Below are 57,671 nucleotides of genomic sequence, written 5' to 3'. Positions count from 1 at the left end.
ATACGGCTGGACCAATTACACGCACCGTTGCAGATACGGCTTTAATGCTAGATGCAATGGTAGGTTACGATCCCGCCGATCCAGCAACCGCTACCAGCATTGGTAACGTGCCAGAAAGTTACATTGATTTTCTGGATGCAGATGCTCTCAAAGGAGCCAAATTAGGTGTTGTTTTAGATCTATTTGGGCAGGAGCCAATCCATGCTGAGGTGAATTCTGTTATTAATGCAGAGTTAGAAAAAATGGAAAAGTTAGGAGCAACCGTTGTTCCTGTTTCTATCCCTAACTTGACAGAATTAACCACTAATCTCTCGGTCACGAGCTATGAGTTTAAAGAAACACTCAATGCTTATTTTGCCAGCCTCGGACCAGATGCTCCTGTCAAAACGATGGAAGAACTGATTGCTTCTGGGCTTTATGATCCATCGATCAAAGCTTCACTAGAAGCCGCTCAAGCGATCGAGTCTCCACTGCAAGATCCTGAATATCTACGACGGTTGCAGCAGCGCGAAGCGTTTAAGGAAACTCTGCTTGACCTGATGGACGAATACCAGTTTGATGCATTGGTATATCCTCATCAACAACGTCTCGTAGTTCCTGTTGGTGAACCCCAAGCCGACCGGAATGGAATTCTTGCCTGGGGAACAGGCTTCCCTGGACTAGTCGTTCCGGCTGGTTTCTCAGCACCTTCTGATGCAGCGCCAACTGGCGTTCCAATTGGGATTGAATTTTTTGGTAGACCCTTCAGTGAATCTACTCTTATTAGTCTTGCCTATTCCTATGAACAAGGAACTCAAAATCGGCGATCACCAACCCTCTTTCCCGCTCTTGCTGGTGAGGAAATTGAATCTGTACCTGAACCAGGAATGGTGATCGCACTAGGTATCACCGGATTATCAGCTTTCGGTCTAAAGCGTAAGAAAGCACAAAGCCCGACCTAATTTTGCAGGTTTGGTTTACATATTACCTGTCTAAATCATTCATTCACCTGACTATTAGGAGCAAATACTGTGTTAAAAAGCATGAAACGAACGGCTACATTGGTAGCAGCTCAAACGGTAGCACTAGGACTTCTTCCGCTAGGAGCGTTGGCAGCAACGTTTCAGCTAGAAGAGGCAACAGTTTCTGAAATCAATAGAGCGTTTGATGCGGGCGCGCTGACATCTGAACAATTGATTGAGTTATATCTCAATCGAATTGATACATATGATGACAGCCTTAACTCAATTATCACGGTTAATTCAGATGCACTAGAAATTGCTAAAGCGTTAGATATAGAGCGTCAAACAACGGGTCCGAGAAGCCCACTACATGGAATTCCAGTCATTCTCAAAGACAACTACGATACCTTTGATATGCCCACAACGGGGGGTTCAGCGGTTCTTAAAGGGTCGGTGCCTCCAGATGATGGATTTTTGGTGAAGCAACTGCGGGATGCAGGAGCTGTTATCTTTGCCAAGGCAAATATGTCAGAGTTTGCGGCTGGCGTTCCGGGTGGGTCTCTCGCTGGTTTAACAAGCAATCCCTATAACTTAGAGCGCAGCCCGGCTGGCTCTAGCGGTGGTACTGGAGCCGCGATCGCTGCCAACTTCGGCGTGATTGGTACGGGTAGTGATACAGGTGGGTCGATTCGAGGTCCAGCGGCGGCTAATGGACTGGTGGGAATTAAACCCACGCTAGGGTTAACAAGCCGTGACGGCATTATTCCGCTGGCTCTGTCATTTGATGTGGGAGGACCGTTAACTCGAACCGTTGAAGATGCTGCTATTACTCTTGGCATCATGGCAGGTATTGACCCCGCTGATCCAGCAACGCTAGGAAGCGAAGGTAAGTTTTTCAAAGACTACACGCAGTTTCTAGATAAGGGCGCATTGCAAGGTGCACGAATTGGCGTGGCGCGTGATTTCTTTGGTCGTAACCCTGAGGTCGATCAGATTGTTGAGAATGCGATCGCCAAAATGAAAACGTTGGGAGCAACTATTGTTGATTCTGTCTTTTATCCGCCCGAGATTCTTACAGCCAAAGAAACGATTTACACACGAGTTCGATGGCCAGAGTTTAAGGAGCAAATTCCTGATTACTTAGCAACCGTAGGCGATCAATATCCCAAAGATCTTGATGATATCATTGCTCTTGCAGAAAAAAATGACTTTTTTAAGCAGTATCCAACGCGCTTAAATTTGTTTAAGAATGAGCAGGCAAGTGCATCCATTACTGATCCTGATTATATAGATGCGTTTACCAATGGCAGAGCGTTAGTTCGCAATGCGACTCTAGACTTGTTGAATGCCAATAGTCTCGATGCCTTGATTTATCCCACATCAGGCTGTCCAGCGAGCCCACTTCCTGGAATAACTGATCCCACGTTTGTGTGTAACCCAGGGATATCGCCTACAAATATTGCAAACATTTCAGGCTTCCCAGATGTTCAGGTTCCGGCAGGGTTTACCTCCGATGACTTGCCAGTAACAATTTCCTTCTTTGGACAGGCCTACAGCGAGCCAACACTATTGGGCTATGCCTACGCCTTTGAGCAAGCGACTAAAGCTCGTCGCGCTCCAGAATTGTTTCCTGCACTTTCTGGGGAGGAGATTGAGTATGAAACGGTACCTGAACCTGGCATGATTCCGGCACTAGCGGTTTTAGGGATCAGTGCTTTTGGAATTAAGGTCATCAGGCGGGGCAAGAAACAAAACAAATATCGGCCTGAAACCGTTGTTGCCGAATAACAGATTATTTGCCGTCTTAATAAATTGTTGTCGTTGAGCGTTTCTATCGCTACCAAAGCTTAGATATATTTGGATGAAGAAAAGCTGAAGTTAAGACAATTATGGCTTTAAAGAGGAATTCCTACAAAGTGTTACTTAGACCAAAACCCTATTGGAAAAGATTTGAAAGGTTTTTAGATTAACGACACTAATGTGTTAATAGCGACAAATAATTTGTTCTCTGACAACTATCACCGTCATCAAGCCAAATCGACTACCTTTGATTGCTAACTGATAGCAGAGCCGCCCCCTCAACAGAATTACCCATACTCGGAGCATGGTGCCTAGTAGAGTGGCAAGAGAAAATCCAAGTTATAAGCGATCGCTCAACTAATTAGTAAATGTGCAGCGACTGCACTTAAAGGAATGTAACAGGCGTGGTTATTAAAGTGAAGTCCGTTACGAAGAAAGTGACGGGCTAATTATCGAGCAATATCAGATTGACAGAGAAATAGGACTTACGCACTAGGAACCAGGAAATCAATTTCCTGGCTGAAAACCCAAGTCAGTTTCAACTGACTAAAAAGCCTCAAACCAGCCCATTTCAATGGGTTTGGGCTTTGAGCCGGAACTTTAGTTCACGGCAAGTGCGTAAGTCCTGAGAAATTCTAGAGACAACTCTTGTGTTGGCAAGTCGTAAGACGACTCAAGGATTGTCTAAGGAGCAACAAACTACAGAGAGCTTGATGAGCGCGGTATACCGCGCTGATGGAGTATTTACAGTTGAAAAATTCCCGGTAGTGCTGACTCTAGGTTATTAAGCTCTTAGCGATCGCGTTGCCAAAGCAAGTCGTAAGATGGCTCTTAGATTGTCTAAGAAGCAACAAACCACACGGAGATCAATGAGCGCGGTATACCGCGCTCATCAAGTATTTATAGTTGAAAATTCCTTCTCGTGCGCTATAGATGACCGTTTGCAACACCAAAGTTAATGCCTATCGTACAGTTTTTGAAGTCATCAAATACCTTGATAGCCCTGATTATTAAACTTTTATCGCTCTAGATACGTAACCCCGAAATGATTAACATTGAGCAAGCTGTACTGAAAAACCCCCTAATTTCTATTTAGCCAATACCAAATAAACCAGGTTGCACCAGCTTCAGAAACTCCCACTGTGCTTTCTTATATAATGGCATCGACGCTTTTTTCTTGTTTAAATCTACTTAATCCATTGATTAATTTGTTCCAATAAATGTTGTAAACCTGGTAGGTTTTGAAGCTCTTGACTATCGATAAAAGCTAAATAGTCGTTTAATGGGTATTCCTCTCGCTTTAAGGCCTTATTAAGACTGTAATTCTGTGCTATTACTGCTCGATTTCCCATTTGCTGAGCTATGGATTGTAACTTCGGAAGCTCAGCCGGTTCAGTTATTTCTACCATCAGCTCGTTGTTATAACTTAGCCCACCATTGGTGAAATTAGCACTTCCAATTAATGCTCCGATGGGAGTCCAGAGCAACTTAGCGTGGAGTTTATCTAAGTAGTATAATTCAGCTCCCTTTGCTTGTAGCATTCGACCAATACGAATAGTTTCCGCATGTACGGTAGCTTCACTAGCTAGCTGCTCAATCTCTGTATTGAACTCCTCTATGACCTCTTCGATAATGTCGTAACCTTGTAAATCTTCTTCTACCTCTCTTTCCTTCAGCAAGCGTTTTCGTAAGTCAATCTTGTTTGCTAGACGCTTAAGTACCCTAAAAGGGATTAGTTCCTCTGGAGGCTTAGTAATTACGTGGAGCCTGTGTTGCTCAGCTATACGGGTGAGCAATTGGCTCAATTCAATTTCCTCTCTTTGCCCACCCAGCAAACTGGCAAAGTCTCCCAGTTGAGCGATCGCCAAACGAACATCCTTAAGCCAAGGGCTGATTAACCAGACCTCGTCCCCTGGAAAGTCCAGTAACTGCACGAGTAACTCAGCTAGACCTCTGGAAAAGGTTGGCTCTGGGTAATTACCATAGACCTTCATGTATTTCCTTGGTAATAGAACATCTGGCGCACGACAAAAGTTTCGTGGTCAAAGTCCCGCTTAATCATCTTGAAGCCCTGATTCTTGAGCTGAAGCATGTAAGCGGGATTGGGTTGACCCAAATGTTCGAGGATTACATAACCCCCGTTGTGCTGAGCGATCGCCACCAAGTTTTCAACAGGCTCCTGACCGTATTCACGAGTCAGTTCTTGGGTCAAAAGATGGCGAGCCATTTTCAAGTAACGTCGAGAAATGGTATGGCGCATCACATCAATATGCCCGTGATCGCAGCTAGCTGCCAAACAAGCTGGACAGGCATCCACACAAGTACTCAGACTCATATTCTCAACTTGAGCCAGGAATCGGTCTAATGCATTTGCCGTGTCCTCCGAATCTTCATCCTCTAAACCTAAGTTTTGGGTATGCTCTTCATACCTCTGCATCAACTGAGCTAGATAAGGATAGTTTGTTGGCTCCTGTTGAACTTGTGTGGCTGCGTAACCTGCCAGTTCCCTTGGGGTTGGAGGTCGCTTAAATCTCTCAGCCAAGGCATCTTCCAGATGCAGCAACTCACTTTGTAAGCCAATGCGGGGCAAGGTCTGCCCTGCAATGCTCAGTTCACTCGTCAGCAATCCAGCTAAACGCTGGAGTAAAGGATCGTGATCTTTATCTTTAACCTGTTCCTCAACAAGAGGGAAAAGAAAATCTCTGGGGTTTGATCTGTTCTGTGGTTCGGATTGGAAAAATGTTTCTTGGAAGTCCAGAAGTAGCTGCTTATTGTCTCGTAAGACTCTCTTCAAAAAGTCTTCTTCATCACCTAGGGGACACGATAAAGTTACTTCCCACCAACGCTTAAGTAAATGGGTTGGATTCTCTTTTAGTACCTCTGATGCCAGCCTTGTCGCCCCATTACCGTCTTGGTTGCGTTCGTAAACGTAAAACGAAGTATCCCAAGGCTTTTTCCCGTAGGTTAATTTTAGTACGCTGTGGCTGCCTATCTCCTCATCACGAGTGCTACCTTCTGTCAGAAACAGATTCCTTGTTGCCTGTTTCAGTGAATGAACTATGTTGTCCATCAAGTAGTCCAAGATTTCAGATTTCTTGCCGAGTTTAGCGAAAACCTGCTCCTCCAAAAGTTGTCGAGTATTTGAGGGTGTTGCTGGTTCTTTAGATGTAGTTGTTTCAGCTTGAAATGCGGTTGTATCAAACAACGTGCCTTGAATGGCACTATCACTCTGAGATTCAGTAACGCTATTGGAATAGGCCAGAGTTGAAACCAATCGGTCTCTGAAGTCTTCAGGAAAGACTCGGTGGTCACGCCAGTACTTGGCACGCACCATATCTACTAGATTATTCAACCCATCGGGATTAGTCAGATGCTCTAAAAAAGTTCGCCAATCCTCCGTTCCCATTGCTCGTGACTCCGCACGCATGGTTGCAATGATGTCTGCTACTTTACGCAGGTCAAAAGCGGTTAAGGGATGTTCTACTCCCTTTGGTTGCCAAGAACTCGACTTGAGCAAGAATCGAAGGTACTGGTCTTGTAAGTGAGTCTTGCGTTTAGGATCATTCCATATCTCCTCGAACAAAAACTCAGCTACTTTGCGTAGCTGTTCGTATGAATAGGGAACCCGTACTCCCTCAGTATTCAAGTCATAGCCGTACAGGGTGGGCTTCCCATCGTGTTCGCTGATGTATCTAACTGTGTTTTGACCCATGCCCGCGTGCGGGTCTTTCCTACCTTGACGTAGCAACTGCTCATCAGATAGCAACCGAATACGAGCCTCAGCTCCGTATTGAACTTCCCACACATTGAGCATTGAGCGATTTTCCCCGACTTCGCCATAGTAGAAATCCAGATTATTGACCAAGCCTTTGAATAGGGGAGGCAACTCTAGTCTGTGCCGAGGCTCTACTTCCTCCTGATCTGCCGTATTTACCTTGACCACGCTGAAAGACAACGGGTAGCTATTAGAATCTGGGGAGACTGAGCGAACCCTACCTGGATAAAGCTTGTCAAGCTGTTTCCTTTTGCTTCCAAACCTCAAGTCCACGCTACCGTCAGGCTTAAACGCACCCAACCATTCAGTATTCGGGTGCTTTGGATCATCAACTAAGTCCTTACCAAAGTCCCACAGTTCCAAATAGCGAACTCGGTAGAAACGCTGCGGTACAGCTTGAGTGTAAACCTGCTCTACATTCAAGGGGAAGTAATCTTGCCAATTACTTCCCCATACTTGATCAAGCTGCTTGAGAAGCAGAGAATTAAATGGTCCAGGATTTTCCGAGCGTTTTTCATACTTATATCGCTCCATAGCTACTGCATTGGAGACAGGTCTTCCTTTAAAGTTTTCTCTTGGTTCTACAAAAGCAACTAACGGTCGCCAGTAAAGATGGTAGCGAGGGTTGTAGCGGCGCGTGATCTTGCCGGGAGCCAATTCTAAGAAAGCAAGAGAGATATCCTCGTCTGCCCCTGACCAGTTTTCTGGCTCCCCGCCTCCCGAAAACATGACCCGAACTGTAGGCAGATTGATAGAGCTAAACAGGTTGTCTGGTAAGTCCGGACAAATTTGGAGCAGATTGTTGTTTTTCCCAAAGTTATAGCGGATATCATCTTCAAGCATTCGCTTTTTAAACCAATTCCATATCTCTCTCCAAATAGGGTGAACTTTTTGAAACGATTCGCCTGTTACATACTTGTAAGCGTGCTGAAGTTCCTGCCCAATCTCGAATCTATCCAACTCCTGCTGTATTTCGTCCAAATGCTCTTCGACACTACTGAAGTTTCCCTGGAGTAAGTTTCGCCCTTGTTTAAGACGCGCCAACTCATCAAAGATTAGGGCGATGGTTTGAAACTGCTGCACAAAGTAGTTATCGACATTGAGAGGTGGGCGGTAGTCGGAAGGATCGTAGAGGAGTTGCGGGTTCTGATAATAGAAGGCATCCTTGTAAGAGTTTTGTGAGAGGGTGACCGCAGTGATAGGACGGTCTTGGAGGGAACGACCAGCCCTGCCCTTCTTTTGCACGAAGCTAGCTGGGTTACGAGGGGCGTGGTGCTGCATTACAAATTGGATGCTAGCGTCGTCGTAGCCAACTTCTAAAGAAGTAGTAGCAAAGATGATGTCTTGCAGCAGAATTTCGATATCTCCTTTACCACTACCGCTGTACACTGGAAAAGGCTTTGAAGTGAGCGATCGCGCTTCTGTTCCGGGTTGGCGTTTCGTGGAGTATTGGTCAAGGTCTTCAGCATCAAAGTACCAATATTCACCATCCAGAAACGCTGGTGAGGTTAGTACGTCGTGGCTAGAATTGGGTCGCTGAAGTCTGTAGCATGCTAGATTATTGTTGGTTTCGGCATCGTGGAATTCAAGTGCTAACTTTTTGACTTTACTAATGGAGTCTTGAAACACGAGGCTTCTGAACTTAGGAGGTTCTTTCCCATCACTGTCTCGCCGACGCATATTGTGGGCGATCGCCATAATCGTCTGGATTGCTGTCGAAGCATCTCCTACAGGCTTGCCACGCGAGTAAGTTTCTGGGCGAATGAACAGGAAATACTCTCGTCCCTGAGCATCTTCCATGTCCTTCTCTTCTGGTGAAATCTCATCTACATCCGCAACCCCACTAAGTTCCTTCCAAAACTTTTGAGGATTACCAATAGTTGCACTCATCCCCAGCATCAGTGGGTATCGCCAAGATTCTCCATCACACGAACGCATTGCCTGTTGTAGCCGATGGCGTAAACGGCGAATCAGCAAGCCAATCTGAGCGCCGTGTATAGTGTCATAGAGGTGAATCTCGTCGAATACGACAGCTCGTGGGGCACAGAAATTTGGTGGATAACCTGGGCGAGTCGATAAGCCGAAAAAATCATTGAATGCAGCGTCCATCAACCACCGATGCAGCATTTCAGTGGTGATAATTAGCACGTCTGGCGGGTTGCTTTGAATAGCGCTGCGCGTAGCCTTAAAGCCCTTCAACTCCCAACTGCTGTCAGCAGGTTTTAGGGTACATTCACCATTGGCTAGGTTGACTGCGTAGACCGGCTCTCCGTTTTTGTCTGTGAAGTACGGGAGTTTGTATTTCTCATCTTGCTTTTCCCAACGTCCACGCTGGAGTTTTCCGTCTTTTGAGTATCCATTACGCAGTTCCTCGTCATTGGATGGAGTGTCACCAAAGACAATTCCTACAGTCAAATCTTGGTTCGACACTCCACTCATTGCCATTCCATACACTTGTTGGTTAATGGCGGCTACATACTGGCTGAGTCGCTCTAACTGATTTTTGGCTAAAGTCTGCCGGGGATAAACTAGGATAATTTTACATCCCGCAATATTGTTCATCTTCTCCTGCAACGCTCCAAGCAGCAGAGGAAGTAACGCAGCTTCAGTTTTACCACTACCAGTGTTGCCAGTAATTACATATCCCTGTCCTTGACGTTGGAAATATTTCTGAGTGATTTCCTGCAACGCCCGTTCTTGCACACGGGTTAGTCTTACTTCGTCTAGTTCTTTGTCTAGTGCTTTACAAAAACCATTTTGAACAGCTTTGCGAGCGTTATCTAGATGCTTTAGTCTCAGACTTCTACTGCTTTTAAATAACTGATTGATAGTTTCTTTAAACTTAGTCTCACGCGCTAATCTGCGGCGATCTGCAAACTCAACACGGATGGATTGGATTAGATAAGGGGCGCTTTGGGCATCATTGCTGCGAAACCTTTGCTTAACATTCTTGAGGAGCCGGACAATCTCGCTAATTCGTGAGCGATAGTGGTTCTCATCCAGCTTGAGCGCCCACCTTTGCTCTTCTAAACTGGCTAACCCTTCTTCTAATGCAGCCTCGTCCAAGTTCTCACCCTTTTCTTGGGCACGTTGTATTATGTCAGCCTTTGTGACATAGGTTTCGTAGAGACCAAAGTTAATCCGCTCCTGCTCAATATCCTCTAGATGACGCAAAATGAGTTGGTCAGTGTTTTTAGTGTTGGGACTCATCATTTTCTAGACGTAAGGTAGATTGCTGAGGCGATTCAAAGTTAGCGAATGTCATCCGTCACCACCGTCTAGCTGTCGTCAATTCTTCTTTTACCCATGTTTGAGCGGGCGACTCTGCGATGCTCTAGTAACTCACCCAAAAGCTGATTTTGCTTGTCAGGATTCTCCCAATCATTGATGAATCGTTTCAGGGCGACGCTAATCATATCCTGCACAGTCGGTGCAGCACTTTGGTGTTCGCTCTCAAGTGAAAGCCTGATTTGGCGCAGCGTTTCGTAGAGTTCACCCGGTACGCGGACTGTTGAAGACAAGGTTGGATTGCCTGAAGGGGGTCTCACGCATTCTAGTCAGCTTGACAGAACCCCTGCTACCATGTAGGCATGACTACAGGATTAAAAGACAGGATTTGCTCCTCTAACCAAGGAATCAACAATGGAACTTGTGCTTCGAGCTGTACCTGTTTGTCGGGGATCACAGGGTGAACATCAAAGTTATGTTGCCAGTCTGTACTTTGGAGATGTCGCCCGACTGCTAAATGACGATCGCCTTTATGTTCCGAATGAGCCAGACTTACCAGACTTCGCCCAACGCAAACCTAACGCTACACGAGTTAAAGCGATCGCGCGGTATATTCTGGAGACCTACCAAGACGGCACGACCTTTTTCCCGCCAATTTGTATCAATGTTCAGCCACCGCCGATCTATAGAGATGGCAGTATCTTTCTTCCTTACCACTCGGTTACTCTGCGCTTGACAGACGGTCAGCATAGATGTTTTGGTATCCGTCAGGCGCTAAAGGACATCCAAGTTGAGCAGGCGGAGTATCTGCCTATCCTTTCTCAACTTGAGATTGGGGTATTGTTATATGCTGGGCTGTCATTAGAGGAGGAACGTCAAGCCTTCCGCGATCAAAACCTTTTAGTGCAAAGACCCAGTGTATCGCTCTCTCACGCATTCGATCAGCGCTCTCCTGCGGTCTTAATTGCCAAAAACCTGATCCAGCGAGTCCCTCAGTTCCGCAACAATGTGGAGATGGTTGAGAATGGTTTGGGCAAACACAATTCCAAGTTAATGACACTATCTACCCTGGTGACAGCTACCCGACATATGTTTCCTAATCTGAAGTCTAAGAAGGATTTGGAGCTTAGAACTGATTGGGCAGCAACATTCTGGGCAGCAGCAGCAAGCGTTCTACCTAACGACCCTTGGAGAGTCAGAAGTAAAGAGGAATGTTCTGTGCAAAGACAGGAGTCACTGGCAGTAAGTGCGGTTGTGTTCCAGGCTTTGGGAATGCTGGCTCGTGAATTTTACTTAGAGAGCATACCGGAGGAGGAGCTTGTCAAGTGGTTGGCTAGATTGCAAGAGATAGATTGGCGGCGCTCTAACGAATTGTGGCGAGAGCGAGGAGTAACGCAAGTTGGTGCGACGGTCGAACCTATTATTTCAAATACGAAGACAACAGTGGATGCGTGTCATAAGGTACTGCGTGAGTTTGTCGGTATTGCTCCAGTGAGTGGTGTTGTTTGAGTGGAAGGTTGATTTTGAGTAAGAGTGAGCAAGATGCCCACCCCATAAAACTGAGATTATTGGTAGAGAAGTTGAGACTTAGTTCAGTTCTTGTATCCAAGGCTGAATTACTTCACGCACTTTTTCGCTCACACTCATACTTTCACGGGAAGCGTTCTCCTCAAGTTGCGCCTTCTCCGTTGGAGTCAGATAGACTGTGAGTGATGCAGTTACTTTGTTGATCAGATGAATAGGGTCTAATTCAGGGTTAACTGAGTAGGGTTCCAGGTCAAAAAGAGTTGGCTGGATATAGGAATTTTTCATTGTTTGCTTGATGCCTCGATAACTTGGTCATGTCACCAGTGTTATCTGTTGTCTAAACTTCGCAAAGTTGCAGTTGTGCAACTGGTTGAACATTCAATGGTTGAACAAGAGTTGAACAAGGTTGAAATTGGGGGATAACTGAGTGCCAAGACCTAAGAAAAATAAGCAAGCTGGAGAGGCATTTAAGAAATTACTGAAAGAAAAAGGCTTCACGCAGTACAAGCTTGAGCAAGTAACTGGTTTAGATAAAGGTCTTATCAGTAAGATTGCAACTGGACAGACGGCTGAACCTAAACCAACAACTCTTGAAAAGATAGCGACGGCATTGGGAGTTGAACTGGGGGAACTAACAAAGATATTTGTTCAACCACCAATGCGATTGCAGACATCACAATCAGCAGAAGAGCCACTACCTCAACAGACAGATACCGCAGAAGAAACAACAGGAGTGAACTCTGATTCTGTCGGGGTTGAGAGTATGATCGCAGAGTCCGCTTCAGAGGATATAGAGGTACTGGTGCAGAAAGTGCGATCGCATTTCGATAAGAAAATCCGAGACGAGTGCGAAACCTTATGTACGTTCAATCTGCTCTATACTCCCATGCGGGGGAATCTCAGCAGAATTTATGTTCAGACTAAGCTCAATGAATCTCAAGGCTTCGGTTCAACGGAGTTTAGTCAGGAACGGCAATTATGGAATGAGGTAGTGCTGAGAAACCCTAAGCTGATGGTGTTGGGTAAACCAGGTGCGGGAAAAACTACCTTACTGCAATATATTGCTATTCATTGTGATGAGATTGAGTTTCAACCCAAGCTTGTACCTGTTTTTGTTAGCCTGAAAACCTTGGCTGAAAATGCCAGAGGTGCGGATGAAATTGATTTACTAAGTTATATCCGCAAAAAATATTGCCGTGTTGGGGTTTCAGAGCTGGAACTGGAAATATTACTTAGTAACGGAATGTTCCTATTTTTGCTAGATGGTTTAGATGAGGTTACGGAAGAAAAAATCCACGTTGTCGGTCAAGAGATTTATAAGTTAATTGACGAGTATAGAGACAATCGATTTATCGTTAGTTGTCGAAAAGAGTTTCAATCTTACAAGTCTAAGTACTTTAGTAACTTTACCTTCTGTAAAGTAGCAGATCTTGAACAACAGCAAATTGAAGAATTTATACAAAGCTGGTTTAACGAGGTTACGGTAGATACGCAAAGGAAGAGGTCAATCAAAGCAACTCAGTTAATTGATAAGCTGAGACTCCGAAAAAATCAGCGAATTCGAGAGCTGGCTGATACACCCCTATTACTACATCTGATTTGCTTGATTTTCCAAAATAAATGTGATTTGCCTTCTAAACGAGTTGACCTTTACAAAGAAGGGATAGACCTGCTGCTAGAGAAATGGAATCAATTTAATGAGCGTACTCAGATAGAAGTACCTAATATAGATTTAGTTGAGTTGAGAAAGGTTTTAAGGCAGATAGCTGCTATTACTTTTGAGGAGGGCAAGTTTTCTTTTGAAGAAGCGGAAATTTTGCCGTTTCTCGAAAACTGTTCTAGTGCTTTGTATAACATTGAATTATTATCTGGATTATTGGTAAAGAAAACATGGAAAATATACGCATTTTCTCATCAGACTTTTCAAGAGTATTTGACTGTTGAAAAATTAGTTGTATCTCAAAAAGGCTGGCATAAAATACTCACGCATATAGCGGAAACACGGTGGCGTGAAATCTTTTTTATGATAGTCGAAATACTGCCAAATCTTCAGGATTTTTTGCGTTTTTTTGCTGAAAATTTACCAAGTTATCAGCAAGGTTGGCGGTTGATACTCACCCATTTAGCAGAACCACGATGGCGTGAAGTCTTTTTTAGGATGCTAGGAGCCTTGCCAAATACTGAAGAATTTATGCTATTAATCAAACAGAATTTTTATAAGCTAGAAGTTAAAAATATTGAAACAAACCCAAGTGATGAGAAGTTTTTGCGCTTAGTAGAAAAAGCTTTCTGTTTTTTAGAAAAAGGTAACAATAATTGCAATCAAGATGCATTAAGAAATGATTTATATTTATCTTCGCATAACAATCCATACTGGGCAATTCCATTAATCAGTGACATGGACTGCCAAGAGTTTCTTATACAAGCAAATCGGAACTATAAGGCGGCTACCACTCCCTATAAACCAGCAGCAGTTCGAGCATTTTATTTGAGCTGTAGTATTATCCTTACTGATTTTCTTGATTTCCACGACATTGAACCCGGTTATAGATGGAGTTGGATTGATAATGAGAATGGCTTTGAATTGGCTTTTTCTATTGACTCCAACCTTCGTCGTATTTTAAAACTTGGTAATAGTTTTGAATGTGACATTGAGGTTGACTATCGTCTTGTTCGTGCATTTACAATTTCTAGTGAATTAGCTGATTGGTGTGTTTTCGGGCAAATCAAAATATCTGATCTATCGGAAGTCTATAAACTAAATTGTGAATTAGAACAAAAGCTTTACTTTAATATTCCCCAAACTATATCTCATAACTTTGAAGTAATTATGTTAATTCAAAAACTTAAAAACGAACTACCATCCTTGAATGAAAAATTAGAAGAAGTTGTGGATTGGTGGAAATATAATGGTGGAGAGTGGGCTGAAGAATTAAGAGATATTATAATGGAATATCGCCATATTGGCTACGACTGGACATTTGAGCGGCGATTTCTCTATGATAAAAGTTTTGAAGTGCTAGAGCAGTATTATCAAGCTAATAAGTTGCTAATGGATTGCCTGAATAATAGTAGAGTGAATCCAGAAGTTCGTTCGCGCATCGAAGACAACCTATTCATCCCCCTCGATTCCTCACTGACTTAGATACTGCCGGATTTCACGTAGCATACTTGCACTGCCTTTGCTATTAACCATCAGAATTTTGGAAATATCTGAGGGGCAATTAGCCTCAATAAAACCTGTTGCGGCGTGTTTGGCACTCGCTGTTACCATCACAACAAGGTCAGAATTTCTCACCCACTGACGAAGCTGCTCGTTACCTCCTTTGTCATGGCTAAGGTGGACTTTAACCCCTTGGCAAGCGGCTTCCAAAATGCTTTTTACCCTTAATGCTGCCGATTCGGTCAGGGTGTAGATGAGAACGGATTTATCCTTCAGTTTTTGGTAGATATTCGTCTCACCCTCAAGGCTTTGCTCCACCAAGCTTGCTTGTTCGCCAAGCAAATCTGGGAGCGATTCTTGCAAGTTCAAGTCTTTAACGAGAGAGCGAAAGACTCCCCATTGGTCTTCATCAATGCGTCCTGCGAAGCGTCGCAGAGTTTCAGCAGTGGCAAAGAGGAGTTGCGATCGCGTCTCCTTGACCGGACAGGGATACACTACTAGCACGTCGAGAAAGTCCAGCACCCAATCCACTGTTTTAGGAGCGGCAAACTGATTCCACAGGTCGATCGCGTGACCGACGATGTCGATATACTTTGCCCTATCTATGCCTAGAGTTAAGAGAGCGATCGCTAATTCATTGAACAAGACTAAATCGGCATCTCCACCCTCTGTACTGAGAACGAGCAAGTCCAGTAGCGAGTTATAAAGGGTGAGAAACTCTCGGCGGGGCAATTGCTCGTCTTTTTGGAAGAATGCCAGTAGGTAGGGAAGGGCATTGTGGAGAACAGTCTCGGCTTTTGAGCCAACTTTATCCAGTAATTCGGCAAACTGTTCCACTGCCCCTGGTTCTGCAAGTAAGCTGGTGGCATCCCACTCGGTAGACCCCTGCCGAGCAACATAAAGCGCCCGTTTCCAATTCGGGTCTTTATCGAGCTGGGACAGCCACTCTAGCCAATTGGTCGGGACTGATTCAGCGCTGGGGGTATCCTCAGTTACCGCTTCCTGACCCCCCCGCAGTTGGGCAAGATAATTTTGATTCCAGCGTACCTTCTGTAAGGCGTTTTGGTCGTCAGGGGTCAGCTCGTCGAACGCCTGCAACGCGGCTTTGTCCGCTGCCAAGGTTTGCAACTCGTAGGCGCACTGGAGAAGCAGGCGAACTTTTTCCTTGGACGGCGGCGCATCGCCCAGTAGTGAAAAGGCTTGATCGTAGTCTCCGTCTTTTGATAGCTGTTCCGCTCGTTGTAAGGGTTCTCCCTCGCGGGGTGGCGTGGCATCGGGGAGCAGTGCAGCTAGCCTTTGCAAGTAGCGGCGGTGGGACTCATCAATTCCGGGAGTTGCTATCAGTTCGTCGCGGAGAGCGGGTCGCGGTGATTCTCCTCCCACTGCCAGCAGCATGAACAATTTTAGGACTTCTGGGAGTTTACTGCCAGCACGGACGGCGAAAAGGTTACTGTAGCGGGGGAAAGCGACTTCTCGGAAATAGGTGACGGCACTGGTGAGGGCGTTATTGTCTTCAAATTGTTGGAGTTGAGTGCGGTATACTGCCTGGAGCAAGGCTTGGGTGACGGCAAAGGGTCGGCGAACTTGCAAGAGATTGGGCAGTTCGGGGAGGTCGAGTAATTCGTTCCATTGCTCCAGTTCGGCTAACAGTTGCACTCGCAGAAATAGGAGATTCAGGGCATCGAGGCGATGCTGGTCGAGCAGGTATTGCAGTTCTTTTTCGGCAGAGGGGCGATCGCCTGCTTGCAGTGCCATGTAGAAGTCGCGCAGTACCCGACCTGTAGGACGGGGGATTTCTGCGCTCCGCTTCACTCTGCGATCGCTCACCCGGCGCATCCGTTCTAGCGCGTCCCAAACAGCAGTGGCACGACCATCAGGGTCATTTCCACAAAATTTGACGGCTGCACCTCCGGTGAATTCGTAAACTGCTGCTTCTACGGAGTCTTGAAGGTTGAGTTGCGCTCGTTGTCCCCGAAATGTGGAGTAGGTGGGACCGATAAATGCCATCAATTCTTCACTCAAGCGGCGTAATTGGCGATCGCTTTGGGCGATACCGTACCAATCCACACCTCCTGTGCGCCAGCGGGGGAGAACGGTTGGTTGGGGTTCGGCTTGCGTCAGTCGTTCCAGCCAAGGACGGATTTTGGCGTGGTTTCCTTCACCGCGTTCGATTTTTCCCAAGTCTAATTGATTGCCTGTACCGAAGAACTGCTCTAGGAAGCAGCGGACATCGGTATTGATAGAATTGGTCATTGCTTCACCCCTCCCTGGCGGTTCGCGAACATCACCTGTTGACAGGCGATCGCTTCTGGGGATGTCTCGTAAGTTAAAGCTTCCTCATTGAGGATGATGCCGTTGTCGGTGAAGTTCATGCAACCCGCGAGATAATAGCTGTCTCCCAGGATAGCTTTGGTATGGAGTTCTTCAGTAATGTGGAACAACAAGTCTTATGATGAAACAGTTGTCGAGTTGCCCAATGTTCGTTGAATCGCCCTATTCAGCTTCTTAGAGTTCGAGATAGACAAGTCGTTGATGCCATCCTGACGGAGGTAACTCAGAAGCACTTGAATGATGCCGAAACGCTTTGGGAACCTTTACTTCAGGGGACTGGAGCAGAGGATGAGTACTGGGATTGGGTTGCCAAGAGCCGTCGAGCCAAGCTGTTACCGGGAGATGAACTTTATGCGATTGAGTGTGATGGGGTCACTCAGGGCTTGATGACCATCGACCTTTTGAAAAAGCGCTGCCAGATTGAATCTCAATTGAGACAGAGGTTAGTGTACATTAGAGGGCTGGCAACGGCTCCTTGGAATAGACCTGCCATGACGAATCCTCCTACCTACAAAGGGGTTGGTGGAAACTTAATCGATTTTGCGATCGCCCGAAGTTATGAATTAGGTTATCAAGGCAGGATAGGCTTACATGCCTTGCCAGGTGCGTTAGGATTCTACAGAAAGCTAAGGGTGAGACTGCTCGATTGCGGTTCCGACCCTGAAGAACCGGACAATCTCATCTATTTTGAAACCCTACGGCAACAGCCATGACTCAGTCGCTCCCCACTCCTGATTCCTCTGCGAAAGCTTCGCTATCAAAGCAGCAAGCTACACAATCCCACACGATGACGGATAGTGAGACCCGTTACCAACGGTTGATGGAATTGGTCGAGGCAGAAGATGCCTCTAATGGGGAAGTTGGCTGCGGTCGGGATTGGGGAGAGCGGCTTCCCGTCTATCTGAGAACCTGCGGCATCAATATCTCGGATGAGAAGCTGAGAAATCTACTGAGAGAACATCTAGGTCATGTGCTGATGGAGCGGGATTTTGACTCGATCATGACTCAAGTGAGTCGCTTTATCGAGTCAAAGGTTGTGCAGGCTCACACTCAATCAGAGCGTCCCAAACCATCACCAACACCATCGGAGCAAGTTGCCCAACACATTCCTACGGGAGAACTCAGAAAGATTTTTCAGTCTGAGTTGGGGGAGTTTTGTAATGATGCCGATATCGAGCAAATCGTCCAGTTCACGCATCAAGTCATCCACAAAGCAGTGCTTCACCCTCGATACACTTGGCCCCAACCCATCTGGGTGCTGAGGAGTGGAGAGAAAATCTATATTGCTCAAGCCTCTGGACTCGAAGTTGCGATCGCTAAAGTCAGGGAGCAAAACCCTCAGGAAACTGGGGAACTGCAAGTCGTGAAAGTTGGAGGACTGCTGGCACCAGACCAAGTGATTTCCCTGGAGCGGACGGTTTTAGATTAGCGCAATGACTGCGGTTGGTTATGGCTTCGCCCCTCCCCAACGGTTGGTGAAAATTAGCTGTTGCTCGGCAATAACTTCTGGGGATGTCTCGTAAGTTAAGGCTTCTTCGTTGACGGTAATGCCGTTGTAGGTGAAGTTCATGGAACCCGCGAGATAATAGCCGTCTCCCAGGATACCTTTGGTATGGAGTTCTTCTGCAATGTAGAAGCGCACGGCTACGTCGAGGCGGTCAATCCTGGCTTTGAGTCCTTCAATAAAGCTGTGGTTGTGGGTGTCGGGACGGGTGGCAATGTGGATGGTGGTTCCTTGTTCGGCTAGGGTGGCGAGGACTTGCGAGAGGTGAACGCGGGTACGACTCCAAGATGGCTCCAAGCACAGGAAGGTGTTGGCGCTGTTATCGATAATGGGGATGTCTGATATCCAGGGGGAGACGAGCCACAGGCATCCGCTGGGGGTCATTAGTTCGGAAAGGAAGATGGCTTGGAGCAAGTCGGGGACTTGGCGGGAGCTTAGGCGGGAGTGAATATATCGGGAGGGCATTTCATCTCATTCTTTGCAGAGATGTACTTATTTAACTTAACCAGATTCTTGTTGTGAGCTTTCACCCCCATCTCCTGTCAACACAAATGCGGCCCAGAAGTCAGGATGAGGATAATCTGTTCGCATTTCCATCTGTGCCTGTCGCAATGCTTCAGCTTTACCCATCCCTGCTTTAAGGCGGGTGTAAAACCGTCTCATCAGCAATGCTGTTGCTCTTTCATCTACCTGCCAGAGACTGGCTATTAGGGTTGGAGTGCCAGCATAGATAAAGGCTCGGTTAAGCCCAACGACTTCATCCCCTTGACTCAACTTACCAAGGGTTGTCTCGCAAGCACTAAGAACAACCAAATTCGTAGCTATTAACTTGAGGTTGTAAACTTCGTGAACTTCAAGCTGACCGTCTTTCTGAAAATCCTCAGCTTGCTCGTCTGGGGCTAAGTGAATAGTGCTGAACAGAGGATTGTTGCTATAGAACTTGCCATGAGCAGCAATATGTAGAATCTTAGCGTTCGTAGCTTTAGACCAAACAGCGCTTTCAGTCGCCTCTTTACCTACTAGGGCTTTAGTGTTGAATAGATCTGCAATCTCGTTTGCGCTTTCTCTAGAAAAGGGCAAAGAAGGTTGATTTTCAACCGATGGGTCACCTAGTATCAAGATAGTTTCAGTTCCGGAAATAATTTTATCAGGTAAAAATCGCAGGGTGCTGGCACTAGGTAGATTCAATAAAGTATAGTCCTCAATGAGGTAGCGATCTCCATCGGTTAGAGCAGCAAAGGGAAGATAGTGGAGAATGCTGTGAGGAACGATACTCAGTTTAGGCGTTTTGAAATCGGACTTAAGAGGAGCAATTAACCAGTCGTATAGATTCTGGAGTGTATCCGGATAAAGGTTATCTCTCTCAGAATGGTCTTGAAAAAGATGTATCTCTTTCGAGAGTTTTTCTCGACGAACATCTAAAGCAACGGTTTTGAAGCTATCTTTAGTGAGCAGGAAGACAAGAGTCCGTTCATCCGCGACAAAGTATTCAGCTAGGGTGGTGTCTGTGTCAAGACGCTCTTGAATTTCAGCTATAGAGGCAACATCTACGCTTTTAAGAGCCACCGTCTCCGGGCTGTGAATTTTTAACTCGGTTAACCAGTCTTGGTATTCTTGTTCAAGCGCTTGTAACTGCTCGTTAAAGGGATCTTCCCGTCGGAGCCTTATAATTTCACGTTCTAGAGCTTCTCCCCGTTTGATGAGCTCGGCGTCTGCTCCAGCGCGAAAGTCTATCCGAGCATTAGCCAGTTGGTCGAGGAATGATCGAGATCGCGCTCGTTCGACGTAATTGAAGGCTTCTTGAAAATAGTTTTCGGAAACGAGTAGATTAATCAGCTCTTCGTAATCACTAATCCATAAATTCGCGAAGGAGGCAGCATTTTCTGAAACCTTGAGAATACCTCGAATTGACTCAGTAATTTTGATCGAGTCCTGATAGTATTTAATTGCCTCTGAAATGTTGCCTCGTTGTTTAGCGACTCTCCCCAGTGCAACTAAACCGATTGCTTGCTGTTGAGGGTCATTGAGTTCGTTTACTAACGCTAAGGCTTGCTGGAATTTATCCGCCGATTTATCATACTCTTCCCGATCAAGGTAAACTGCTCCCAAGTTGTGTAGAGCTTGCATTTCCCCAAAAGAGTCTTGAGATTCTAGGGCAATCGCAAGCATCTGTTCGTAATACTCTGCTGCCCGATCGTAGTTTTTCTGCAAGAAATAAGCATTACCTAAATTGCTCAGAGCTAACCATTCAGTCCTAGCCACTTCCATAAGTACAGTAGCAGGGAGTTCATTGCTGTTAGCCTTAAGTTCTCTAGCAACAGCTAGGCTGCGATCGGCGTATTCGATTGCCTTATCATAGTTTTCTAACGCCAGGTAAGGAACGCTTAAGTCCCCAAGCAGACGGCCTTGCATTGGGCGATCGCTTAGTTCCTCGGCAATGGCTAAACTATTCTGGAAATACTCGATTGCTTTGTGTCGGTCGTAAAAGCCATCGTAAGCAATTCCTAGAGCTTGGAGAACTTGCATTTCTCCCTGGCGATAATTGATTTCGCGATAAAATGTCAGTGATCGCTTCCAGGATTGCAAGGCTGCTAGGACTTGAGGAATCTGCTGAAAATATTGTTGGTGTCCTTGGTAGTAATAGCTATTAGCCAAAGCTAATATAGCTTGCTGTTCGATTTGGCGATCTGGCAATCCTCGTGCAATAACTCGACATTGATCGAGTTTTTCAATGGCTAGGGCATATTCTTCCAGCTCTAAGTAAACCAATCCCAGGTTTCCCAGCGCTATTGTCTCACCTTGGCGATCACTGTTTTCCTGAGATGTTTCTAATTTTTCTTGCCAGAACTCCAACAGATTTTGCAACTGATCGTTTCGATCTAGCTGTGGACTCTGAGTCATACGCTGTTTGCCCTTAGTTAAAGAGTTATGGAAGTTCGAGCTGAACTCCTCGGCTTTAGAACGATCTGGAAATACTCATCGCTACGTAACTCAGCCGTTCATCTCAGTAAGTCGCTCTTCCAGTTCGCTAACTCGCTGCTTATCTCTTAATTCTTCATAAATCGCCTTAGCTTTCTCTAGGGAATCTATGGCTTCCTTCCTCTTACCGAGGCTCCATCTGACTTCCCCTACCTCAACTTCTGCTAGGGCAACTAGCTTTTGATACTGCACCTCAGCTTCACGGAATAGTCCAATCCAGCGATACAGCTCACCCAGTTGAGTGTAAACAGCAGAAAGTTCGGCGGGTTGGTTGAAAACACCAGCAGCCTCTACATCTTTAATGAATGCTTCTAGGGTTTCAATGGCTAGAGCCACTAAGTTTTGGTCTGCATAGAGATTAGCTAGAGCTAATGCCTTCAATAAATCGGATAAGTCCTGTTCCTGAATGTTTTGGGCAAGTGCCTGCACGGTTTCAGCCTGCTCTGCATCAATCAGCTTAAATCCCAATGCCGTTTCCTCATTGGAATTTCTGCCTGTATCTGCCTCAACTACTAGTTTGTAGCTAACGTCTGGCTGCAACGGTGGCTCACCTGGATAAACAAACTCGCAACGATTATCATGACAAACCTCTTCTCGGCTCACTTGCTTAGCCCACTCCAACTCCCGACCTCTAACCGTTACAGTGAAGCTACTAGCATCCGCAGCCGCATTCCAGCGCAGTATTGGTGTATCGGTAAGGATGAGGGTATCTCGTGGGCTGATGATGTAGGGAATCCTGGGATCTCCCGGACTCATCACTTGTGTTGGGCAAATGTACCGCAAACCCACCAGCAGATCGTCAGGTACGGGTTCGCTTGGTGTACCATTGCCACAGCGAATCTTGACAGTTGCACCAGACTTCTTCCTGAGCAGAGTACCCAAAACTATTTTTGTGCCCACAGACACTTGTTCCCAACTTTGCTGCCCGTTCCGTTTGATCTCCACAGTGCCTGTAAAGGCAGTAATTTCAGCAGGATTTGGCATTACTTCGCTCCCTTGGCGTTCAAACGTTGATTTGCTATGTAAAACCACTCATCTTCCTCTGGAGAGCGTGGAGTGCCATATGCAATACATAAATCCCATTCTGGCAGTGCCTTTTCCGGAGTACTTTTACGGTTCTCTTCCAGAGCTTGGGCTAACAAACAATGAGCAGAGCCTGTGACTTCATCTAGAGAAATCGATTTTTCTATAGTAATTGCGCTTTCAAGTGCAATCCGAGCTTCAGTATAACGTTCTTGCTCCACACGTACCCAACCCAAGTTTTTATGCAATTCATATAATAGTTTTTTATTTTCCTTTCTTGTTTTTTTATTTTCCGCTCTAACCAATTCTAATCCTCTGTATATCAGAAGTACTGCTTCTGCATACTTTTTTTTCTGAATATACAAACGTGCTAGAGCGCTGTGGGCAGTACTAAAGTCTCCACCCACAGCAAACTTGTACTGAGTTTCAGCTTTATCTATTTCTTGTAACTGTTCGTAAAGTCGTCCCAAATTGTAGTGAGCTTCCGCATTATCTGGATTAAGGCTAATAGCTCTCTCGTAATCAGACTTAGCACTTCCCCAATTGCTATTCTTGTAGTTTTCAAACCCTTGGTGATTAAAGTAGTCAGAAATACTGGGTAGGCGATACCGAAAGCCAATTAAACTTAGTAAAAGTAGCAGGGAAAATCCAAACTTAATCTCCTGCCAGAGATGGTTATCAATTCTTAGTTTGGCTAAAACTTGCTCTATACCTTGGCTTCCTGCCTTGGTTAACACACCGCCAACTGTTAACAGTGCCGATATACTGGGGAAAATCACGGCAAAAGAGCCAACTAAATCCAACCCACCGCTCAAAAAACGGTTGGAAATGTCTACTAATAGACTCAATGAAGCTGTTAGGGAAGTAATCGTCAATCCATTCCACAACCAGTCCACAACATCTAACCGATGGAGCGGCTCCGGTAAAAACCACCACCAGGCATCCTCTGGAGGTTTTAAAATAGTACGCAAATCTGCTAGATTAACCGTTTGAACAATGCGTTTACCCTGTTCTCTTACGCGATTATCTAACTCAACAACTTGAATAACTTTCTCTTCAGGAATTTGGCGGGTATCAGTTAAGGCAGACTGAACTGCATCGCGAGCCATCAATACGCAAAGAACGGCTTCGGCTGATAGATTTTTTTCTCCTTTCTCGATTACATCAAGTGCTGCCTTGTAACGGCTAAGAGCAAAATCTAACTGATCTGTTGTCATTAATTTCAATGGCTAAAACGAGAAGTTATATTTGGTGTCAATTATTTTTGCCACTCGCGTCAATTATACGTAGATGCAAAATCCTCACTAAACAAGGATTTGAACAAACTTCTAGTTGTGCTATTCATAGCCCGAATTGAAAGAGCTTGAGACTGAATTTTTCTTCACTGCACCGCCTCCCTCATCCTCAACCTCACGGCAAACCCACGCGGATGCCTCTGCACCCCCTCAACCTGCGGATAAACCTGCAAAAACCCAAGCTCCACAGGTTCCGCCGCCAAACCCAAAATCGCCGACTTCAAATCCCTCTTTGCATCAGGATGAGCAATCAGCGAAACCGAGATACCCCGTTTAAACGCCTCTGCCACCTGCTCCCGCCAATCCGGATTATCCAGCCAAACTGTGTATTCATCCTTTTGTAACACATCCAGCAACAGCTCTCGATCCGCATCGGGAAGCACCGCAAACGGATTGTAGGAAGACAAAGCACGCGATCGCAAAATATTCCCTCTAGACCACAGCAACCCATAAATCGCTTGAAACCGCCAATAGGGATTAGGCTGAACCAAACCCAGATGCGACAACGCTCGATCCAACTGGTCATCATTGCTGACTACATAAGCAAAAACCCGCGCATCAATCTCAATCCCTAACCGTTCCTCCTCCTCATGCCACAACCGAATCAAATCCAGCAGCAGCTTATCCGTTTCCTGATTACTCCCCGGACGCAAAACCCGTGCATTAATCGCCGTCATCACCGGATGCGTCACCAAAATCCCCTGAGAAGACAGCACTTTCCGGAGGCGATCGCTTGCCTGTTTCAGTTCACCATACCCTGTTGCCGACCGCACATCCCCCATTGCCTCAGCTACCTCAGCACTCGTTTCGGTCAACTCCAGTAACCGAGTCAGTTCCGAGTCCACAATCTCGAAATCCGAAGGCTCAAGCGCACTACTAGCCAACCGAAAGAAATTCGCCGGGTCAGCCGCATAGCGCCGTAAAATTTCCTCAATTACCCCGCCGCCGCCAATTGTAGACTCTGTAATCCAGATTTCCTCCACTCCTGAAGGGATAGCAGCAGCATCCGGCGATTCCGATCGCACTCCCGGATCGATATCCAAAATCAGCTCAACCGCATCAGACTGAGGACACAACTGCCCGCAAGCATCCAGCAACGCCCCTCCCAGCGTCGCCTTAAATCGCAGCGCCGCCCACCGATGCCACTCCTCATCTGGCTCTGACCAAAGCACTGGCGCAAGGTGATTTAAAATCCTTTGAACCGCCTCAAGGTTGCAAAGTCCTCGCAGTCGGTCGTGTACCCTCTGCCGCCCCTGCGTCCGGTCGGGTGCCAATTCATCCCGTTCTTCCCCTTCTTCCAGTAACGTCTCCTCCACATTCAACGTCTGAAAGATGTTTTCCAGCACCTCTGCCATTTCCTCACCCATATCTTCACCCCTGAGAGCCTCAAACGCCTCAGCCAGAGAAACTTGGTCTGCCAAAGCGCGAGCAGAGAGCATTGACAGATAGATTTGACACAGCCAATCCCGCTGAAACACATTGGTGAGTGCACATAATCCCTCATCCGTCAAGACCCGATGCCGGAAATACGCCGTCCGAAACGCCCGAATCTTCTCCCGATTCGCGTCACTGGGGCTAATTCTGAAACTAGCTGGGATGCGGAAGCGAAACACCAGAGCATCAACCGATTGGGCAAACCCGATTGCAGCAGGGCAACCATCCTGTTTCTGCGTAAAGCGATCGTAGTATCCAATTCCCCACCGTTGCGGAAGCGGAGGTTAGCATGGGATGCGATCGCAAACCGTCGCACCTCCACAGGCGATTGTTGGCTGTGGCTGAAGCAGCAAACCTCTTCAATAATTTGGCACCAGGGGGAACCTTGAGGCAAATCCAGTTTTGTGCCGGAGTCCGGCGGTACAAGCTGAGTGCGCCATTCCAACTGAGCATTGGACGTGATGGAGACATCAGCCGGAACTTGGGTCGGATTCAGCGCCCAAGGACGAACGCAGCGAATCTCAACAACCTGTCCGTCTTGCCAAAACTGAAAATTCCCTGCTTCCTCAAATTCGCTACAGTAGTCCTCAACGGTCAACTCCTGCTCTGAACGCTGCAAATCTGGCGGGGCAATCCAGTGAGTCGCACGGATATGCTGCACCCCAAATCGGCGCGTTGCTCTCCCAGGCGCAAAGGTTTTCAGCGCTTGGACAATCGGCATGGGGTTGACATCCGGTTCGCTGTTGCGCGTCGCTGGCGGCGTGGTAATCGTCACCTCTGGCAACAGCAAATCGCTAAATAAGTTCGGGGGAACGAAATCCGGCAAAGGTGCGAAGGGAACCTGGTAATCTTGATCTGATTCATCGGAGTGAATGGGAATCCGCTTCCACCCAGACTTCAGCCGCCGCAACAACGTGGGAAGCACTGCCATCATCAACGACCTCGGCGGTTCCCACAGAATTGACTCGGCTTCATCCCTAGTGAGGTGCAGTGCCGATTGCAGGTAAGCTTCCAGGTCGCGTTGCCCCGCCTCGGTTTCTAGAATATTCTCAGTTAGGGTGATTTCCTGCCGCTGGCGAACGCTTGCATAGGTAGACGGACTGGCAAAGTCATTCCACACACTCCCTTTGCTAGTTCTAGCCGGAAGTTGTTGAGCCACCCAATCCATGAAGGCGAAAACCGCTTGAATTCGTAGAACATAGCGGTTGGCGATAGGGAGCGATCGCTTTTCCAAGATGGGGTTAAACAGGACATCATAACCTTGATAAGCAATGCGATCGCGTCCGTAATCCGAAAGCACCACCACTGTCCAAGGTCGCATCGTTCTGCGCCGTCCCGCCCGTCCCTTCCGCTGGAGAAACGATGCCATATCTCTGGGTGCCTTGTGCTGCATCACCGCACCCACTTCCGGGTCATTAAATCCCACTTCCAGGGCAGCAGTAGCAACAACCGCGTCTGAATCTGGGGTAACGCCTGTATCCTGAGAACTGGTGCGTCCAATACTCAAGGGGATTTGCAGCGCATGACCGATTTCCTCGCACAGGTGCCAGGATTGTCCGGCGATGAGGCGTTCTGCACTATTGGCAGCACCATGCGATCGCAAAACCGCCAGTGGCTGTCGTCGTGGTAGCGGACGACCCCAACTGTCCCGACCTTCAGCATCTAAAAGGTTGTGGAATAAGCGATTGGTGACATCCAAATCATCGGTGAAGGCAAAGACGCGGGAACCATAAATTCCGTGACTGGGTGGGTCGAGAGAGGGGTCGAGTACGCGCCGCAACAGCATTGCCGTCTGGATACTGGTAGAGAGCAAACTTGTCCCCGACACCGGGTCGCCCCTGAGAACCAGTTGATACTCCATCCCCTCCGCCAACAGGTCTTCACCGGGAGAAATTTCTTTTACCGAACCAGGGGAAAGACCCGTAAGTTGGGTAAAAAATTCCTCAGCACTTTGCAGCGTCGCCGAGAGTCCGGTGAATTGTACTTTTTTATTAATGACCTTCTGCCACCGCCGCAGCAGATAAGCCACTTGCGCCCCATGAATTCCAGTGTAAGTATGCACCTCATCCAGCAGTACCATCTGAGGCGGTTTCTCTGCACCGATGCCGAATACATGACTGTACTGGGAGTCCCCCATCGATCGATTCAACATTTCTGTAGTGGTGAAGACTAAATCGGGAGGCGTTTTCGTCATGCGATCGCGAGTCAAAACCACCTCGTCTTCCTGAATGACAGCAGCACAAGACTGGGTCATACAAGAAAGTCGCTCTTTACCTGCCTCCACATCCACCCGTCGCCAGGATAGCGCACCCTCGCATCTGGGACATCGCAAGTAGGGACAGGTAAACCCCCCAGCTTCCGATTGCCACCGATTCAATTGCTTATCTTCTAAAGAAGCTTTTCTTGGAGTCAGTCCAAAGAACGCACCGATAAGGATTTTTCGCTTCCCCTCTGCCTGGAGGACAACATCCAGACGGCGTGCTTCAATATAGGTTTCAGAAAACTGGTCTTTGAGCAGTTCATTGCGGGGATAAATGGCGAGTCCCTTGCTCCAAAACTGATTCTTTTTCACCAAACCCGCAATGTGTGACAGCGCTGGCAGGTAAAATGTCAAAGTCTTTCCCGTTCCAGTTCCGGCGCAGACGATTGTGCCTCGGCTTTTGGTACTGTTCAAGTTCCGCAGCATCTGCATCGTGGCACGTAACTGGAAATCTGCCAGATGGAGTTCACCTCGGTTGGGTGAACTCAGCATCGCCTCAAGCGCCTTTTGCCTGATGGGGTTTAGTAGTTTTTCGGCTTCAAGCTGTGCGATCGCTTTTTCTGGGGAAATGTGCCGTCGTGGATAAACTCGCGGACGAATCTGAAAGCGATAATCAGCAACAAGAGTGGGTGCAGTTTGCCAATTATTGTTGGGGAAAAGTTGACGTAAGCGTGCAAATAATCTGACGGCTTCTGCCATCCGGGTGCGAAAACGGCGATTCCCTCTGAGGTTCAGTTCAAACAGCAAGCGCCGTTCTTCTATCATCTCATCTAAAAAATCCCAAACATCCTCATCAGCCTCTTTATCGGTCAGGAATTCTTCAGCCAGTTCTTCCAGTTCATCCTCAGAGAATCCGCCATCCACAACTCCCCAAGAAAGGAGTTGAACTTCCTTCTGTTCTAAAATATCGAGGAATTCTTGAATTAATTTATCCCACTGTGTAGTCACCTTTCGCCTTTTTTCCATTCAAAATTTTAGGTCAAGCGAATTCGTAAAGAATCAGATATTTCATGACGAACGATCCACTCTTGAACTTCTGGAGTCAGAAGCGTCAGAGGCGCTCCTTGATTAGCAGCAGCTTTGAGAAAGTCCTGCACTGCATCAGGTACTTCATCAGAATTAAGGCTATCCCAAGACTCTCTCAACTGATCAATCAATCTATCTATATTCTCAAACTGCTCACAGCTCTTAGGGAATTCCTCTCGCGGGATGAGTGCATCTAGGTTTCTAATCTTTTGTACAGTTGATTTAAAGGCATCAACCCTACCCAACAGATTAAGCGTTTCTTGATTAGTAATAATTCGCAAAACTAGGTAGTTTTTCCAGGATTGTGAGAGTTGCTGTGTAAGAGTATTAATCAATCCTTCTACAGTGGATATAAAAATGTTGCCTTTGAAGTTTTTATTATCGAGAATCCACTCCGGTTCTTTCTGAAAGTTTTCCTCCGCTATGGTAATAATTTCCAATAACTTGTCCACTTTCTGTGTTAAATCAAAAGTAACAAGTCCTCGCTGACGAAACGCTCTAAATGCGTTGACAATGGGGGTAATGCTCGTGACTGCTTGACTAATTATTTGTTGTCTCGATTTAAAGCCGTCAAGATTATCAGCATAGTTTTGGAGAGCAATTTTATCCTGCGACAACTCAATGATCTTTTGTGATTTTTCTAGGAGCATGGGTTCATCCTCTAATCTCAGTAACCAGACTACGCAATTGGGCTAATTCGCTTTTAATTGCTTGAAGGCTAAATTCAACGGTTCCACCTTTATTTGATTTAAGTTGTCCAATGTCATTCTGTGCGCGAGTTATGGATGTATCCAGAAAACTATTGGTTTCCTTAAGAAATTCTGAAGCATCCTTCATGGCTTTTTGATGGGTTTCGCTTAGATATTGCAGCAGTTTGGTAGGGGCGCTATCTATTTTCTCATTTTCTGCCTTTACACGTTTCATTGTCTCTATATAATTACCGAAGCGAGTTCGCTGAAATTGGTCTATTATAGATGTTAGATTTTCTGCGTTTTTTTGACCAAAAACACCTGCTGCGCTTGCCTTATCCATTGCCTGCTTAACAGCATCTATTACATCTTTTTTCTTTATATCTTCCCCAAACTCAGCGACTAATAGTTGGTAAACACCAAGTTGGCGTTCGCGCTCTTCCTCGATTGCTTGTACCAGTAATTCGTTTATCTTTTGCCGAACTTTCTGAATTACCTCATATTCTTGGCGTAAATCATTCGGAATTTCACATTTAGGTTGCCATTCTTTACGAATATCTTTAAGAGGTTCGATAATTTGAACGGTATCAATGATTTGGAACGGCGAGCGACTACCTTTCGTACAAGCAATTCGACTCTCGACAATTTCTAAGAGCTGTTTCCGATTTTTCTGAAAAACCTTAAATAACTCTTTCCACGTCTTAGTTCGATTTGCCTCATCCTTATCCTCTAAATCTAGGAACAAAGCATTAATTAAATCATCTAGAGAACTGGTAGGATGTCCAGACATTCGCGCTGCGATCGCCAGTAACTCCACTGCTGCGGGGACAGGATTCCAAGGTTCACCAGACTCTCTGGGACGACGGCGAATCTCTTCTATTACATACTGGCTCCATCGTTCTAGTTGTTTAGCGTAAGCACGGAAGTAGCGATCGCCATTAAGAAACTTCCAATGCTTGTAATAGCTATACTGCAAAATGCCTTGGAAGGCGATCGTAGTATCTCGAAAGTCCTTCTCATCATCGGGATTAAGCGGGAGAGATAAAATAATTCCCGAAAGATACTTTTCCCTTCTTGTCACTTTTTGACTCTGAACAATAACATTTTGTTGCTTAAATATTTTTCCTCCACTACCAGCAAAGCTTCCTTCCAATAACATTTCTGTATCCCATTCTATCCTCTCGACAATGGCAGGATAAACAAATTCACGAATTAGTTTTTCGATATCTTGAGGTAAAATGTCCTGGTTGTTCCAGTTACTAAGAATTTCAATTTGGTTATCTAGTTTTGTGGTAATTTCCTCAGCTTGTCTTGTGGGCAATTCCTGCTCTAGGTTGTAAACTGCTGATGATTCCTTGGTACGCGGAACTACCGTTGAAGTTTGCGTCTGCTGCACGGTGACTCCCAATGGTGGAAGATTGAAAGCCGTATGAACTTCAACAGGTAAATCAACAAGATTATCACTGTCAGTCCATAGATCGAGCAGTACCTCACGTCGAGCAGCATTTAAAGGGTCTTTGACTCTAATTTCATCCTGAACTATGGCACTGAGCCTCTTTTTACCAAAGTGTTCTTGCAGCGAAACTGAAGGAAAACGTCCTTGTCGAATATCAGTAACGGAATTTTCTAGGGTATATTTAAGGACATCCTTAATCAAAATTCTAGGGTTAAAGTTTCCTCTATTGACCCGACTAAGCATTTGTTTCAATGCTTTTGGTGTAAAGGGATAAATTCCTATTTTATTCACCTCTCCAAAGGCAGCATGACAAGCTTGTTGATATTCGCAATCGTCGCAGAAATTTGGTGTCTCTATTCTGTTAACTCCATCTTCTTTTTGAGCCTTTGCCCAATTACGAATTTCCTCATCTTTCAAGCGAACTGCATTAAGATATCGAGCGATAAACTGTTGGATGTCTGCTTCATTGACTAAGGATTGATTGCTAACTGCGCCAACATCTAGATTGACACTGAAGGTAACTCGTTGCAGAACCGTATCAAAACGCTTGACTAAACCGTCATAGTACCCTGTTGTACAAGCGAGTGCAGTTCGCATGGCACATAGAGGCTTATTTCCTGGTTGTTGAGGTTGTGCTAAAACCGCTTCTAGTACCTCTAGATCGATGCCTTTTAGCTTGGCAAAATCTTCAACTAGTAGAACCAGCTCGATGCCCTTGTCTGCTAAAGTTTCACGCACGTCACGCATTAATCTTTGCAGGTCTTCCCGACCAAGATTTAATACCTGCGTAATTGCTTCATCCCGGTGACGATTTAACCAGTCTACGGTTGCCTTTTGTAGGTTGTCATTACTGATAAGAAAACTGTAAAACTCTTGTGCTTGCTGTCCTGCTTTTGGCAAATCCAAAACATTTAATGGTAAGTCATCAATGGAAAAGTCTCTCATTTCCTCAACAACTTTGGATGTATCTTGGTGTCCGAGAGTGTGAATAACTAGACGATGAATAATACTGCCGTCTTTGAGCCAATATTCTCGAAAAAATGGATCATACAAGAGGGAGTGAAGCTCATCAACTAAATAGTTTTGTTCATCAGTGAGTTTGGAGCGATCGCGCTTTCCCTTATCGCCTACTGCGGCGGCTAACTGATTAAGCAATTGGACACGAGCTTGAACTTCTGTTAATGTACTTGTAGCTTTATTCAATCGTTGTCGATATTCATCAAACTTCTCCCCCTCCATTCCCTCAATATTTAGGATAAGACCAATAATATCGTTTAAGTTCGTACCAATTTTAGGAATCAGCAAAACCTTGCGTGTATCGGTTGATTGAATATTTGCTGCTAACCAACGGATTAGGTGTGACTTTCCTGTACCTGACTCTCCTAAAACAGGTACAAAAGCAAAGTCTTCTGTTGCTAAAAAATCTCTTAGAAATTCCTCCTCACTATAGCGAATCTCTGAGCCACCCTTGATGAGTTCCCCCCGTTTCATGGCGACTGGATGGTGAGTTGCTAAAAATATATGATCGGGAGGCTGAGTTGCTTCCACGTTCATGATGCTCTGAACTTGTTGAGAACGCCAGCAAACAAAATTTTGAAATGTCATAATTATTCCCCAAAGTAAATAATCTGAGAAATTCGTCCATCGTCATCAACTTGATTATTCACTTTTGGCAGAAGCATCAAGTCTGCATCCGACTCTCTTATAAGCTGGATGTAACCTTCATCTTGAAGGCGCAACAAAGCAAAAGCTGTAGATGTTGATAAATATTTAGGTTTACGCCGACCAATATTGGCTTCAATGGTTTCTCGAAAATGCCCAGTTTCAAAAAGAGGGCATTTTATTGCCAATTTATTAATAAATTCATTGAGTAGAATTTTGTTGCCAATTTGTCCATTAAATAGCTGGTTAAGATTATGTCTGATATAAACCGTAGGATCGGGAACCAGTATCTTCTTCAAGTTGTTCCCCTCTTTCAGAGCATATCTCCATGCCAAACCTAAGTAGCACATCCAGTCTCCTAATTGATCGAAAAGACGGTCACTTGACAATTTTAAAAGGTCACCAACTCTCTGTTGATTAACTCTCTGTTCTACTTCTTCCCAAGTTCCAGGGGCATCATACAGGTCTTGTGCTAAATACCACGCACAATCAAGACCAAAGTCTTTTTCATCTTCATTGTCCGAGGCAAAAAATAAATCGGCAAGGGTATTAGGTAATAATTGAGTGCCAAGCTGAGGATTTCTAGCCTCCTCTGGCAAATCAGGATTAATAGCGATATCAAGTCCTTCTTCCTCTTCTATTAAAAGACGGCACTTCAGTCCTTCATTAAGTGCAGCACGGAACATAGGACGCGGAGAACTTTTATCCTCAACCAGCTTATCAGGAGAAAGAATGCGCTCTAGTACTTCTCTTTTCTCTCTTTGACCCTTAGCATGGAGTAAATATCTAAATATTCCTTGCATCCGGCTAGGGTTTGCTAAAGCTGTTTTTAATACGCTCATATTCCAATCTCCGTGCAAAATGGTTCAAAGCGAAAGCTACGTCCAGGAAAAATATCAATCAGTCTTCGGTCATCTCGGCTTGGGTCAGGGGTACTAACGGGAAGTAAAATAATATGCGGTGCTTGGGAGGTACTATTTTTTAGGTAGATTTGAGGCAGGGGAAATTTTTGAGAATGAACGATTAAAGTGGGAAGACGAGGCATCTTAATTGGCTGATATTTTTCATCCTCAAAAAAGAAAATAAAAGCATCGGTAACTCGATTAGCTTCTTTTTTGAAAATGCTATGGAGTTCCTGGGGAGTTACAACATTATGAATCCCCTGTGCAATTAACCATCTGAGCAACTTATTGCGTTGTCGCTCCCATTTTTTTGCTTCAACTGACTCATAAAAAATTAGTAGTAACTTCTCCTCTGCAAGTAAACGTTGGAGTTCCCCTCCCACGAAGAAATCTGGATGTTGCCACACGGGGAGAGGTGCGGGCATAATCCCTGGAAAAGGCTTGACTCCACGCTTTCGACAAAAAGCACATCCCCCGCAAGCACGAGCTACTATAATTGGCTTCCTGGGAGAGAGTTTTTCGCTTACAGAAATTGTGTAAGCTTCAGCAAAAATTTCTGAGAGACAACGTTGCGGTTTTGTCCACAGCGCTTCTTTCATTAATTGAAGTTTTTGATAACTTAAGTCTTGACGTTGAAGGCGAATTGGATCAATTTGAGTTTCCCAACTGTCTTTTGATAAATGATATTCATTGATAATATTAATAATCCGATGATTTTGATAATGCTCAAAGGCTTTAAGATATGATTCTTCTGAGTCAAAGTTGGTTTTAATAGGCGGGTCTTCCCAATTAACTTCAATTAAACCTGCTCGACTCATAAGAGTGAGGGTGTGAATATTCCACTTACGACTCTTTTTATTGTACATATCAATGTCTCCCTCTTTCATGGAAGGAGGAGCATTTATAGGTACACGAAATTTACGATCTGGAGCAATTTCTTTTCTATAGAACATACTTTGCCACCGCTCGAAACCTCGATCAATGGTAATGGTTGATTTTTTAAGGGATTTGGCAACTTTCTGGTCGTTGCTGGTATACAGTGTTAGAGAGACTGCCGCTTTACCGTCTCGTCCTCCCCGTCCCACTTCTTGATAAAAACGGTCAATCGTTTCAGGGACACAGGCATGAATAACTGCTCGAACATCTGCTTGATCGACACCTAAGCCAAAAGCAGAAGTCGCAACAACAATATCAACTCGTCTTTCGTGCCAATTTTTAATTAGTTGCGATCGCTCCTGGGCAGTAGATTCCCCGGTCATCATGGCATACCGCTTAAAACCGACACGAGACAATTCACCACTCCAGTCAAATACATCTTCCCGTTCAGTGGCGTAAATAATTAAAGGACGGGGAAGGTGATACACTGCCTCAAGGAGCCGTTCTCTCCTCTCTTGCTCGCTTCGACACCAAGAAAACCAGTAAGAAGGTTCGGGACGCAACTGGACAGCAGAAATAACCTGAAATGAACCGGGTTGACTAAATAGGGTTTCCAGGGTATCTAAACAGGATTCCGTTAAGGTTGCAGTGAGTAATAAAGTATTAAACGAAGTCAGGCGTAATAAAGCTCGGCGTAACCCAGGAAGTTCTTGAAAAGCAGGGCGAAACTCATCCCCCCACTGTTCGACCATGTGCGCTTCATCAATTACAAAGTAACGCAACATTCCTAGTTTGGCGGCTTCATAAACCGAGGGAGCTAGGGAATCTATAAGACTTTCAGGGGAGGTAAAAATAATGCGCTGAGTGCCTTGACGAATCCTCTGCCGGATACCTTCTCGTCTTTCTTTTCCTTCCTCAGAATCATCACCATAATAGGCAGTCGGGTGGTTGATAAAAGGTTCTAATGCCCGTTCTTGGTCAATCGCCAGTGCTGTTGTGGGAACAACGACTACACTGACACCAGAGGTGCGCGATTTCAGTAGGGCAGGGAGTTGAGCGCAGAGACTTTTCCCAGAACCAGTAGGAAGGTTAATGGTGAGCGTCGAACCCTGTGGTGCTGTCAAAACAGCACGAATTGCCTCACGTTGACCCACACTCTGGTAATCTTTCAAACCAAGCAAATCGAGAAAAGGATCGCCAGGTACCGGGTCGTAATTGCGACGGGGAGTTTCGTCAAATGCAGGTTTATCTGGGGGATATTGGTCAGAAAAGTCGAGCCACTCTGGTTTCCAAGCCTGAGCGCTAATCAAAAAGTAGTCTGGCTCCTCACGCAAAACTTTGATGCCACATCTTTGCCAAATCTCTCTCTCCAAAGGATATGGAGGTGTTCGAGGCACTTTAATACTTTGGGACATTCCTCCCTTTAGGTCTTCATCTTCCCGCCGCAGCACATGACGAACTAGACAGGCAATATCTCCCGCTGCGGGTGCGTAGGGACTACCCACACCAAGGGCATCGAGTAAGCGCCGATGACAAGCCTCTGAGAAGTGGCTCAAATCGGCTGGAAGACTACCCCCTGTTTGGATAATCTCTCTGAGTTCTTCAAACGAATCAGTCATCAATAACCTGTGTCTTGACTAGGTTGAGCAGGAGGTCGCCCGGAAACTATAATGAATCCCACAGAATCAAGCGTCATGCGGGGACGGTAAATTCCCTTTAGCAAGCCTTGACTTAATGCACCTTCGGTACTGAGTTCCTTTGCCAACCCAGAATCAGAAATTTGTTCGCGCTTCGATAATCGGTTAAAGCGCAGTTGGAGCTGGTTGAGCCGATTCTCCAATTTCAGTGTGGCACTTTTGGCTCGTTGTTCGCAGAGTTCGATGAAAGAGGGGTGATCGCGCAATAAATTCTCCGAGGTGTGACGCGCTTCGCGGCAAAAATCCGCCCACTTGCCAGGGTCTATAAATTCATCAAGAATTGGCAAACGGTTTTTTGCCAAGTTATAGTCGCAATAATCACTGCTCTTGCCAAAATAGGGGCGTTGCAGGATACTCAGAAGTTCGGCATTCTCAACAACATCCATTTGAGCATCTAGAAAGATAGTCTTCATCTGGGGTGGAAACAAGGCATCTGCTCGTCGCCTCAGTGCTTTTTCATTAAAATTGTTCAGCCCATCATCCCTTACAAATTGCTGAACAACTGATAAATCCGCCTCAATCGCATAATCGAAGCGAAATCCAACCCACTCCGTACCTTCCCCAGAGTCCCAAGACTCATTATGTCGCCACATGGCAAAGGCTTGACCCCGGTCATCCCAATGGATGTAAGAAGCTAATTCTTCAATCAGCCCTTCACCAATTCGGTAGAGGTTGATACCAGAATACTTGTTTGCCAACCTCCGATTGTAAGCTCCAGATGCCTTAGCCTGAGAAAAGCGATCGATTATCTCGCTAACTGGAATTAAGGTGCGTTCAGTGGGCTTATAACGACGAACTCCTGATAAATTGGGGTCATCAATTCTTAGAAAATCCAAAGCCCTACAAATCCAACCTTCTGTAGCTTTTTCAATTTTCTGTTGATTGTCATCGAATTGTTCTAGAGCTTGAAAATACTGGACGGCATTTTCATCAGATGCTTCAATTTCATCTAAAACATTCTGTTCGCTAATTTTTACCTGTTCGGCTTGAATACCCTCTTGGATAGGCTGAATCATTTCCATAAGCCCCCCTGCTCCCGAATGGAACAGAGCAGCCTCTAGTTCTGGTAATTTTTCATCGACATAAAACTGTAAGCTAGCAATTGATTGATTGAAGATACCAAATCCTTCTTTTAAGAGCTGATACCAAGCCTCTTGAGGACTATCTGGTAAGTCTGGACCTGCCAATAGCCAGGACTTGGCTCCCATTTTGCCGCCAATCCGGTCAAGTCTTCCCAGCCTTTGTTCGACGCGATTAGGTGACCAAGGCAGATCGAAGTGTATCAAACCATCCGCAAATTGAAGGTTACGCCCTTCTTCTCCAGAGAAGTCAGAAACTAAAATGAAACATTGGGGATTGTTCTTGAATTTACTAATATTCTGCTCAACCTGTTCTCGTGAGGCTCCAAATTGATGGCTAGCAATTGAATTTTCACCAAAAGAATTCGATAAATAACGGACAATTTCTGAGCAGGTTTGCACAAAGCTTGTAAATATAACAATTTTGGGCAAACTATCGCTCTTGAAAGGTTTACGAAGTCTCTCTTGGACTCTCTCCAATAACTTAACTATGTCTCTTTGGTAGGATTGGAGTCCAAGAATTTCTGAGAGGTGATAAAGCAAAATTATTTTCAATAACTCAAGGCGATCACCCTCTTCAAACGGTTGTTGAAGAATTTTGAGTAAGGATTGCAAAATCTCCTCTTCCCCAGGAAATTTAGGAGTTTCAATCAGGATACGAACATCATCAGCACCAAACTCTTTGAGTAATCCTGGATGGGATACGTTGTTTAAACGCGCTTCAACGACTTCTTTTAAAATCCCCAACCAAGTACTGCTGGCACGAAAGAGGAGAAGGAAAATGCGGCTATACTCCTCGTTCGGGGCAACAGTTCGCCACTCATCTATAAGCTCGTGAATTTGGTAGGAATGCTCATCTAAGTCATACTCGGCTTTAGGTATGGCATTGCGGTCAAAAAGCACATCTTTAACCTCAGCACGACGGTTACGGAGCATCCGGCGGTGCAGTCGATAGGTATCGCTGATGTGGGTACGAATCGCCTGCACAATTTTATCTCGCTCAGCAGCAGGAGCTTCTTGATTCTGTAGATTACTTTGCAACTCGTCGGCGAGATTCAGTAGATATGTATCTTCGGAAAAAAGGTTTCGCAACTGACCGAGTTTCGTCTTCAGAACAAATGGTTTTGCGCCTTCTTTGAAGGAAAGGAGAACTCGACCGATCTCCTGACGCTTTTGAACTCTAGCTCGAAAGCCTTCTAAATCATCAAGCTGATAGGTGGTTCGATCGAGCAGGTGAAGCATCGCTAGGAAATCCCGCTCATGGTTCAGAACTGGGGTAGCGGACAATAGCAGTAGGCGATCGCTTTTATGAGCAAGCTGTTTGCAGGTCTCGAAGCACTGCCGACGTACCACATTCGAGGAGGTTGCCATCGCCGCGATGTGGTGTGCTTCATCTAAAATGAGGAAGCCAAAACCCTCATTGAGCCTGATCTGATTCAAGTCATCAACGGCAAGCAGTTGCACGCGGTCTGAAAAGTGGGAGAGGTAGAATTTGTCTTCCAACTCCTGACGCCACTGTTCCAGAAGGTATTGCGGCACCAAGACCAATGCACGTCCGTGCGGTTCATCCAGTAGGTATTGCCGCAGAATCACTCCTGCCTCAATAGTTTTTCCCAGTCCAACCTCATCGGCTAACAGGTAGCGTTGAATGGGGTCTTCCAGAACGCGCCGGACGACTTCTACTTGGTGGGGAAAAAGCTCAATGTTGGCAGAAATAAGTCCAGTCATCCCGCGACTGACTGCCCGTTGCTCAACCAGACATTGGACAAAACGCGATCGCTTGTTGTGGAAGTAAGGCGTTTCGTGACCCTTCATCGCTAAGATTCCAATGGGGTCTGCGATCGGCAGATTGCAACGGACATAGACTTCCCGCTCACAAGCCAATACAGTATGCTTATCGGGTAAGTCGATTTGATATTGATGGCGAGATTCATCCCAGCCAAAAATTCTGCCAATGAACCAACTTTCTTGACTTTCCGACCAGAAGTAGCATCGTGTCTGACGCGGGAGCTTAACTCGTTGAAGCGAATTTAGGGCTATAGTTTTTGAAATCCGTTGTCCAACTGAGCAAAAATACTCAACAGTGGCATCCAGATTTGTTAGCTCAATAACCTTTCCTGTACCTAGATAGTTGTGGTGCGATCGCACCAGAGATCCAAGCTCGATCACAGTTCTAGTCCAATTACAGCAATAACAAGGGGAGCAACAGGAGTCTGCCAGACGACGCTGCGGATAAGGAAATTCAGTAAATTTTGAAGCTTGACGTACTCTAAACCGACTTGTATCATAGCGAACGTGCTAGTGTTCAACCTTAGGAGCAGAAATATCTGTTGGTTAACAGTTCCTCTACTTATAGAATTCCCTTAGTCAACAAAAAACTACCAACCTCACTTAATTTTCTACATACCTAGTCTGTGAACTAGGAGTACAGCTAGAATAAGCGTCTGTGTGGAAACGGTTGTGTGAAAGCTCACCCCAAGACTTCCTGCAAGGCATTCCGATGCCCAAACCTTTGGTAGTCGTAACGAGCATCCCACCAGAGCCAATTGGTAGAATCTGCCCAGACCTCATGCTTTCTTATAATTTCCAGACGGCTTAAAGCCAGCCCACCCAAGACAAATTCAGGTCGGCTCCAGGTTAGCAATTCATCCAGTTCCTCAGCAGACAAGCCAAACCTTAAACCAGTTGGCATCGTAGTATCGGCTTTCAACAAGCCTCCCAGAGCAATGTACTGATAGCCGATGTTTCGGTACGCACTCATCAGAGGAGCCAGGAAGCTCTTAGGTGAGCCGTAATGGGGTAGAAAGGAGTCCGACTGCGGCACAGCTTTCTCTTGCCAGTTGTAGAGTACAGCTCCAACCTGCACAACCCCAATCAAGTCATAAGGTCTTGACCGCCGCCAATATTCTTCCCAGCTGAGTCGAGCTAAATAAAGAGATAGTAGGGGTTCTCCAAAAACGTCAGGTGCAAAAACATAATCAGGACTGAAACTGTCGCAGCGCTCCAGATAGTTTCTTATTTTCTGTCGCAACTGCTGTTCCGACGCCAAACGTAACTCACGCACCCATCGGTTGTTCTTAAACTCACAATGGAGTTGATAGTACCAAGGACAATCTTGATTTTCAAAAACACCACTATCGATAAAGAAAAGCTTATTTGTATCGCGAATATCTTTAAGGAGATTTTTCGGGCAGGAAAGGGGAGCTAGAATCCCGTACTCTCCTTCGATATCCTTCAACTTTCTTAACAGACCAGCGTGGTCCATAGAGAAGATCGGTAAAAATTTCTTTTCCACTGAAACCTCAAAATCCTAATGTTTCACATTCCCAGGAGCTTCGCTTTTTCCTGTTACCTTACAGCACAACAAGGAGAAACAGTTTTTTAGGATACATATCAAAAATACGCAGGAAAAGCGTATCTCAACTTTCTTGAGTATACAGACATCTTAGTTCAAGATTTTTCACCTTTAACTAAGACATTAAACCGCTTATGGAAAATATAGGTGTTATGAAAGCCACGTCTACGGTTGCGATCATTTCCTCGGAAAATTACAACTTCAATCCCAATTTCTTGACAGATTACACAACCGCACTTCTTCCAGGGCTGTTCTTCCAAAAGCTCCCGATACATTTGCGCGTGTCTAGTTAAGCGTCTGGCTGAAGATTGAGCGTTTACTTCACCATTGCGTGGCAATTCTAACAACTCGTCTATGGCAAGCAATGATGAGAGAGTTGGCTCTAAAGTAACGCGGCCTGCATCAAACTCACGCAGTATATGAAGTGCTTTTTCTTCAAGCCGCTTAAGAGTTTTCCGGTCTGATACACCAGCTTCCAGCAATCGTTTAATTCGCACCCCAGGTCTATCTACGTTAGGAATGCGAATAGCTGCATAGGTTTTACCATCGAAAGTATGGTAATTCGCTGCTGAATCCAACCAAGCTTTACGCAACGGACTTGCAGAATCAAAACTGGTTATTCCTAGATGACGGAAGACTGGAACAGCATTGAGTCGCCCTACTCCAAACAGATGCATCTTTGTCTGGGGAGTTAAGTGCGGGTGAATGCTCTTTAAGATTTCTAAAATCTCTTGACTTGGTGCTCTAGCCAGTCCACCCACTCCAATATACTCATAGCCCATTTCAATATAGGCTTTGACTGCCTTAGCATAAGATTCTGGACTCCACCCTTGAACTGCACCAATGGGAGTGAATGTATACCCTCCCACTTGATGCTTCTGGATAAACTCTTCTGCATTCTTAATTGTTAACTCATATCGTTTTTCTCTCACTCCTGATTCAGCAAACGGTCCAACAACCAAGTGATCGATGCTCACTCCATAGTTAAAGCCGAGGTGCTGATAGTATTCCAGAATTTCTTCTGTCGTGTAGGGAGGAACCTCTTCCTCGATGTATCCAAAAGCTCCACAATCACCCATCACTGGGCCTGGAAAGCGGATAAATTTGTGAATCCCTATTTTTTCAATAAGGGCTTTTTTCTTCTTGCTACTTTCTACAACTACCTTAGAAACTAGAATGCCATCATAGTTAGCAGTGGGATAAATCTGATGGGCATAGACTTCATCCTCATAGGGGTCTCGCCCTGGTGTCAGAGCATCGCTCAAAAAATTATATTTAGGGTCTACATGATCGTCCCATTCCGGAATGAAGTACTGCATTCCTAAACGCCAATTAGGAGCTGGGGGCAGATCGGGAATAGGAATAAGTTCTTTGTCTTCGGACTTACCGAATTTTAGCTTCTTGACTGATTTAGTAGAAAGCTTTAGTTCTGGCAGTCCTAAAGGTAGTTCTAGCTGAACAGGCTCAGTATCTATAATCTGAATAAAGGCTTCTGGATCGTCGTAAACCTTCTGTAGCAGCATTCCTTCTCTGGCAACACATTCAGCAAACCTTTTAAACAAAAACCCTTTCAAACCTACTAATCCATAGCGGTAGTGTTTAGCATCGGTGTTGTCAAGAGGCAAGACAAACGTTTTTGCCGTTAAATCTCGAATGTAATTAGCACTCTTGGACGAGGCTAAAAAGATAAAGGTTTGGTTGTTGCAAGTTTCAACGGGGAGGCAAAGCGATCGCAGATAATTATCCCCTAGCAGGATAAATACTAGATCGTAGCCAAAAATAGCTTTTTCAAAAGCTTGATGGATTTCTAAAAACTTTGCCCATTCATCAACTTCGTACCCCTTCATCCTATTAAAGGTGACTTCATAAGGCACGATTATTTTGTCTTCCGGGATTAGCCCATACCCAGCCGAAAGAATCTTCACGTCTACTACTTCTCGCCCAAAAGACTGGCGTAGCAGAGTCACCCCCTCCATTGTCCGCAAGTGCTGTAACCCTGTGTACATAAGACCAGTAGGACTAGCAAACTCGCAAAGAGAAGTTTCACGTTCAGGAAGTTTTAAAGAGTCTTTGAAGTCTTCTAATGTTAGCTGATTCGCAGGCTTAAAACGCTTCTGTCCCGTGCAGGACGTAATAACTAAGACACGAGGATGATGCCTCATCTTATTTGAGGACAAAGCTATTGTTTGGGATAATTCAGTCATCCTCATACTCTACCCAAGAATTAGGAGTTTCTGAAACTGCAACTTTCAGTTGCACACCCTCAGGCACTTGTTTCTTCGTTTTGTCATAAATATACTTAGCAATCATCTCAGCCGTTGCCTCGTACTCTGGGGGCAAAATTTCATTCAGAACGCAGTGATCCAGTCCTCCCTTCATCACGTCCTGCTTAGCCCAGCGCAAGGTTCTGAAATCAGCCACCATGACTGAGTGAGGGCAGTATTCTGAGGAGTGGAGCTTAGATGAGGTTGCCTCGATTCGCACCTTATAGGTATGCCCGTGCATCCGACCGCAGGGACCATCGTAGTCTTTGATGTAGTGGGCGCTGTCAAACGCGAATTCTGTTACCAGTTTCCATTTGGGCATCTTGATCTCCCTTCGTAGCTAATTTTTAAAACTACGGTTATTTTGGTTGAGTCGATGGAGGGTATTATCCCCCGCACCTTTCAGTTAAAACCAAACGTGCGCGTTTGGGTGCATCCGGCTCCCGACAATTTTAGAGGCTGTTTGTAAAATAAAAATTAAGTCATCTTAACTGTAAAAGTTAACCGCCGAAGCATCAATCTAGTCATAGCAGCATAAACAAAAGCCTCACTGACTTGTGGCAGTTGTTCATAATCTTTACTCAAACAACGGTAGCGTCCCTTCCCTTGCAAAAATTCGCTCCAATACCCGCCGACGAGGAAACACCACAAATCCTGGTTTAGTACGCTTGGCAATACTCAAGTAAAACAACAGACAATGGGTACAGACAATCTAAGTTGTCCTTGATAGGCTTGGTTAGCCCAAAGCAGCTGGTTCTGTTGCAAGAACTTTTAAGTGATAAACGATTTGTATCGTTCGTATTTCCCTAAGCACTCACACAAAAGATTGCTTTAATAAACTTGGCTTGAGACATAGTGTCCCCTTTGTCGATTCCGTTCACTTGCCCTTTGCGAATCATCGCCATCGCTTCAATTCCGCTCAAGGTTAGTCTGGCGGTGTTGAATGATTTGAACGCCATCATTGGTTTAGCGATTCGCTTGATGGCTCTATGATCCTGTTCAATCACGTTATTCAAATATTTCACCTGCCGTAGCTCGGTCTGCTCTGCAATTGTTTTACCCGCTTTCAAGGCTTTCATTGCGACTGGATAGGCAGCATTCTTATCCACGTTAATCACTCGTGGCGGTTGAGTATGCTGGGCTTTGAGCACTTGACGAAAAAATCTTGCAGATGCCTTGCCATCCCGCTTCGCGCTCAACATAAAATCTAGGGTATCCCCTTCTGAATCCACCGCTCGATAAAAATATTTCCACGCTCCCTTGACCTGGATATACGTTTCATCCACCCGCCACGAATCGTTCGTGAGATTCAAATGGGGACGAATTCGTTTGTCTAACTCTGGGGCATACTTCAACACCCATCAATTGATCGTAGATCGTGCAGTTCCTTGCAGTTCACAGCGAAGCTCTGGAGCAGAACAAAACACCAAGGCTTCGATAAACGGAATCTGCCCTCTACTTCGGCAGGCTCTTTGCCGTTCTAGCAGCGATCGCAACTTTTTAGCTTTGGTATTGGTTGCAATTAGCGGGTTGTTGCTGGTATGGAGTCTACCGTTTGTTTCCCAAGTCCAGGTTCCTGCATCGCCAAACAACCGCCCAGAACGACTTTTAATCTCAATTAGGAAAAACCCCTGCGGAGTGAAGACAAGCAGATCAACCTCATTGATACTGCCATCCGTCGCAATAAACTCAAAATTAGACCAAGCTCGATAAGGCTCATGTGCAGGGAACTGCTGACGCACGAAGTCCAGCGCCTCCCGCTCCCACGGGAAGTTTGACTCAGTAATCGTGTTCCAGTTGCTCGAATTATTCATTCCAATCTGCACAGTGATAGACAACCATTCCTAAATCTACTCTCTCAAACGGTAGTGTGTCCCCGGCAATACACTATACAAAGAGCACAGCAAAAGACTGAACCCCATCTAGCATTTAACGTTGTTGCGGTAGAGTAAGAGACAGTTCTTCTGCTCACTCCGCATCTTCGTCCCGTTCAAGAACATCCAACGCTTGCTGCAACGGCTCTACCGTTAGCAGTTATGACTACTATTTCGGTTGACGGCAAAACTTAGCTTCATCTCAGGAGAATGAGGGATGTCGTCTTCCCACCCTGACACGATAGGATAGCCACTCGCTAACTCTCTTTTGTCAGTTTATCCAACTCATCCAACAATCTAGCAATCCGCTCTCTCTTCTTTCTCTCACCCCAAGTCTTGCTCTTCTGTAAACGCTTACTAATTTCACTCAAACGCTCAAGCATAATCCTCTGTGGAGTTGATTCTGATTGAGGCTTGAGTTCTTTAATATGTGCCTTGATTTCGTTGAGCGATAAGTTCTCCGCAATTGCCAACGAAAGCAAATCAGACCGAAGCTGTTCATCCTTCACCCGCGCAATCGCCATCGCTTTTGTGTACTCAAGCTCTCCCTTCCGTAGCGCTTCTAGCACATCCGATGGAAGATTCAGTAGGGGAAGACGACTAGAACGAAAGGTTCCAGCATTGAAACGTCCTATTGAAGATAGGAGTGACTCAATCTTCTCCAATTGAATCAGAACGTTCTGATTCAACTCAATTCCTCGTTGTTTAGCGTTATAGGACTGGTGGAGAACAGACACCACCTCGCGAGTGTCTAATTCCAGAACAATCGCTAGCAGTTCCAGCACAGCCTCCGTCTCTTCCAATGGGTTCAGGTCTTCTCGCTGAAGATTCTCCATTAAGGCGATTTGGAGAGCCTGCTTATCATCCAGAGCGCGGGAAACGATGGGAACTTCTGTTAATCCGGCATCGCGAGCAGCTCGGAGCCGTCGTTCCCCGGCAACCAGCTCGTACTCCCCAGCCTCAAGAGGACGAACTAACAAAGGTTCTAAAATGCCATGCTCCTTAACTGACTTCACGAGTTGAGCCAGCTTGTCAGGTGCAAAATAGCGACGGGGTTGCTTCAAGGGGTGGCGAATCTTATCGATTGGCGCTTTTGAAGTGGATGGCTCTGAAGGTTTACTAAGGTAAGCATCCAGCGTCTTTAGCTCTGGAGCCGTTCGCCCGGACTTCTTGACAGCCATTAGTCTTTCTCCAATCTCTGAGCAATAAATTCAAGGAGCGGCACAGCCGGATGCTTAGGGTCATAGACGGCTAGTGGTTTTCGCTCCATCGAAGCATCAGCAAAAGCGATCGCTCTGGGAATAGCCGGAAAGATGGGCGCTACCCTGCCGAGTTGCTCTTTTATACCATCTAGAATGACTTTCCCTTGGCTAGTGCGGCTCTCGTGCATCATCGGAACTACACCAATAATAGCCAGTTCTGGATTAATACGTTCTCTTACCTGACGAATAGAGTCGAGAAGGAGTTCTACACCCAGAAACGCTTTGAAGTGAGTCTGAATCGGGACAAGTACATGGGTTGAAGCCACCAGACTCACAATACTGAAAATTCCCAGTGTAGGAGGGCAATCAACCAGTATGAAATTATAGTTGTTCTGAACAGACGAGAGAACTTGCTTAAGCCTCCATTCACGAGCGAGCGCGGAGTGAAGCTGTACCTCGGCGGCGGAAAGGAGAATGTTTGAAGGAACTAAATCCATGCCATGAAGCTGTCGATGAACTGGGAGTGGAGCATCTTTAAGTAATGCGTCCGCGATCGTTTGCGACAACTCAAACGGTTCTAAACCCATGAATGCAGTTAGTGATGCTTGTGGATCAATATCAACTAGCAACACATTATGTCCCCGTTGGGTAAGCTGATAACCTAAGTTCTGTGTCAGGGTGGTTTTACCTGTTCCACCCGCCTGATTAAACAGGGAGATAATCTTGGGCACAGGCTGATACAGTAGCAACACAGGGTAGTTTAAGGCAGTTTCCCCCCTTCCTCTATTATTAGTTACGCTTCTTTAGCATTGATATCTCCTCTCCCCAATTTCACAAGAATCGGCTATTCAGAAAGCCCCGGCAAGTCCAAAAGTTCCACCGCCCGTCGCTTCACCGCTTCAGGTCTTCTGTCGTAGCGGGAACTGGTACTGGGGTCGGAGTGCCCCGCAAGGCGTTGAACCGTTACCAGGTCCACACCCGCATCTAGCAGGTCAGAGATAAAAGTTCGGCGGAAATCGTGGGTACTGAAATCAGCAACATCCGCCTCTTCTCCTCGTTTTTGCAGAATGAATAACACGGACTGCGAGGTGAGCCGTCTGATGGTGACTCGCTTGCCTTTACTCACCGGACACAACAACGGACCAGGAGCGTCACCCCGAACCGCTAACCAATTTAACACCACCCGAATTGCCTGAGTAGACAGGTACACCGTCCGGTCTTTCCCTCCCTTCCCATCGCGAACTTCAATCGCTCCCTTTGAGGGGTAAAAATCACTCTTATCCAGATTGACTAACTCCCGGCGACGCACTCCAGACCCCCGCAAGATGGCAATCAATGCCGCGTCCCTTGTCCCAGTGGGCGTGGAATCGTTTTGGCAGACTTTAACAAGAGCCGCGATCTCGTCCCGACTCAAAGCGCGACCTCTCAAACCTTTGCTGCCGGGAACTGGGCGCAGGTCAGTCGCTAACTTATAGTCTTTTTCCGAGAGTAACTCCAATTTGAGAGCCTCCTGCAACACTCTTTTCAACGCCGTTAGCATTTTGTTGACTGTGGCGGGGCTATACTTCTCTATTAAAACAGCCCTCACCGCTGCCGTGTGCTGATACCGCAGCTTGGCCCAATCGAGAGTCATCACATCACACTCTCCAAATGTCAGCATTGATGCGATCGCGTTGAGAGAACCCCGCATCGTCTGTCTTGACCCCTGCCCCAAAGACGTGAGATAGACGTGTGCCGGATGTCGCGTCAAGGGCAGTGGCACAGTCAGCGCTAAAGAAGACTCCTCTGGGATAGAAGTCGTGGTTTTGGAGTCACCCATCACTAATTACTTGCTCGGAAAGCGTTTCTAGCAAGTGATTATGTCACTTTTTGTGGCGCGATTAGAGCAGTCGCTGAGTTTTTCTACCAGATCTGTGATGCAAGAATCGTTTAGGGCTTGCTGATAGGTAGACAAGCTATCCGTTTGCTTCTGTCGTAAGTTCTCTGTCATTATTAATTTGTCCTCTAAACTTGACAAGTGGAAAGAGGTTAGCTAGGGCAGAGGTTGACCGCCAGTCGCCTTGGTTCACTCTCAAATATATACTTGATTAGGTTGACTTGATATTACTACCAAAAGTCTTGAAGAGGACAAGCAAATGTATACTTGAGAAGAACGCTATGAAGAAAGGAGGCAAAAGACCGCGCACGAAAGGAGAACCCGCCTTCTATGATGAGATGAAGAAACGGGTAAATTTCACCCTGACTCCCACTGGCATTGAGGGTTTAGATGAGTTAGCTAAAGCGTGGGATGTCTCTCGCTCCGAACTGATGGAACGCATCGGTCGTGGCGTTATTCCAGTATCAAAGCCGGAGGAGTCCACTAGCTAAAAAAGCTTTTGAGTACCTTATCGGGCTTGCCCATAAACGAATTAGTTAGAAGGAGAAGGACTATTTGCAGGGAAGAAAGCAAAAGGAGCCAAGGTTACACTCCTTAAACAGCAAATTGCTGAATTGGAAAGCATCCTAGACTCCCTTAAATCAAAAAAACAAATATTAAATTTTGTAGAACGGGCTAGAGGCTTCTAGCTCAGAAGGTGCAAGACTCGGGAAAGTTCAATCACCATCTGGGCGGCTTATAGCTAACCCGCGCTGGCTTTATCGTAGCAAGAATTATAACTTTGTTACAACAAGTTGAAGCCGAAAATAGATCGCCTCTATCCGTTTCTACGCGACACATAAGCGATGGAGGCATCTATTATGGTTGCAGTAGCAGCCAGAAAAACTATAGGGTTGAAACCAGCCGACCCAGTGGGAGCAAGATTTTGCGAATATTTTAATCACCAGTGGAGTTTTATATCAGCTCCCGTACCAGAGCCAGGGAATAAACCCCAGTGGACAACACAGAACAGCTACCCCCTCGAACCCCGCAATCTCTGGGAAACGTACAAAGACCCGAACATCATCCTAGGGTTGCGATTTGACACGGAGACTCGCTACGCACTCATAGATATCGATAGAGGTAGCGACTACCACCCCAACAATGACCCAGAGAAATTTCAATTAATCATTCAAGCAGCCGAGAAAATTGGGCTATGTCGCCACCTACCCGTCCAGTCCAGCAGTAGCGGCGGGTTACATATTTACTTCTTCTTATCAGAGCCAGTACCCACCCTAGCGTTAGCCTGTGCCATTAAATTCGCCCTCCAAGATCAAGGATTGCAACTAAGCGCCGGACAACTAGAAACCTTCCCCAACGCCAAACCCTACAGCAAAGGAAAACCCACCAATTACAACGGACATCGCTTGCCCCTCCAAGTAGGCTCCTACCTGCTGGACACTGACCTCCAACCCCTCACCAACGACATCTCCCGCTTCCTGGACGTAGCTTCTATGCACGCCACAAAGCAGGATATGTCCCAGTTGAGAGAAGCACTAGCCGCCGCCCTACAACGTCAAAAACTCTCCTACCACCCCAACACAACTTCTAAAGCCAAAGTTTGGAAACAACACTTAGAAACTCGGATTAGCGAAGGTTGGACAGCGCCAGGGCAGACCAACGAACTCTTGAAAGACTTTGGCACTTATGGTGTTGTATGGCTAGCCCTCAGCGGTCAACAACTAATAAACCACATTGAAAAGACCGCAATCAACGCCCCAGGTTATCAGCAATACTGCTCCCATCAACATGAAATTGGAAAAAGAGCAAAAGAATGGGCGCATGCAGCAGAAAGCTTCTATGTTCCTTATTGCAGCCATCCAAAGCGGTCTCGTACATACTCCGACACATTCAATAAAGACACCAGCTCCGGCGCAGCCAACAACATAGTACCGTTGAGCGATCGCATTAACGAGCAACGCAGCGCCCAAGCCCAAGAGCGGGTAAAAAACGCCCTATCCCACCTAGAAGCGACTCAGACCCTGCCCACGGCTGCCACAGCAAGAGCTAAAGCCCTGATTGCCACAACCAAGCAACTGTTTGGAGTAACGATTAGTCACAAAACTTTATATAAGCAATCCTATTTAGACTTGTGGCATCCAAAACGCCACAACCAAAGGTGTGAAATAAACCAACCAGAGACAGTTTCAAACACTTCTACTGAGTCCGAAATAGCTCTAGTTGAGCCATTAGAAAACCTGATAGAAGAGCCAGAACCCTTATCAGCACAGGATTCGCCAGAAATTCCTACACCCCCCCCCTATATGAAGGTTGTACATGCGCTGTCTGCCTCGGATGCCCCTCAAAGGCATCCAGAGGCAGCCGGATCTGACTTCAAAGAGGGGTACGGGGAGGAAAAGGCCGTTGAGCCGTCTTCTGAGGTACCGCTGTTTATCCAGGTGCAGGTGAAGCGTCTTGAGTGGCGGCGAATGAAGAATCGGATCAATATCGAGAGGTGGGTCAGAGAAACCCCTGGCGTGGTAATGACCTCTAACGGCCCCGTGCTAGAAACTGAAGTTGTGCAAACTGAAGTTGTACAGTCGCAACCTGTTTTAAAGGAGGATGCGATCGCATCCTCTCCCATGAGTGAAAATCCTCGCTTAATACCCGTTGGAGGTAATCTTGACAATCCTGATGTGTCTTCCATATCTCAAGCACAAAATGGCGCTGCACCTATTGGCAAAAAATGCCTGATTCAGCAAATTACGGGTACGCATTTAGACCAAACAATTGAATGGGTAGAGGCGGTGATGGTTTCAATTCCTAATCCCCCACGGCAGGGGTACTGGGCTTTTAAGTTGGACTCTGGGGAGTGGGTACCGATATTTGGTGAGTCACAGTGGCGGCTGCTCTGATGATTGGCGCATTTTAAGAAGTAGAATCCCTTTCTCGTTCCAACTAGCAATTGGAGCAGCTCCAAAAATGGCTTTGTGTCAGTAGTGGCTCACTAATTGTTCCTGAGATAGCATTAAAACCCACTTTCCACACCCCCTACTGTCACACTACGAATTTTGGCTTTTTGGGTATTTTGGTTTTGCGATCGCAAAACGGGTTTTCCAGTTCTTCGTATCAAAAATAACTCCATTAGGTCGGTAAATTCCGTAAAAACCGATTGTGACAGTAGGGGGTGCGGAATGTGGGATTAAAAGGGCAGTAACTACCCTTTCCAGAGGAGCAGAAAGCCGCGAGCTTTCTGCTGCAACACATAATGGCGGTATGGCGGTAAGCTCAACACAGAAGTGATATGCAAGCCGTTAGGGCAGTAGCTGGGATTAGGCAACCATGCAACCAAAGACAGTCAGTGAAGCATTAGAGCAATTTACCAAGACTAAGGCAGCTCAGGCTAACCCCCGACTCGTCAGTAATCTTCAGACAGCTTTAAGACGGTATATTTTGCCAAACTATGGGTTTGCGGAAGCTGAACTACGAAGTCATCTAGATGAATGTCTGGCAAAAATTCCGTTGTCACAGTTTTTAGGAAACGCAAGACAACTTCTGGAAACCCTGGATACTGGCTCAAATCTGCATTCAAAAGCGCGAAAAGTTTCCCGTGGAACCCTCAACAACTACCACTCAGCTTTGCAGAGATTTTTGAGCTGGATGTATACCCAAGCTTGGGATGACCCTACCCCAAGCAGTCGGAGCGGGGAGTATGCACCTCAGATGTACATCGGTCAAATGTTGTCCAAAACACAACAGAAAGCGAGACAGCATCAGGCAGAACCCTATGCCCTCAAACAGGAAGAGCTTACCCATAAGCTAGAGCAGCAGCTCGAACAACTCGGCGACTTCTGGACTAAATCTCAAGTACGGGGAAGAAAAGGAAAAGCGATCGCGCTCGACACCTTTGAAACTTATAAAAGTAATATTCTCTGCATTTTGGGATGGCTGCATAATATTCAGGGATACTCTTCCGAACAGCTCGCAATTGAGCAAGTGGCTTCGCTAGAGCAACTCCAAGTTTTCATCGACTGGGGTCTTAAGCAAAAGGGCAACAGCTACGGCTGGGCGCTCAATATGGTTCAGGCATCTTTATCTGTTGCTAAATGGCTGGACTCCCAGAAGCAGCGCAACTCAGAAATTTCTGCCGTTAAAGCGCTACAGGATTATTTACATACCCTTAGAACTAATTATGAACACGAGTTCTCACAACAGAGCCAGAGCAAAGCAGAGCTAACCCTGGAAGAAGGGGAGCAGATTGTCGAGTATTTACGGCAGTGCTGTGCACCACGGGATCAGTCAGGAGCGCCACGCTCAGAAGCGGCAATCTTGAAATCCTGGCAACGTTACCTGATTACCGCTCTTCTAGTTTACTCGCCGATTCGCCAAAGAGAAATTTCTCAGTTGGAGTGGCAGCGCACGCTATTTCGTGAAAAAAACGTCTACCGGTTTCAATCTGCCCTGAGGTCGGAAAGGGGGAGAAAAACTTTAGCTTCCCGCGAGTTTCGATTGCCTAAGCATCTCGCTCAAGACTTGGACACCTGGAGGGAGCAGTGGCGTGACAAGATTCCCACGGATCATAATTTAGTCTTTGTACGGCTTGGTTCTAATCGCACACCCGAAACCATAGGCCAACCCCTTAGTACCCGCGACATTTCTGAGCTGGTTTCCACAGCCATCTACAAAGCTACCTCAGTATTGTTTGGGACTCCCAAGCAAGTCACACCGCGAGCTTTTCGACACACGGCTTTCGCTTACTTAGAACAAATCGGATGTTCAAGACGAGGTTACCCGACTAGGGTCAGTCAGGGACAAATTCCTCAATGGTCGCCACCTCCCCAGAGGTATGACAGTCCGGCAGCACAGATTGCTCAACAGATGCGATCTCCCAAGCGTCCAATTAATCAGCCTGACCCATTACTGGGAGCGTTGACACCACCGCCCAATAACCCAATTAATCAGCCTGACCCATTACTGGGAGCGTTGACACCACCGCCCAATAACCCAATTAATCAGCCTGACCCGTTACTGGGAGCGTTGACATCCCCAGAACAGACTGATAGTAATATCGGCTCCACTAAACACATCATTGAACAGTTTCAGCTTGTTGAACAGTCGGAGCCAGGAGACTCCCCTAAAGATTTTTCAGAGCCTTAAACTGTGCAAGTTATTCCCTGATTGAATGCAGGAACTCCTTGCACAGACACGTTTTTAGCTCAAATCTAACTACCTCACTCTCTCGGTTTAAAAATCTCTCATTCCTCCACCTCAAATTTTAGTGTACCTTTTTAGGATTTTATCCTATACTATTTGAGTGAGCCTTTTTAGGATTTTACCGCGACTAGGGAAGACGTTCCTGAGTGACTACCGTCATTGCTGGTCATTAATTTTCTGGTGCGTGTTGAACAAAAAGCTGTGTTTCGGAACGTTGTAGTTAAAGGTTTACTCCTTAATTCACAACTCCATTCAATTTACAGTTGAAATAAGAACTATGAAAGTCAATAGAAACGGTCAGTCCAAAATTTTAACCCCACAAGAAAGACAACTTTTGCTGAATCAAGGTTTTCTCTGTCAAAGAGACCGCGCCTTGAATGAACTCTGTTACTACACAGCCTGTCGGATTTCAGAAGCCCGACAAGCTCGGTACACAGATATCTTTGATGGGGATAAAGTTCGAGATACTATCGTCATTAGGAAATGCATTACTAAAGGTCAACAAGCTACTCGCTGCATTCCCACTCATCCAAATCTAGCCCAGTCTTTAGAAAAATACATCCAAGACTCTAGGAAACTTCTAAAGATTAAACAAATTATTGGACAATGGGATTACAAGAGCTTGTATTGTGGTCAAGTTTTTGACAACGAGCAGAGAATTATTTGCCCTAAATGTGCCAGCTACGATATTACAACTGCTGGGATGGTTCGGGATAAACAAATGTATAAATGTAAAAGCTGTTTGTATCGCTTTCAAATAAAAACAGCTTTCGTGGATCATCCTGAACTAAGAGACACTGTAATTCGTCTGGGAGTTTATAACTCAATGAGTTACGGTTTTCTTTTCATGTATCCCAAGAACCCTTATTTATTTCCTGGCGCAGAAGGAAAAGAGTGTCTCGCTTTGAACACAGCTATTGGCATCTTCATGAAGGGTTGTAGGCGAGTGAATTTAGTTGGAGCTTCTACTCATAGTTGGCGACGGACAGCACTAACAGAGATGCATAAAGCTGGGGTGCCCATCAGAGTCACTCAAAATATTTCTGGACATAGCCGGGTCTCCAATCTCCAAAAATATCTAGAAGTTTCTAGAGAAGAAGTTGAAGAGGCTGTGTTTCTTTTACCTTAACCTGAATATAGCAATCCTATTTGATTTACGAACTCCCAACCCTGGCAGAAAAGTGGTGACAACGGGTTGGCGTTTTAATCTCATTTAGGATTCCTATATTTGTGCTGAAGTCGATAATTCTGCCATTGAAAGTTCTGTAAAATTGTCATCATAATTTATTTAGGAATTTAGGAGCCATAAACTCATGTTGATTGACAGAAATGGTCGAGCCAAAGTCCTCAGCGATAGAGAAATTGAACAGCTATTTGAGCAAGGGTTTAGGTTTGCTAGGGATAAAGCTCTATTTGCTACCTGCTTTTATACAGCTTGTCGAGTTTCTGAAGCCCGTCAAATGCATTTCGTTGACGCTTTTCATGAGGAAACAGTGCGAGATGACATTATCATTCGTAAAGCCAATAGCAAAGGAAAACAAGGGACTCGGACGATTCCCACCCACCCTCATCTTAAAAAGATTCTCCAGCAGTATCGCCAAGATTCTTTAGAATTACTCCGGCTGCGAGAACTATTTGGCGGGTGGAGCCATAAGAACTTAAATTCAGAAGGAAAACTGGTTTGGAACAATATGTTCCAATGTCCTCTTTGCGATTCTAAGCATTTTAGTAAGCAAGGCTGGTACAGAGATAAAGAACAAGTTTACCTCTGTAAAAATTGCCATAGTTATTTTCATGAATCAAAACTCATCAAATCTCAACTTGATGCCAATACTTCGCCAACGATAAAATATGACACTTTAGGAGTAATCAGTTCATCAAATTACGGATTTTTATTCGCCGAACCCAACAATCCATTCCTGTTTCCAGGAAAACAAGGTCAGGGATGTCTTAGCCTCAGAAATGCTATCAACATTTTTGAGATAACTTTTGACAAACTTGGGATTTCTGGAGCTTCCTCTCACAGCTGTCGGCGGACATCGCTCACTATCATGCACCGCGAAGGAGTTATCCTTCGGGTGCTGCAAGAAATCAGCGGACATAAGGACTTAGGAGCTTTGCAGAAATACCTAGAAGTTTCTCCTGACCAAACACGGGCCGCCATTAATGTTTTGGGATGAATCTGTATCACAAGTAATGATGATTGTCAATGAGTAGCTCTTAGGCGATTTCTAGGAATACGAAGCTGAAACGCTTGCCCTGTAAGGATTTCAAGTTTAAAGTAATTTTTAAGTATTTTTTAACAATTCTGTGTCAAATCCAGAAAAGCATATTTTGGAGTTAAGAAAGCTTTTGAATAAAAACAAAGGGTTTTGTGACAGCGGCTACATAGCTTAATACTTCGTCAATTTAGTAACAAAAGTTGAAGGTTTTAATTATGGGTAATTCTGGTCGAGGTGGTGCGAGAGCGGGTGGGGGTCGTCCTTCGCGCTGGAAAAATAAGCCGACAACTACAATCCGAGTGCCGGAAGTGTTTGCTGAAACGTTGTTGGAAATTGCTGAAAATCTAGACCAGGGAATTGAGGATACGCTTGTAATTGACCGGAAGTCAATGAATGTTAGTAAGCAAACAAAGAAAGAACAGCTAGCTTTATCACAACTCCGTGTTTATAAACATTCTGGACACAAAGTCCTACGATTGGAGGAATTAATTAGTGTCTTACAAAGCAGTCTTGATTAATGCTGGCTCATTATTTTAGGCAGAAGAAAATCGAAATTTCTTTCTGAACACAGTGGTTAGAACTGCTCCTAAACATACATCTATTAGAGCAATGAGCTAAGAAAAGTTCAAGAATAACTGTGGAATCAGAAACCCCTTCAACCAAAATAATTTAGAGTAGTGTTATCTATCAAATAGCTTCTGTCAATGTTTGGGAAGAGAAAGCCTGTAGATGCTGATGAAAGAATCGAGTTAGTTCGCCCCAGCCATCTTCCGCCGCCAGATGGTTGTAGTCAAATCGTTCGTGGCAGAAAAAACCATGACCTGCATCGGGGTAAACCTTCAAGGTGTAGTCTTTACCAAGTTCTTGAAATCGCGACTCAATTTGCCGAATGCGATCGCCTGGAATAAAGGGATCTTGACCGCCGAAAAATAGGTAGATAGGCACCGTGATATCTTTGACTGCATTAACCCAGTCATCGGAAACCATGCCGTAGAAGGGAGCCGCGACCGCAATTTCGTTTGATAACTTGCAAGCCGTAAAAAAGGTTAAGCCGCCGCCCAGGCAAAACCCGGTTACTCCGACACGATGGGGGTTCACTTCTGAGTGTGACTTTACATAGGCTAATGCGGCTCGAATGTCGTTCTCCATTGGCTTGCCGAAATCCAAGCGCCACATCATTGCCATCGCTTGCTCAACCTCGTCATAACCAAATTTGTTGTTCGGCAACTCGCGGTAGTATAAATCTGGAGCCAGGACTACATAACCTTCGTTCGCAATCCGGGCTGCTACATCTCGGATATGTGACGTTAAGCCAAATGCCTCCATCAGCAGCAGGATGGCGGGCTTATAATGCGAAGCACTGCCTACTTCCAGGTAATCAGATCCTGTTGGTGTAAATAGGCAGGCGGGCATTTCTCCATCCGATGTAGAAATTAATACCTCGGTTTGTTCAATTTTCATCTTCTTTCTCCAAGAGAACCTGCTGTAAATAGCTTAGAAAGCTGGCAATCCAAGACTCTAGAAGAAAGTTGCTCGATTTTAGTAAATTCTTGCGGTCAGGTTTGCAGGAGTTGTTTTGGTGTTATACCAACGATGCGTTTGAAGCATCTCGTCAAGTGGCTTTGATCGCAAAAACCTGTTAGCGCTGCAATATCCGCAATGCTCAGTTCGCTGTGTTTTAACAGATGTTTTGCTTTTTCAATTCGCCGTTGCAGGATGTATTGATGGGGTGTGGTTCCTGTCCGTTGCTTGAACAGACGTAGAAAATGATAGGGGCTAAGTTGAGCGATCGCGCACAACTCAACCAGCTTCAAGTCCTGATGGAGATGCTCATGAATATACTCTGTTACCTGTTGCAGCGTTGATTGAGATAATCCATCTGGATAACTCGAAAGCTTCGGTTGGATGGTGCAATAGTTCCGTAACAGGTGAATCGCTAATGTGGTTTTGAGGCTATCAATCAGCAAATCACCACCGATTTTGCCAGACTCTAATTCCTCTTTCAAGGTCGAAAAAATTCCTTGAATCAAAGGATCTGCGTCATTCATAAATCGGGGCGTAAGTTCAATGCGATCTGGATTCACAAAATCCTGACCGACCTGTTGGAGGAGGGCAGGCTCAATTGCCAAAATCATAAACTCAACTGAGGTAGCCCAGTTACAGCGATGGAAAATGCCCGCAGGAATTATGGCAATATCTCCCACTCTCCGCCTTTCCCGCACCAGCTTTCCATCCAACCACCGTTCTCCTGAGGCAATCAGGCTATCCAATTCTGGTTGTTCGGGTGATTCAGGAAGCCCACAAGCGATCGCGCTAGCGTGCGCGGCTAGCGCGATCGCGTGCATCGTATGTTGATGCTCGGCGATTTCAAATTTTGGCTGCTGGTAAACTTCTAGATGCAGGTTACTCCAGCCAGAGCTTGAGAGGATAGAGGGTTTGGGCAATAGTGAATTGGCTGCATTCGCTTGGCGATAATCAATGACCGGCACTTTTTGCATTGACATCTCATCCCTCACTGCGATCGCTTGAAAACTCTTTTATTTTGCCCTCCTGACGTAGGTTAACGATTTTTGCTTATGTCGGCGCTGCTATCACCGTCATCAAGTCAGATCGGCTACCTTTGATTGGTAACTGATAGCAGCGTCACCCCCTCAACAGAATTTACCCATACTGGGAGCATGGTGCCTACTAGAGTGGCAAGAGAAAATCCAGGTTATAAGCGATCGCTCAATTAATTAGTAAATGTGCAACGACTGCATTTAAAGGAATGTAACAGGCGTAGCTATTAGACATCTCCAGAAATTAAATATCGACTCAGGCAGGGCAAGGGTTTCAGACTAATTTTCGGAGATGTCTATTAAAGTGAAGTCCGTTACGAAGAAAGTGACGGGCTAATTATCGAGCAATATCAGATTGACAGAGAAATCCTAGAGACAACTCTTGTGTTGGCAAGTCGTAAGACGACTCAAGGATTGTCTAAGGAGCAACAAACTACAGAGAGCTTGATGAGCGCGGTATACCGCGCTGATGGAGTATTT

At 45.7% G+C, this 57,671-nt stretch carries 41 protein-coding genes and 1 pseudogene (1 of these 42 running past the window's edge); 13 read left to right on the top strand and 29 right to left on the bottom strand.

Annotated features, from left to right (window positions below):
- The 3 genes from NDI42_RS16065 to NDI42_RS16055 form a co-directional block, all read left to right on the top strand.
- On the top strand, positions 1-941 hold the 3' portion of the coding sequence (locus NDI42_RS16065; protein ID WP_190455286.1) for an amidase family protein. The gene continues 706 nt to the left of window position 1, outside the view; the window shows 941 of its 1,647 coding nt (coding positions 707-1,647); the start codon falls outside the window, past its left edge; the stop codon is at positions 939-941.
- Between the two features lie 81 nt (positions 942-1,022).
- Positions 1,023-2,729: an amidase family protein gene (locus NDI42_RS16060; RefSeq protein WP_190455285.1), complete on the top strand. Its 1,707-nt coding sequence runs from the start codon at positions 1,023-1,025 to the stop codon at positions 2,727-2,729.
- A 662-nt stretch (positions 2,730-3,391) separates the two neighbouring features.
- Positions 3,392-3,529 carry a hypothetical protein gene (locus NDI42_RS16055; protein WP_190455282.1) on the top strand — a complete coding sequence of 46 codons (138 nt, stop codon included), beginning with the start codon at positions 3,392-3,394 and terminating at the stop codon, positions 3,527-3,529.
- A gap of 399 nt (positions 3,530-3,928) precedes the next feature.
- Here the strand turns inward: NDI42_RS16055 and NDI42_RS16050 are convergent, their stop codons facing one another.
- The 3 genes from NDI42_RS16050 to NDI42_RS16040 all read right to left on the bottom strand — a co-directional run bounded on the left by NDI42_RS16050 (position 3,929) and on the right by NDI42_RS16040 (position 10,037).
- Positions 3,929-4,735, bottom strand: coding sequence for a phospholipase D-like domain-containing protein (locus tag NDI42_RS16050; protein ID WP_190455279.1), 807 nt, complete (start codon positions 4,733-4,735; stop codon positions 3,929-3,931).
- The gene (locus tag NDI42_RS16045) at positions 4,732-9,729 is read right to left on the bottom strand and encodes a DEAD/DEAH box helicase (protein ID WP_190455276.1); all 4,998 of its coding nucleotides are present in this window, start codon (positions 9,727-9,729) and stop codon (positions 4,732-4,734) included. Before NDI42_RS16045 ends, NDI42_RS16050 begins: the two co-directional genes overlap by 4 nt.
- Positions 9,730-9,794: 65 nt before the next feature.
- Positions 9,795-10,037, bottom strand: a complete 243-nt coding sequence (locus NDI42_RS16040; RefSeq protein ID WP_199311150.1) for a hypothetical protein — start codon at positions 10,035-10,037, stop codon at positions 9,795-9,797.
- A 121-nt stretch (positions 10,038-10,158) separates the two neighbouring features.
- Between NDI42_RS16040 and NDI42_RS16035 the strand changes: the two genes are divergently transcribed.
- On the top strand, positions 10,159-11,253 hold the full coding sequence (locus NDI42_RS16035; RefSeq protein ID WP_190455269.1) for a DNA sulfur modification protein DndB: 1,095 nt from the start codon (positions 10,159-10,161) through the stop codon (positions 11,251-11,253).
- A 78-nt stretch (positions 11,254-11,331) separates the two neighbouring features.
- On the opposite strand, the gene NDI42_RS16030 is transcribed toward NDI42_RS16035, so the two are convergent.
- Complete coding sequence (locus tag NDI42_RS16030; protein WP_190455266.1) at positions 11,332-11,556, bottom strand: plasmid mobilization protein; 225 nt, start codon at positions 11,554-11,556, stop codon at positions 11,332-11,334.
- Positions 11,557-11,698: 142 nt separating this feature from the next.
- On the opposite strand from NDI42_RS16030, the gene NDI42_RS16025 reads away from it, so the two are divergent.
- A complete protein-coding gene (locus NDI42_RS16025) occupies positions 11,699-14,416 on the top strand; it encodes a helix-turn-helix domain-containing protein (protein ID WP_190455262.1) in 2,718 nt (905 codons plus the stop codon).
- On the opposite strand, the gene dpdD is transcribed toward NDI42_RS16025, so the two are convergent.
- Both dpdD and NDI42_RS16015 read right to left on the bottom strand, forming a co-directional pair.
- On the bottom strand, positions 14,405-16,687 hold the full coding sequence (dpdD, locus tag NDI42_RS16020) for a protein DpdD (protein ID WP_190455259.1): 2,283 nt from the start codon (positions 16,685-16,687) through the stop codon (positions 14,405-14,407). The genes NDI42_RS16025 and dpdD overlap by 12 nt on opposite strands.
- Complete coding sequence (locus NDI42_RS16015) at positions 16,684-16,875, bottom strand: hypothetical protein (RefSeq protein ID WP_190455256.1); 192 nt, start codon at positions 16,873-16,875, stop codon at positions 16,684-16,686. The genes dpdD and NDI42_RS16015 overlap by 4 nt, the downstream gene beginning before the upstream one ends.
- Before the next feature lie 42 nt (positions 16,876-16,917).
- Here NDI42_RS16015 and NDI42_RS16010 point away from each other — a divergent pair, with 42 nt between their 5' ends.
- Positions 16,918-17,478 (top strand): GNAT family N-acetyltransferase, encoded by a 561-nt coding sequence (locus NDI42_RS16010; RefSeq protein WP_190455254.1) that lies wholly within the window; start codon positions 16,918-16,920, stop codon positions 17,476-17,478.
- Complete coding sequence (locus tag NDI42_RS16005; protein WP_199311149.1) at positions 17,475-18,194, top strand: hypothetical protein; 720 nt, start codon at positions 17,475-17,477, stop codon at positions 18,192-18,194. Before NDI42_RS16010 ends, NDI42_RS16005 begins: the two co-directional genes overlap by 4 nt.
- A gap of 18 nt (positions 18,195-18,212) precedes the next feature.
- Here NDI42_RS16005 and dpdK read toward each other — a convergent pair whose 3' ends face one another.
- The 21 genes and pseudogenes from dpdK to NDI42_RS15900 all read right to left on the bottom strand — a co-directional run bounded on the left by dpdK (position 18,213) and on the right by NDI42_RS15900 (position 47,332).
- Complete coding sequence (dpdK, locus tag NDI42_RS16000) at positions 18,213-18,734, bottom strand: phospholipase D-like domain-containing protein DpdK (protein ID WP_190455251.1); 522 nt, start codon at positions 18,732-18,734, stop codon at positions 18,213-18,215.
- A gap of 36 nt (positions 18,735-18,770) precedes the next feature.
- Positions 18,771-21,170 (bottom strand): CHAT domain-containing protein, encoded by a 2,400-nt coding sequence (locus NDI42_RS15995; protein WP_190455248.1) that lies wholly within the window; start codon positions 21,168-21,170, stop codon positions 18,771-18,773.
- Positions 21,171-21,260: 90 nt separating this feature from the next.
- Positions 21,261-22,232 (bottom strand): tetratricopeptide repeat protein, encoded by a 972-nt coding sequence (locus NDI42_RS15990; protein WP_190455245.1) that lies wholly within the window; start codon positions 22,230-22,232, stop codon positions 21,261-21,263.
- Positions 22,232-23,488, bottom strand: a complete 1,257-nt coding sequence (locus NDI42_RS15985) for a tetratricopeptide repeat protein (RefSeq protein WP_190455242.1) — start codon at positions 23,486-23,488, stop codon at positions 22,232-22,234. Before NDI42_RS15985 ends, NDI42_RS15990 begins: the two co-directional genes overlap by 1 nt.
- A 164-nt stretch (positions 23,489-23,652) precedes the next feature.
- Positions 23,653-25,005: a hypothetical protein gene (locus NDI42_RS15980; protein WP_190455239.1), complete on the bottom strand. Its 1,353-nt coding sequence runs from the start codon at positions 25,003-25,005 to the stop codon at positions 23,653-23,655.
- A gap of 68 nt (positions 25,006-25,073) precedes the next feature.
- A complete protein-coding gene (gene dpdJ / locus NDI42_RS15975) occupies positions 25,074-28,208 on the bottom strand; it encodes a protein DpdJ (RefSeq protein ID WP_190455237.1) in 3,135 nt (1,044 codons plus the stop codon).
- Positions 28,209-28,234: 26 nt separating this feature from the next.
- On the bottom strand, positions 28,235-28,936 hold the full coding sequence (locus tag NDI42_RS15970; RefSeq protein ID WP_190455236.1) for a hypothetical protein: 702 nt from the start codon (positions 28,934-28,936) through the stop codon (positions 28,235-28,237).
- Positions 28,937-28,940: 4 nt separating this feature from the next.
- Positions 28,941-32,036 (bottom strand): protein DpdH, encoded by a 3,096-nt coding sequence (gene dpdH, locus NDI42_RS15965; RefSeq protein ID WP_190455234.1) that lies wholly within the window; start codon positions 32,034-32,036, stop codon positions 28,941-28,943.
- Between the two features lie 2 nt (positions 32,037-32,038).
- Positions 32,039-32,935 (bottom strand): protein DpdG, encoded by an 897-nt coding sequence (gene dpdG, locus NDI42_RS15960; protein WP_190455232.1) that lies wholly within the window; start codon positions 32,933-32,935, stop codon positions 32,039-32,041.
- Positions 32,932-35,490, bottom strand: coding sequence for a protein DpdF (gene dpdF, locus NDI42_RS15955; protein WP_190455231.1), 2,559 nt, complete (start codon positions 35,488-35,490; stop codon positions 32,932-32,934). The genes dpdG and dpdF overlap by 4 nt, the downstream gene beginning before the upstream one ends.
- Positions 35,490-38,816 (bottom strand): protein DpdE, encoded by a 3,327-nt coding sequence (dpdE, locus tag NDI42_RS15950; protein WP_190455227.1) that lies wholly within the window; start codon positions 38,814-38,816, stop codon positions 35,490-35,492. The genes dpdF and dpdE overlap by 1 nt, the downstream gene beginning before the upstream one ends.
- Before the next feature lie 301 nt (positions 38,817-39,117).
- On the bottom strand, positions 39,118-39,912 hold the full coding sequence (locus NDI42_RS15945; RefSeq protein WP_199311148.1) for a hypothetical protein: 795 nt from the start codon (positions 39,910-39,912) through the stop codon (positions 39,118-39,120).
- A gap of 185 nt (positions 39,913-40,097) precedes the next feature.
- The gene (dpdA, locus tag NDI42_RS15940) at positions 40,098-42,206 is read right to left on the bottom strand and encodes a tRNA-guanine transglycosylase DpdA (protein ID WP_199311147.1); all 2,109 of its coding nucleotides are present in this window, start codon (positions 42,204-42,206) and stop codon (positions 40,098-40,100) included.
- On the bottom strand, positions 42,199-42,588 hold the full coding sequence (locus NDI42_RS15935; RefSeq protein WP_190455221.1) for a 6-pyruvoyl trahydropterin synthase family protein: 390 nt from the start codon (positions 42,586-42,588) through the stop codon (positions 42,199-42,201). Before NDI42_RS15935 ends, dpdA begins: the two co-directional genes overlap by 8 nt.
- 155 nt (positions 42,589-42,743) lie before the next feature.
- Positions 42,744-42,941: a hypothetical protein gene (locus tag NDI42_RS15930; RefSeq protein ID WP_431191433.1), complete on the bottom strand. Its 198-nt coding sequence runs from the start codon at positions 42,939-42,941 to the stop codon at positions 42,744-42,746.
- A gap of 131 nt (positions 42,942-43,072) precedes the next feature.
- Positions 43,073-43,627, bottom strand: a pseudogene (locus NDI42_RS15925) (IS6 family transposase); the annotation flags it as partial.
- Positions 43,628-44,080 (bottom strand): NERD domain-containing protein, encoded by a 453-nt coding sequence (locus NDI42_RS15920; protein WP_190455216.1) that lies wholly within the window; start codon positions 44,078-44,080, stop codon positions 43,628-43,630.
- Between the two features lie 317 nt (positions 44,081-44,397).
- Positions 44,398-45,321, bottom strand: coding sequence for a ParB/RepB/Spo0J family partition protein (locus NDI42_RS15915; protein WP_190455213.1), 924 nt, complete (start codon positions 45,319-45,321; stop codon positions 44,398-44,400).
- Positions 45,321-46,073 (bottom strand): AAA family ATPase, encoded by a 753-nt coding sequence (locus tag NDI42_RS15910; protein ID WP_190455210.1) that lies wholly within the window; start codon positions 46,071-46,073, stop codon positions 45,321-45,323. The genes NDI42_RS15915 and NDI42_RS15910 overlap by 1 nt, the downstream gene beginning before the upstream one ends.
- 113 nt (positions 46,074-46,186) lie before the next feature.
- Entirely contained in the window at positions 46,187-47,161 is a 975-nt protein-coding gene (locus NDI42_RS15905) for a tyrosine-type recombinase/integrase (protein WP_190455207.1), read from the bottom strand.
- Between the two features lie 27 nt (positions 47,162-47,188).
- The gene (locus NDI42_RS15900; protein ID WP_348231427.1) at positions 47,189-47,332 is read right to left on the bottom strand and encodes a hypothetical protein; all 144 of its coding nucleotides are present in this window, start codon (positions 47,330-47,332) and stop codon (positions 47,189-47,191) included.
- 167 nt (positions 47,333-47,499) lie between these two features.
- On the opposite strand from NDI42_RS15900, the gene NDI42_RS15895 reads away from it, so the two are divergent.
- From NDI42_RS15895 to NDI42_RS15870, 6 genes are all read left to right on the top strand, one after another.
- Entirely contained in the window at positions 47,500-47,709 is a 210-nt protein-coding gene (locus NDI42_RS15895) for a ribbon-helix-helix domain-containing protein (protein ID WP_190455204.1), read from the top strand.
- Between the two features lie 369 nt (positions 47,710-48,078).
- Positions 48,079-50,112, top strand: a complete 2,034-nt coding sequence (locus tag NDI42_RS15890; RefSeq protein ID WP_190455202.1) for a hypothetical protein — start codon at positions 48,079-48,081, stop codon at positions 50,110-50,112.
- A 427-nt stretch (positions 50,113-50,539) separates the two neighbouring features.
- Positions 50,540-52,354, top strand: a complete 1,815-nt coding sequence (locus NDI42_RS15885) for a site-specific integrase (RefSeq protein WP_190455199.1) — start codon at positions 50,540-50,542, stop codon at positions 52,352-52,354.
- 334 nt (positions 52,355-52,688) lie between these two features.
- Positions 52,689-53,540 (top strand): site-specific integrase, encoded by an 852-nt coding sequence (locus NDI42_RS15880; RefSeq protein ID WP_190455196.1) that lies wholly within the window; start codon positions 52,689-52,691, stop codon positions 53,538-53,540.
- A gap of 184 nt (positions 53,541-53,724) precedes the next feature.
- Entirely contained in the window at positions 53,725-54,591 is an 867-nt protein-coding gene (locus NDI42_RS15875) for a tyrosine-type recombinase/integrase (RefSeq protein WP_190455191.1), read from the top strand.
- Between the two features lie 257 nt (positions 54,592-54,848).
- Positions 54,849-55,151 carry a hypothetical protein gene (locus NDI42_RS15870; RefSeq protein ID WP_190455189.1) on the top strand — a complete coding sequence of 101 codons (303 nt, stop codon included), beginning with the start codon at positions 54,849-54,851 and terminating at the stop codon, positions 55,149-55,151.
- Positions 55,152-55,320: 169 nt separating this feature from the next.
- On the opposite strand, the gene NDI42_RS15865 is transcribed toward NDI42_RS15870, so the two are convergent.
- Together NDI42_RS15865 and NDI42_RS15860 are read right to left on the bottom strand one after the other, a co-directional pair.
- On the bottom strand, positions 55,321-56,094 hold the full coding sequence (locus tag NDI42_RS15865; protein ID WP_190455186.1) for a dienelactone hydrolase family protein: 774 nt from the start codon (positions 56,092-56,094) through the stop codon (positions 55,321-55,323).
- 95 nt (positions 56,095-56,189) lie between these two features.
- A complete protein-coding gene (locus tag NDI42_RS15860) occupies positions 56,190-57,131 on the bottom strand; it encodes an AraC family transcriptional regulator (RefSeq protein WP_242017634.1) in 942 nt (313 codons plus the stop codon).
- Positions 57,132-57,671 lie beyond the last annotated feature (540 nt).

Origin of the sequence: Funiculus sociatus GB2-C1 (assembly GCF_039962115.1) — a bacterium.
GTDB classification, from domain to species: domain Bacteria; phylum Cyanobacteriota; class Cyanobacteriia; order Cyanobacteriales; family FACHB-T130; genus Funiculus; species Funiculus sociatus.
The sequence above is the reverse complement of the archived record's forward strand: the minus strand, read 5'-3'. Positions and strand labels throughout refer to the sequence as shown.

What these genes read in the sequence shown, in the direction of transcription:
- NDI42_RS15915 (WP_190455213.1), bottom strand. Translation starts at nt 45,321, where the DNA reads ATGGCTGTCAAGAAGTCCGGGCGAACGGCTCCAGAGCTAAAGACGCTG.
- dpdD (WP_190455259.1), bottom strand. Translation starts at nt 16,687, where the DNA reads ATGACCAATTCTATCAATACCGATGTCCGCTGCTTCCTAGAGCAGTTC.
- NDI42_RS15945 (WP_199311148.1), bottom strand. Translation starts at nt 39,912, where the DNA reads ATGGACCACGCTGGTCTGTTAAGAAAGTTGAAGGATATCGAAGGAGAG.
- NDI42_RS15935 (WP_190455221.1), bottom strand. Translation starts at nt 42,588, where the DNA reads ATGCCCAAATGGAAACTGGTAACAGAATTCGCGTTTGACAGCGCCCAC.
- NDI42_RS15895 (WP_190455204.1), top strand. Translation starts at nt 47,500, where the DNA reads ATGAAGAAAGGAGGCAAAAGACCGCGCACGAAAGGAGAACCCGCCTTC.
- dpdH (WP_190455234.1), bottom strand. Translation starts at nt 32,036, where the DNA reads ATGACATTTCAAAATTTTGTTTGCTGGCGTTCTCAACAAGTTCAGAGC.
- NDI42_RS15905 (WP_190455207.1), bottom strand. Translation starts at nt 47,161, where the DNA reads ATGGGTGACTCCAAAACCACGACTTCTATCCCAGAGGAGTCTTCTTTA.
- NDI42_RS15860 (WP_242017634.1), bottom strand. Translation starts at nt 57,131, where the DNA reads ATGCAAAAAGTGCCGGTCATTGATTATCGCCAAGCGAATGCAGCCAAT.
- NDI42_RS15980 (WP_190455239.1), bottom strand. Translation starts at nt 25,005, where the DNA reads ATGCTCTCTGCTCGCGCTTTGGCAGACCAAGTTTCTCTGGCTGAGGCG.
- NDI42_RS15990 (WP_190455245.1), bottom strand. Translation starts at nt 22,232, where the DNA reads ATGCCAAATCCTGCTGAAATTACTGCCTTTACAGGCACTGTGGAGATC.
- NDI42_RS16050 (WP_190455279.1), bottom strand. Translation starts at nt 4,735, where the DNA reads ATGAAGGTCTATGGTAATTACCCAGAGCCAACCTTTTCCAGAGGTCTA.
- dpdF (WP_190455231.1), bottom strand. Translation starts at nt 35,490, where the DNA reads ATGACTGATTCGTTTGAAGAACTCAGAGAGATTATCCAAACAGGGGGT.
- dpdG (WP_190455232.1), bottom strand. Translation starts at nt 32,935, where the DNA reads ATGAGCGTATTAAAAACAGCTTTAGCAAACCCTAGCCGGATGCAAGGA.
- NDI42_RS15890 (WP_190455202.1), top strand. Translation starts at nt 48,079, where the DNA reads ATGGTTGCAGTAGCAGCCAGAAAAACTATAGGGTTGAAACCAGCCGAC.
- dpdK (WP_190455251.1), bottom strand. Translation starts at nt 18,734, where the DNA reads ATGCCCTCCCGATATATTCACTCCCGCCTAAGCTCCCGCCAAGTCCCC.
- NDI42_RS16045 (WP_190455276.1), bottom strand. Translation starts at nt 9,729, where the DNA reads ATGATGAGTCCCAACACTAAAAACACTGACCAACTCATTTTGCGTCAT.
- NDI42_RS16005 (WP_199311149.1), top strand. Translation starts at nt 17,475, where the DNA reads ATGACTCAGTCGCTCCCCACTCCTGATTCCTCTGCGAAAGCTTCGCTA.
- NDI42_RS15865 (WP_190455186.1), bottom strand. Translation starts at nt 56,094, where the DNA reads ATGAAAATTGAACAAACCGAGGTATTAATTTCTACATCGGATGGAGAA.
- NDI42_RS15875 (WP_190455191.1), top strand. Translation starts at nt 53,725, where the DNA reads ATGTTGATTGACAGAAATGGTCGAGCCAAAGTCCTCAGCGATAGAGAA.
- NDI42_RS15870 (WP_190455189.1), top strand. Translation starts at nt 54,849, where the DNA reads ATGGGTAATTCTGGTCGAGGTGGTGCGAGAGCGGGTGGGGGTCGTCCT.
- NDI42_RS15920 (WP_190455216.1), bottom strand. Translation starts at nt 44,080, where the DNA reads ATGAATAATTCGAGCAACTGGAACACGATTACTGAGTCAAACTTCCCG.
- NDI42_RS15880 (WP_190455196.1), top strand. Translation starts at nt 52,689, where the DNA reads ATGAAAGTCAATAGAAACGGTCAGTCCAAAATTTTAACCCCACAAGAA.
- NDI42_RS16030 (WP_190455266.1), bottom strand. Translation starts at nt 11,556, where the DNA reads ATGAAAAATTCCTATATCCAGCCAACTCTTTTTGACCTGGAACCCTAC.
- dpdA (WP_199311147.1), bottom strand. Translation starts at nt 42,206, where the DNA reads ATGACTGAATTATCCCAAACAATAGCTTTGTCCTCAAATAAGATGAGG.
- NDI42_RS15995 (WP_190455248.1), bottom strand. Translation starts at nt 21,170, where the DNA reads ATGACTCAGAGTCCACAGCTAGATCGAAACGATCAGTTGCAAAATCTG.
- NDI42_RS15885 (WP_190455199.1), top strand. Translation starts at nt 50,540, where the DNA reads ATGCAACCAAAGACAGTCAGTGAAGCATTAGAGCAATTTACCAAGACT.
- NDI42_RS16035 (WP_190455269.1), top strand. Translation starts at nt 10,159, where the DNA reads ATGGAACTTGTGCTTCGAGCTGTACCTGTTTGTCGGGGATCACAGGGT.
- NDI42_RS16060 (WP_190455285.1), top strand. Translation starts at nt 1,023, where the DNA reads ATGAAACGAACGGCTACATTGGTAGCAGCTCAAACGGTAGCACTAGGA.
- NDI42_RS15985 (WP_190455242.1), bottom strand. Translation starts at nt 23,488, where the DNA reads ATGACAACAGATCAGTTAGATTTTGCTCTTAGCCGTTACAAGGCAGCA.
- NDI42_RS15900 (WP_348231427.1), bottom strand. Translation starts at nt 47,332, where the DNA reads ATGACAGAGAACTTACGACAGAAGCAAACGGATAGCTTGTCTACCTAT.
- NDI42_RS15970 (WP_190455236.1), bottom strand. Translation starts at nt 28,936, where the DNA reads ATGCTCCTAGAAAAATCACAAAAGATCATTGAGTTGTCGCAGGATAAA.